The sequence below is a fragment of the Thermovenabulum sp. genome (genome assembly GCF_049723235.1).
Taxonomy (GTDB): Bacteria; Bacillota; Thermosediminibacteria; order Thermosediminibacterales; family Thermosediminibacteraceae; genus Thermovenabulum.
The window spans coordinates 1-50,178 of record NZ_JBNARB010000018.1; the positions used below are offsets into that span (position 1 = coordinate 1).

Annotated in this window: 54 protein-coding genes and 1 riboswitch; of the genes, 47 read left to right on the plus strand and 7 right to left on the minus strand. The window is 39.8% G+C overall.

The window, feature by feature from the left end; genetic code table 11:
* Positions 1-23 precede the first annotated feature (23 nt).
* The 37 genes from rpiB (at position 24) to ACPLOV_RS09185 (ending at position 33,720) form a co-directional block, all read left to right on the plus strand.
* Complete coding sequence (gene rpiB, locus ACPLOV_RS09005; protein ID WP_424909847.1) at positions 24-470, plus strand: ribose 5-phosphate isomerase B; 447 nt, start codon at positions 24-26, stop codon at positions 468-470.
* 19 nt (positions 471-489) lie between these two features.
* Complete coding sequence (glyA, locus tag ACPLOV_RS09010) at positions 490-1,731, plus strand: serine hydroxymethyltransferase (RefSeq protein ID WP_424909848.1); 1,242 nt, start codon at positions 490-492, stop codon at positions 1,729-1,731.
* Positions 1,732-1,757: 26 nt separating this feature from the next.
* Positions 1,758-2,390 (plus strand): uracil phosphoribosyltransferase, encoded by a 633-nt coding sequence (gene upp / locus ACPLOV_RS09015; RefSeq protein ID WP_424909853.1) that lies wholly within the window; start codon positions 1,758-1,760, stop codon positions 2,388-2,390.
* A 15-nt stretch (positions 2,391-2,405) separates the two neighbouring features.
* Entirely contained in the window at positions 2,406-2,852 is a 447-nt protein-coding gene (locus ACPLOV_RS09020; RefSeq protein WP_068748779.1) for a deoxycytidylate deaminase, read from the plus strand.
* A 57-nt stretch (positions 2,853-2,909) separates the two neighbouring features.
* The gene (locus tag ACPLOV_RS09025; protein ID WP_424909849.1) at positions 2,910-3,941 is read left to right on the plus strand and encodes a glycosyltransferase family 4 protein; all 1,032 of its coding nucleotides are present in this window, start codon (positions 2,910-2,912) and stop codon (positions 3,939-3,941) included.
* A 13-nt stretch (positions 3,942-3,954) separates the two neighbouring features.
* On the plus strand, positions 3,955-5,109 hold the full coding sequence (gene wecB / locus ACPLOV_RS09030) for a non-hydrolyzing UDP-N-acetylglucosamine 2-epimerase (RefSeq protein ID WP_424909850.1): 1,155 nt from the start codon (positions 3,955-3,957) through the stop codon (positions 5,107-5,109).
* Positions 5,110-5,298: 189 nt separating this feature from the next.
* On the plus strand, positions 5,299-6,018 hold the full coding sequence (sigI, locus tag ACPLOV_RS09035; RefSeq protein WP_424909851.1) for an RNA polymerase sigma-I factor: 720 nt from the start codon (positions 5,299-5,301) through the stop codon (positions 6,016-6,018).
* Entirely contained in the window at positions 6,015-7,127 is a 1,113-nt protein-coding gene (locus ACPLOV_RS09040; RefSeq protein ID WP_424911054.1) for an anti-sigma factor domain-containing protein, read from the plus strand. The genes sigI and ACPLOV_RS09040 overlap by 4 nt, the downstream gene beginning before the upstream one ends.
* Before the next feature lie 203 nt (positions 7,128-7,330).
* Entirely contained in the window at positions 7,331-7,552 is a 222-nt protein-coding gene (locus ACPLOV_RS09045; protein ID WP_424908821.1) for an AtpZ/AtpI family protein, read from the plus strand.
* Positions 7,553-7,579: 27 nt separating this feature from the next.
* Complete coding sequence (locus ACPLOV_RS09050) at positions 7,580-7,903, plus strand: hypothetical protein (RefSeq protein WP_424911055.1); 324 nt, start codon at positions 7,580-7,582, stop codon at positions 7,901-7,903.
* The gene (locus ACPLOV_RS09055; protein ID WP_424911056.1) at positions 7,890-9,791 is read left to right on the plus strand and encodes a V-type ATP synthase subunit I; all 1,902 of its coding nucleotides are present in this window, start codon (positions 7,890-7,892) and stop codon (positions 9,789-9,791) included. Before ACPLOV_RS09050 ends, ACPLOV_RS09055 begins: the two co-directional genes overlap by 14 nt.
* Before the next feature lie 48 nt (positions 9,792-9,839).
* Positions 9,840-10,319 carry a V-type ATP synthase subunit K gene (locus ACPLOV_RS09060; RefSeq protein ID WP_068748750.1) on the plus strand — a complete coding sequence of 160 codons (480 nt, stop codon included), beginning with the start codon at positions 9,840-9,842 and terminating at the stop codon, positions 10,317-10,319.
* 12 nt (positions 10,320-10,331) lie between these two features.
* Complete coding sequence (locus ACPLOV_RS09065; RefSeq protein WP_424908824.1) at positions 10,332-10,931, plus strand: V-type ATP synthase subunit E; 600 nt, start codon at positions 10,332-10,334, stop codon at positions 10,929-10,931.
* 4 nt (positions 10,932-10,935) lie between these two features.
* Entirely contained in the window at positions 10,936-11,937 is a 1,002-nt protein-coding gene (locus ACPLOV_RS09070) for a V-type ATP synthase subunit C (RefSeq protein ID WP_424908825.1), read from the plus strand.
* Positions 11,930-12,259 carry a V-type ATP synthase subunit F gene (locus ACPLOV_RS09075; protein ID WP_424908826.1) on the plus strand — a complete coding sequence of 110 codons (330 nt, stop codon included), beginning with the start codon at positions 11,930-11,932 and terminating at the stop codon, positions 12,257-12,259. The genes ACPLOV_RS09070 and ACPLOV_RS09075 overlap by 8 nt, the downstream gene beginning before the upstream one ends.
* On the plus strand, positions 12,256-14,028 hold the full coding sequence (locus ACPLOV_RS09080) for an ATP synthase subunit A (protein ID WP_424908827.1): 1,773 nt from the start codon (positions 12,256-12,258) through the stop codon (positions 14,026-14,028). Before ACPLOV_RS09075 ends, ACPLOV_RS09080 begins: the two co-directional genes overlap by 4 nt.
* Positions 14,021-15,403: a V-type ATP synthase subunit B gene (locus tag ACPLOV_RS09085; protein ID WP_424908828.1), complete on the plus strand. Its 1,383-nt coding sequence runs from the start codon at positions 14,021-14,023 to the stop codon at positions 15,401-15,403. Before ACPLOV_RS09080 ends, ACPLOV_RS09085 begins: the two co-directional genes overlap by 8 nt.
* Positions 15,403-16,032: a V-type ATP synthase subunit D gene (locus ACPLOV_RS09090; RefSeq protein ID WP_424908840.1), complete on the plus strand. Its 630-nt coding sequence runs from the start codon at positions 15,403-15,405 to the stop codon at positions 16,030-16,032. The genes ACPLOV_RS09085 and ACPLOV_RS09090 overlap by 1 nt, the downstream gene beginning before the upstream one ends.
* A 67-nt stretch (positions 16,033-16,099) precedes the next feature.
* Positions 16,100-17,548: a sigma-54 interaction domain-containing protein gene (locus ACPLOV_RS09095; RefSeq protein WP_424911057.1), complete on the plus strand. Its 1,449-nt coding sequence runs from the start codon at positions 16,100-16,102 to the stop codon at positions 17,546-17,548.
* Positions 17,549-17,765: 217 nt separating this feature from the next.
* The gene (fabG, locus tag ACPLOV_RS09100) at positions 17,766-18,506 is read left to right on the plus strand and encodes a 3-oxoacyl-ACP reductase FabG (RefSeq protein WP_424908830.1); all 741 of its coding nucleotides are present in this window, start codon (positions 17,766-17,768) and stop codon (positions 18,504-18,506) included.
* Positions 18,507-18,521: 15 nt separating this feature from the next.
* Complete coding sequence (locus ACPLOV_RS09105) at positions 18,522-19,541, plus strand: 3-oxoacyl-ACP synthase (RefSeq protein ID WP_424908831.1); 1,020 nt, start codon at positions 18,522-18,524, stop codon at positions 19,539-19,541.
* A 27-nt stretch (positions 19,542-19,568) separates the two neighbouring features.
* A complete protein-coding gene (locus ACPLOV_RS09110; protein ID WP_424908832.1) occupies positions 19,569-20,885 on the plus strand; it encodes an acetyl-CoA hydrolase/transferase family protein in 1,317 nt (438 codons plus the stop codon).
* Positions 20,886-21,143: 258 nt separating this feature from the next.
* On the plus strand, positions 21,144-21,560 hold the full coding sequence (locus ACPLOV_RS09115) for a hypothetical protein (RefSeq protein ID WP_424908833.1): 417 nt from the start codon (positions 21,144-21,146) through the stop codon (positions 21,558-21,560).
* A 21-nt stretch (positions 21,561-21,581) separates the two neighbouring features.
* Positions 21,582-23,075 carry a sodium/proline symporter gene (locus ACPLOV_RS09120; RefSeq protein ID WP_424908834.1) on the plus strand — a complete coding sequence of 498 codons (1,494 nt, stop codon included), beginning with the start codon at positions 21,582-21,584 and terminating at the stop codon, positions 23,073-23,075.
* Between the two features lie 13 nt (positions 23,076-23,088).
* The gene (locus tag ACPLOV_RS09125) at positions 23,089-24,273 is read left to right on the plus strand and encodes a thiolase domain-containing protein (RefSeq protein ID WP_424908835.1); all 1,185 of its coding nucleotides are present in this window, start codon (positions 23,089-23,091) and stop codon (positions 24,271-24,273) included.
* 251 nt (positions 24,274-24,524) lie between these two features.
* The gene (locus tag ACPLOV_RS09130; protein WP_424911058.1) at positions 24,525-25,289 is read left to right on the plus strand and encodes a YwmB family TATA-box binding protein; all 765 of its coding nucleotides are present in this window, start codon (positions 24,525-24,527) and stop codon (positions 25,287-25,289) included.
* The gene (gene murA, locus ACPLOV_RS09135) at positions 25,253-26,560 is read left to right on the plus strand and encodes a UDP-N-acetylglucosamine 1-carboxyvinyltransferase (protein ID WP_424911059.1); all 1,308 of its coding nucleotides are present in this window, start codon (positions 25,253-25,255) and stop codon (positions 26,558-26,560) included. The genes ACPLOV_RS09130 and murA overlap by 37 nt, the downstream gene beginning before the upstream one ends.
* A gap of 73 nt (positions 26,561-26,633) precedes the next feature.
* Positions 26,634-27,650, plus strand: coding sequence for a stage II sporulation protein D (gene spoIID, locus ACPLOV_RS09140; RefSeq protein WP_424911060.1), 1,017 nt, complete (start codon positions 26,634-26,636; stop codon positions 27,648-27,650).
* 58 nt (positions 27,651-27,708) lie between these two features.
* On the plus strand, positions 27,709-28,548 hold the full coding sequence (locus ACPLOV_RS09145; RefSeq protein ID WP_424911061.1) for a peptidoglycan DD-metalloendopeptidase family protein: 840 nt from the start codon (positions 27,709-27,711) through the stop codon (positions 28,546-28,548).
* A gap of 102 nt (positions 28,549-28,650) precedes the next feature.
* Positions 28,651-28,899 carry a sporulation transcriptional regulator SpoIIID gene (gene spoIIID, locus ACPLOV_RS09150; RefSeq protein WP_068748732.1) on the plus strand — a complete coding sequence of 83 codons (249 nt, stop codon included), beginning with the start codon at positions 28,651-28,653 and terminating at the stop codon, positions 28,897-28,899.
* Positions 28,900-28,979: 80 nt separating this feature from the next.
* Complete coding sequence (mreB, locus tag ACPLOV_RS09155) at positions 28,980-29,990, plus strand: rod shape-determining protein MreB (RefSeq protein WP_424908801.1); 1,011 nt, start codon at positions 28,980-28,982, stop codon at positions 29,988-29,990.
* Positions 29,991-29,997: 7 nt separating this feature from the next.
* Positions 29,998-30,762, plus strand: coding sequence for a flagellar hook-basal body protein (locus tag ACPLOV_RS09160; protein ID WP_424911062.1), 765 nt, complete (start codon positions 29,998-30,000; stop codon positions 30,760-30,762).
* A 113-nt stretch (positions 30,763-30,875) separates the two neighbouring features.
* Complete coding sequence (gene flgG / locus ACPLOV_RS09165; protein ID WP_424908798.1) at positions 30,876-31,682, plus strand: flagellar basal-body rod protein FlgG; 807 nt, start codon at positions 30,876-30,878, stop codon at positions 31,680-31,682.
* A gap of 21 nt (positions 31,683-31,703) precedes the next feature.
* Positions 31,704-31,988: a flagellar biosynthesis protein FlgJ gene (locus ACPLOV_RS09170; protein WP_424908797.1), complete on the plus strand. Its 285-nt coding sequence runs from the start codon at positions 31,704-31,706 to the stop codon at positions 31,986-31,988.
* A 52-nt stretch (positions 31,989-32,040) separates the two neighbouring features.
* Positions 32,041-32,343, plus strand: a complete 303-nt coding sequence (locus tag ACPLOV_RS09175; RefSeq protein ID WP_424908796.1) for a hypothetical protein — start codon at positions 32,041-32,043, stop codon at positions 32,341-32,343.
* 11 nt (positions 32,344-32,354) lie between these two features.
* Positions 32,355-32,777 carry a 3-hydroxyacyl-ACP dehydratase FabZ gene (gene fabZ / locus ACPLOV_RS09180; RefSeq protein WP_424908795.1) on the plus strand — a complete coding sequence of 141 codons (423 nt, stop codon included), beginning with the start codon at positions 32,355-32,357 and terminating at the stop codon, positions 32,775-32,777.
* A gap of 58 nt (positions 32,778-32,835) precedes the next feature.
* Positions 32,836-33,720 carry a hypothetical protein gene (locus ACPLOV_RS09185; protein WP_424908794.1) on the plus strand — a complete coding sequence of 295 codons (885 nt, stop codon included), beginning with the start codon at positions 32,836-32,838 and terminating at the stop codon, positions 33,718-33,720.
* A gap of 8 nt (positions 33,721-33,728) precedes the next feature.
* Here the strand turns inward: ACPLOV_RS09185 and ACPLOV_RS09190 are convergent, their stop codons facing one another.
* From ACPLOV_RS09190 to ACPLOV_RS09200, 3 genes are all read right to left on the minus strand, one after another.
* Positions 33,729-34,475 carry an alpha-ribazole kinase gene (locus ACPLOV_RS09190; protein WP_424908793.1) on the minus strand — a complete coding sequence of 249 codons (747 nt, stop codon included), beginning with the start codon at positions 34,473-34,475 and terminating at the stop codon, positions 33,729-33,731.
* Positions 34,465-34,956, minus strand: coding sequence for an ECF transporter S component (locus ACPLOV_RS09195; protein ID WP_424908792.1), 492 nt, complete (start codon positions 34,954-34,956; stop codon positions 34,465-34,467). The genes ACPLOV_RS09190 and ACPLOV_RS09195 overlap by 11 nt, the downstream gene beginning before the upstream one ends.
* Positions 34,957-35,052: 96 nt before the next feature.
* A riboswitch (cobalamin riboswitch) is annotated at positions 35,053-35,230 on the minus strand.
* Positions 35,231-35,335: 105 nt separating this feature from the next.
* Positions 35,336-35,806, minus strand: coding sequence for a Spy/CpxP family protein refolding chaperone (locus tag ACPLOV_RS09200; protein WP_424908791.1), 471 nt, complete (start codon positions 35,804-35,806; stop codon positions 35,336-35,338).
* A gap of 307 nt (positions 35,807-36,113) precedes the next feature.
* On the opposite strand from ACPLOV_RS09200, the gene ACPLOV_RS09205 reads away from it, so the two are divergent.
* Both ACPLOV_RS09205 and ACPLOV_RS09210 read left to right on the plus strand, forming a co-directional pair.
* Complete coding sequence (locus ACPLOV_RS09205) at positions 36,114-37,403, plus strand: cyclic 2,3-diphosphoglycerate synthase (protein ID WP_424908802.1); 1,290 nt, start codon at positions 36,114-36,116, stop codon at positions 37,401-37,403.
* Between the two features lie 198 nt (positions 37,404-37,601).
* Positions 37,602-39,242, plus strand: coding sequence for a M20/M25/M40 family metallo-hydrolase (locus tag ACPLOV_RS09210; RefSeq protein ID WP_424908790.1), 1,641 nt, complete (start codon positions 37,602-37,604; stop codon positions 39,240-39,242).
* A 57-nt stretch (positions 39,243-39,299) separates the two neighbouring features.
* Here the strand turns inward: ACPLOV_RS09210 and ACPLOV_RS09215 are convergent, their stop codons facing one another.
* Both ACPLOV_RS09215 and ACPLOV_RS09220 read right to left on the minus strand, forming a co-directional pair.
* Positions 39,300-39,788 (minus strand): ECF transporter S component, encoded by a 489-nt coding sequence (locus ACPLOV_RS09215; protein ID WP_424911063.1) that lies wholly within the window; start codon positions 39,786-39,788, stop codon positions 39,300-39,302.
* Between the two features lie 66 nt (positions 39,789-39,854).
* Positions 39,855-40,364 (minus strand): transcription repressor NadR, encoded by a 510-nt coding sequence (locus ACPLOV_RS09220; protein WP_424908788.1) that lies wholly within the window; start codon positions 40,362-40,364, stop codon positions 39,855-39,857.
* A gap of 329 nt (positions 40,365-40,693) precedes the next feature.
* Here ACPLOV_RS09220 and ACPLOV_RS09225 point away from each other — a divergent pair, with 329 nt between their 5' ends.
* The 8 genes from ACPLOV_RS09225 to plsY all read left to right on the plus strand — a co-directional run bounded on the left by ACPLOV_RS09225 (position 40,694) and on the right by plsY (position 48,032).
* Positions 40,694-42,775 carry a ribonucleoside triphosphate reductase gene (locus ACPLOV_RS09225; protein WP_424908787.1) on the plus strand — a complete coding sequence of 694 codons (2,082 nt, stop codon included), beginning with the start codon at positions 40,694-40,696 and terminating at the stop codon, positions 42,773-42,775.
* A complete protein-coding gene (locus tag ACPLOV_RS09230) occupies positions 42,766-43,464 on the plus strand; it encodes an anaerobic ribonucleoside-triphosphate reductase activating protein (RefSeq protein WP_424908786.1) in 699 nt (232 codons plus the stop codon). The genes ACPLOV_RS09225 and ACPLOV_RS09230 overlap by 10 nt, the downstream gene beginning before the upstream one ends.
* An 11-nt stretch (positions 43,465-43,475) precedes the next feature.
* The gene (gene mobA / locus ACPLOV_RS09235; RefSeq protein WP_424908785.1) at positions 43,476-44,057 is read left to right on the plus strand and encodes a molybdenum cofactor guanylyltransferase; all 582 of its coding nucleotides are present in this window, start codon (positions 43,476-43,478) and stop codon (positions 44,055-44,057) included.
* A 12-nt stretch (positions 44,058-44,069) separates the two neighbouring features.
* The gene (locus ACPLOV_RS09240) at positions 44,070-45,209 is read left to right on the plus strand and encodes a cation:proton antiporter (RefSeq protein ID WP_424911064.1); all 1,140 of its coding nucleotides are present in this window, start codon (positions 44,070-44,072) and stop codon (positions 45,207-45,209) included.
* Positions 45,210-45,231: 22 nt separating this feature from the next.
* Complete coding sequence (locus tag ACPLOV_RS09245) at positions 45,232-45,597, plus strand: P-II family nitrogen regulator (RefSeq protein ID WP_424908783.1); 366 nt, start codon at positions 45,232-45,234, stop codon at positions 45,595-45,597.
* A gap of 30 nt (positions 45,598-45,627) precedes the next feature.
* The gene (locus ACPLOV_RS09250; protein WP_424908782.1) at positions 45,628-46,392 is read left to right on the plus strand and encodes a tRNA (adenine-N1)-methyltransferase; all 765 of its coding nucleotides are present in this window, start codon (positions 45,628-45,630) and stop codon (positions 46,390-46,392) included.
* A 153-nt stretch (positions 46,393-46,545) separates the two neighbouring features.
* On the plus strand, positions 46,546-47,343 hold the full coding sequence (locus ACPLOV_RS09255; RefSeq protein ID WP_424911065.1) for a formate/nitrite transporter family protein: 798 nt from the start codon (positions 46,546-46,548) through the stop codon (positions 47,341-47,343).
* Positions 47,344-47,441: 98 nt separating this feature from the next.
* Positions 47,442-48,032 carry a glycerol-3-phosphate 1-O-acyltransferase PlsY gene (gene plsY, locus ACPLOV_RS09260; protein ID WP_424908780.1) on the plus strand — a complete coding sequence of 197 codons (591 nt, stop codon included), beginning with the start codon at positions 47,442-47,444 and terminating at the stop codon, positions 48,030-48,032.
* A gap of 68 nt (positions 48,033-48,100) precedes the next feature.
* On the opposite strand, the gene ACPLOV_RS09265 is transcribed toward plsY, so the two are convergent.
* Positions 48,101-49,591: a peptidoglycan-binding domain-containing protein gene (locus ACPLOV_RS09265; protein ID WP_424908779.1), complete on the minus strand. Its 1,491-nt coding sequence runs from the start codon at positions 49,589-49,591 to the stop codon at positions 48,101-48,103.
* A gap of 269 nt (positions 49,592-49,860) precedes the next feature.
* Entirely contained in the window at positions 49,861-50,100 is a 240-nt protein-coding gene (locus tag ACPLOV_RS09270) for a thioredoxin family protein (RefSeq protein ID WP_068748709.1), read from the minus strand.
* Positions 50,101-50,178: the final 78 nt, after the last annotated feature.

A 50,178-nucleotide genomic window follows, 5' to 3' on the forward strand; every position in this document is an offset into this window, starting at 1 on the left:
AAAATAAGAATGGAGGTAGCACAATGAAAATTGCCGTTGCCAGCGACCATGGAGGGTATGAATTAAAGGAAAAAGTGGTGGAATTTTTAAAGGAAAAAGGGTATGACTTCCAGGATTTTGGGACATTCTCAAAGGAATCGGTGGATTACCCCGATATGGCTTTAATAGTGGCGGAAAAAGTAGCAAAGGGAGAATTCGAAAGGGGTATACTCATTTGTGGAACGGGAATAGGTATATCCATAGCAGCGAATAAGGTGAAAGGTATCCGGGCTGCCCTGTGCAATGATGTATACTCGGCCCGCATGTCCCGCCTGCACAATGATGCAAATATTCTGGCTATGGGAGGGCGGGTAATTGGACCGGGACTTGCCCTTTTGATTGTGGAAGAATGGTTAAAAACTCCCTTCGAGGGAGGAAGGCATAAAGTAAGAGTTGATAAAATTACAAAATACGAACAGGGACAAAATTAAAAAAAAAAGAGGTGATTTTATGGATATTTTAAGAGTGGTGGATCCCGAGATAGCTGAAGCTATAGACAAGGAACTTTTAAGGCAGCAATACAAACTGGAAATGATAGCCTCGGAAAATTTTACGAGTAAAGCAGTAATGGAGGCCCAGGGGACAATCCTTACAAACAAATATGCGGAGGGGTATCCGGGCAAAAGGTATTACGGAGGATGCGAGTATGTGGATATAGTTGAGGAATTAGCAAGGCAGAGGGCGGCAAAACTTTTCGGGGCCGAACACGTAAATGTACAGCCCCATTCCGGTTCTCAGGCAAATATGGCTGTATATTTTGCTTTTTTAACACCCGGAGACACGGTAATGGGAATGAACCTGGCTCATGGAGGACATCTAACCCATGGCAGTCCCGTCAATATCTCGGGAAAGTATTTTAATTTTGTACCTTACGGGGTTTCAAAAGAGACGGGGTATATAGATTACGATGAGGTGGAAAGGCTGGCCTTGGAGCATAAACCCAAGATGATAGTGGCGGGGGCAAGCGCTTATCCCAGGATTATAGATTTCGTCAGGATGTCCGAAATTGCAAAAAAAGTAGGAGCTTATTTAATGGTGGATATGGCTCACATAGCCGGGTTGGTTGCAGCGGGACTTCATCCAAGCCCCGTGCCCGTTTCCGATTTTGTAACAACTACTACCCACAAAACCCTTCGGGGTCCCAGGGGTGGTATGATTCTTTGCAAAAAAGAGTACGCTCAGGCTATTGATAAAGCAATATTCCCCGGGATTCAGGGCGGGCCGCTGATGCACGTTATTGCAGCAAAAGCGGTTTGTTTAAAAGAAGCCTTATCGGAAGAATTCAGGTTCTATCAGGAACAGGTGGTTAAAAATGCAAAAGCTCTGGCGAAATGCCTTTTGGACAAAGGTTATCAGCTGGTTTCCGGAGGTACGGATAACCATTTGATCCTGGTAGATTTGAGGAATAAAAACCTGACGGGGCTGGAAGCAGAAAAATATTTGGATGAGGTGGGAATTACTGTAAATAAGAATGCCATACCCTATGACCCGCAAAAGCCCAATGTCACCAGCGGTATAAGGATAGGAACTCCTGCACTTACTTCAAGAGGAATGAAAGAAAAAGAGATGGAAGAGATTGCAGAACTCATTGATATAGCCCTTACTGCTAAGGGAGATGAAATAAAGGTGGCGAAAGTAAGAAAAGCGGTAAAGGTACTTTGCGAAAGGTATCCTCTATATAAAAAAGATTAAATTTATTTTAGAAACGGAGGTATATTATAGTGAAAAAAGTATTTGTTTTTGACCATCCCCTTATCCAGCATAAATTGGCCCTGATAAGGGATGAAAACACGGGGGCAAAGGAGTTCAGGGAACTGGTGGAGGAGCTGGCTATGTTGATGGCTTATGAAGTTACCCGGGATTTGCCCTTGGAAGAAGTAGAAATAAAGACCCCCATTGGCCCCTGCAAGGCCAGGATGATATCCGGGAAAAAAATCGGTATTGTGCCTATTTTGAGAGCAGGACTTGGAATGGTAAACGGGCTTTTAAAACTGATTCCGGCAGCAAAAGTCGGGCATATAGGACTTTACAGGGATCCTGATACCTTGAAGCCGGTGGAGTATTATTGCAAGCTTCCTCAGGATGTTCATGAAAGGGATTTAATAATACTTGATCCGATGCTGGCGACAGGCGGGTCCGCTACTATGGCGGTGGACTATTTGAAAGAGAGAGGAGCCAGCAGCATAAAATTGATGTGTCTGATAGCTGCTCCCGAAGGGATTGAAGCTGTCCATTCAAAACACCCGGACGTAGATATTTATACCGCTGCTGTAGATGAGAGATTGAACGACCATGGCTACATAGTGCCGGGTTTGGGAGATGCGGGAGATAGGCTTTTTGGCACAAAGTAAAAAGAAGGTTTTAGCATGAGGCCATCCTGGGATAATTATTTTATGGAAATTGCGACGGTAGTATCCACAAGGTCCACCTGTTTGAGGAGAAGGGTTGGAGCGGTCCTGGTAAAGGACAAACACATAGTGGCTACCGGTTACAACGGCGCTCCCTCGGGATTAGCCCACTGTGAAGAGATAGGGTGTTTGAGGGAAAAATTAGGGGTACCGTCAGGGGAACGCCATGAGCTCTGCAGGGGATTACACGCGGAGCAAAATGCGATAATTCAGGCTGCTGCCCTGGGAAGCAGTATAAAAGGGGCGACTCTTTACGTGACCACAAGGCCCTGTATTTTATGTGCAAAAATGTTAATTAATGCAGGAGTTAAAAGAATAGTATTTAAAGGAGAATATCCGGACGAGTTTGCCGTAAACCTTCTAAAAGAGGCTGGAATCCTTCTTTTGCAGTATAATGAAAATTGACAAATCGGGGGGCCTGGACTAAAATAAAAGAGATAAAGACGAAAAGGAGCGATTTTCGTGCCTAAGTATTTGTACGCCTTTTTCATGGCAGCAGCCCTCTCGTATATTTTTACACCTTTTGCCATGAAACTGGCATGGAAATTGGGGGCTATAGATGTCCCAAAGGACACAAGAAGGGTTCATAAAAAGCCCATACCCAGATTGGGCGGTCTTGCTATTTTTGCGGGATTTACTCTTGCGGCATTTTTGACCTTACCGCTGAAAAATCCTTCGGTAATGGGAATACTTATTGGTTCATCGGTAATTGTAGCGGTAGGTATCTTAGACGATATTTACTGTCTTTCACCCAAGGTAAAATTGCTTTTACAAATAGTTGCTGCTTTAATACCCGTGGCTTTTGGCATAAGGGTAGAATGGGTGACAAATCCTTTCGGCGGTATGCTATATATAGGGAAGTACAGCATAATCATTACGCTTTTCTGGATAGTTGGTATTACCAATACCCTGAATTTTATTGATGGCCTGGATGGGCTGGCAGCCGGTATATCTGCAATTGCTTCTATCACCATGTTATTGGTCAATTTGAACTTAAAACAGGGAAATCCGGTAATTTTTACTGCTCTTCTGGCAGGAGCATGTATCGGCTTTTTGCCCTTCAATTTTAACCCGGCAAAAATTTTTATGGGCGATACCGGAGCAATGTTTCTGGGATTTGTCCTTTCATCGGTAGCCGTAGATGCAGCGGTAAAAAGCGCTACTGTGGTAGCGTTAATCGTCCCCATGCTCGCTTTGGGGCTTCCCATTTTCGATACGGCTTTTGCCATTGTGAGGAGATTTATGAACGGCAAACCCATTATGCAGGCGGACAGGGGACATATCCATCATCGCTTAATTGATAACGGGCTTTCCCAGAAGCAGGCGGTTATATTCCTTTATGCCATGAGTTTGGTCCTCGGCCTTTGTGCCGTGTTGATGGTAAAAATAGGAATGAAGGAAGCTTTACTTGCTTTAACAATAGGATTGTTTACCTTCTCCTATACCGGGAAGATGCTGTTGAATTCCCAGAGCAAAAAATCCGAGGGTATGTAAAGGGGAATGAAAATTGGATAAGATAAAGGTAATATCGGTTTTCGGAACAAGACCTGAAGCTATTAAAATGGCCCCTCTTGTGAAGGAACTGGAGAAATCCGAATTCTTTGAGAGCAGGGTTGCAGTAACAGCTCAACACCGGGAGATGCTCGACCAGGTGTTGAGCCTTTTTGATGTAAAGCCCGATTACGATCTGGATATAATGAAGCACAGGCAAAGCCTTTCGGAGATCACCTGCAATGCTCTGAAAGGCTTAGAGGAAATTTTTATAAAGGAAAAGCCCGATTTGGTCCTGGTTCACGGAGACACTACCACCACCTTTGCAGGGGCACTGGCAGCTTTTTACTCTCAAATCAAAGTGGCCCATGTGGAAGCGGGTTTGAGAACTCACAACAAATGGCTTCCCTTTCCGGAGGAGATGAATAGAAAACTTACCGGTGCAATAGCCGATCTTCATTTTGCTCCAACAAAAACCGCAAAAGAGAACCTTTTAAGGGAAGGGGTTAAAGAGGAAAGTATATTCGTGACGGGGAATACCGTTATAGATGCTTTAAAAACCACCGTGCGAGAGGATTACATTTTCAGGAATGATGTTTTAAACAAAATTGATTACAAACGAAAAAGGGTAATCCTGGTTACAGCCCACAGGCGCGAGAACTGGGGAGTACCCTTGGAGCAAATTTGCCTTGGACTTAAACACCTGTCGGCGGAAAAGGATGTATGCATCGTTTACCCGGTACATTTAAATCCTGCAGTCTGGGATACCGTTCACCGGGTGCTGCAGGGTCTGGAAAACGTCATTTTGCTTGAGCCCCTTGATACCGACGAACTTCACAACCTCATGGCTAAATCCTTCTTTGTGCTGACCGATTCGGGTGGTTTGCAAGAAGAAGCCCCCTCCTTGGGAAAGCCGGTGCTGGTTTTAAGGAATGAAACCGAAAGACCGGAGGCTGTAAAAGCCGGTACGGTTAAGGTTATAGGAACGAGCTGTGAAAATATTTTAAAACACGCCCGGATTTTACTTTATGATCAAAAAGAATACATGAAAATGGCCAGTGCGGTGAACCCTTACGGGGACGGCTTTGCATCCAAAAGGATTGTAGAAAGCATCCTTTACCATTTTGGTATTAGAAGCAAAAGACCCGAGGAATTTGAACCTGAGGGATAAAGTTACCCGTTACCATAAGATATTGAGAAGGAATATATTATATTTAAGGTATATTCCTTCTTTTTTTTAAAGCTTTCGTTATTAAAAAATTCTTCTTTTTTCTAGGAATATTTTACGAATTAATAATCTGGTATAATTAATTTATAAATTTTATTTTTATTGATTTAATTCGTCTTTTGGGAGGAAAAAATGGAATTTAACTCAATTAACGAAAGGGTTAAGAGCATAAAAAATGAAAAAGAGAGATTGAATGAATTTATTGAAGAATACAAACCTTTTATTGCATCCTGTGTAGAAAGCATTACGGGGAGAAAAGTAGAGTATGGGTGCGATGATGAATTGAGCATTGCCTTGATGGCATTTAATGAGGCTATAGTTAAGTACGATATTGATAAAGGAAATTTTCTTTCCTTTGCAAGAGGAGTTATAAAAAACAGGTTGATAGACTATTACCGGAAGGAACGAAGGGAAAAGTCAAAGATATTGTATTTGTCAAAGGATGAGGAGGAAGAGGACGAAGAAGCTTTTGATAAAATGAGCTCGGCTCGTTCCCTGGAGATATATGAGGAGAAAGAAATTTCTTATCTAAGAAGGCTGGAGATCGAAGCTTTCAAAAAAGAATTAGAGGATTTTGGTATTAATTTATTCGATGTAGCAAAGAGCTCGCCCAAGATAAAGGCTACGAAAAAAGAGTGCAGCAGGATAATCCACTTCATTCTTGAAAACAAGGATTTGCTGGAAGTAATTATAAAAAAGAAATATCTTCCTGTAGAAAAAATCGCTTCGGGGATGAAAATACATAGAAAAAAAATAGAGAGGTGTCGAAATTATATAATAGCAGGGGTTTTGATATTGAAAGGAGATTATAATTATCTGAGAGAATACATTGACTGGAGGTTTGAAGATTGAAAGGTATAATCCTCGAAATAAAAGGGAATAGTGCGGTAGTTTTATGTAAGGATGGGGATTTTAAGGTAATAAAATTAAAAAACGGGTGCATTTACAATGTGGGCGAAGAGGTGGAGGTTGAAAACATCGGTGTAAGCCGTTTTTTGAAAAATTACGCCCTATCTGCAGCGGTTTTTTTGGCAATTTGCCTTATTGCGGTTTCCTTATATTACGCCGTAATGACACCGGCCTTTTACGTTTCAATAGATATTAATCCCAGTTTGGAATTCGGAGTAAACAGATTGGGCAGGGTGGTGGATGTAAAATTTTACAATGATGACAGTGCCCGGCTTGTAGAAGACAAAAATATATTTAAAAACAAGCCTTTAGAGGATGCGGTCAGGATATTTATAGACAGGGCAAAGATGGGAAAATACTTGGATGGAGAAAACCCGGCAGTGATGTTTACCATTTCCCGGAGGGATAGAGGAAAAAATACTGAAAAGATTAAAGAAGCATTAAAAAATGCCGTAAAAGAGGCGGCAAACAAAGAGATCAGGGCGAGTGAAGGTAGTGTTAAAATGTTGGTGCAGTCTTCGCCCCTTACGATGGCACAGGATACCTCAAAGGATACGAAGGACGTGGAAATTATTATTGAAGAAGTTTCCATTAAAAAGCATGACGATGCAAGAAAAATGGGCATTTCACCGGGAAAACTTTATATTTACGAAAAGATTAAGGAAAAAAATCCCGGGATAACCTTAGAAGAAGTGAAAAATAAGCCTATAAAGAATCTCTTAAAGGAGATAAAGAATGAGAATAAAGAAATTCTGGGGGGAGAGAAGTCCCAGAAAAAGGGTGATGAAAAGGATATAGAGAAAGATAAGAATGAAAACGTGGATGAAAAAGAGAATACCGAAGGAAAGAATAACGGAGGGGCAAAAAAAGTTTTAGAAATGAACACTTCGGGGCAGGAAAAAGAAATCCCCATTGATAAGAAAGATGATATAAAAGAAAATTTGATTAGGAAAATTAATTTAAAGGAAAGATTTAATAATAAAATCGATGAAAATTTAATTGAAGAAAAAAATAAAAAAGGGTTTTTGAAAAATATTTTTGAAAAAAGATAAAGGGCAGTAAATTATAATGGAAATTAAATTATGATTGATATAGAAAATTTTTTTAATAAACTTAGTGCAACTTATCACTATCACAAAATATGTAATTTAACCGGGTAAATTGATAAATTAAACTGGAAAGTTAAAATAAAATAAAATTTTTTAAGATAAAATGCGGTTTGAATTTTTTTTTTAATTATTGTATAATTACGCATATGAAAGAACCAAAATCCCTGCAGAAAATATTTCAAATATTACAAATTGGGTTTAATTTTGCATTGCCGATAGGCGCTGGTGCATATTTTGGAGCTTTTTTGGATAGAAAATTAAAAACCGAGATATTATTTTTATTAATAGGCACGGTTCTCGGAATTATTTCCGGGATAGCCAGTGCTTATCGAATACTGTCAGAAGAATTCAGGAAAAAGCCCAAATAACCTATGATATAAAGGAGGTGTTGATTATTGAAGGAGTACCTGGATGATATAAAGGAGACCGAGCAGAAGGCAAAATACATTATAGAGGAAGCAGAGAAGGAAGCTAAAGCTCGAATAAATAAGGCGAATGAGGAAGCGGAAGAATTTTTACTGAAGGTTAGAAAGGAAGCTGAGGAGAAGGGAGCTTTACTTTTGGAGGAGGCTCGCGGGGAAGCTAAAAAAGAGGTTGAAAGGATTAAAAGGATGTATGATGAGAAAATTCGTGAAATTTTAAACAATACCAGACCCAGGATAGAAAAAGCCTCCGAATTAATTCTGGAAAAGGTAGTGAATTTCTATGGCAATAGTTAAAATGAAAAAAATGCACCTTTTTGGGCTTAAGAAGGAGAAGTATATCCTTTTGGATGTGCTTCAGAAACTTGGTTCTGCGGAGATCATTGATTTGAAGGAAGAAGAGGAACTCAGGGATTTTGGTAGGGAAATCAGCGAAATAGATGCAAAATTGAACAAATTAAAGTTTGCCATTGAACTTGTAAGACCCTTTGTAAAAGAGCAAAATATTCTTTTTACGGGTAAACCTAAAATATCCAAGCAAGACCTCTCACAGCTCATCAGCAAAGAAGATGAGTATTTTTCAGTTATAGACAAGTTAAGTGAATACGACAGGAAACTATCCCAATTAAAAGGAGAAGAAGCAAAGGTAAAAAACAGCATAGATTTTCTTTTGCCCTGGGAAAAGATGGATATACCGTTGCAGGAACTGGGTGAAACCCGAAGGGCAAAATTTGTAGCCGGGTCGATTCCTGCACGAGTATATAATGACTTTATATCAAAAATGAGAGAAGGGGAACTTCCTGCAGAAGCAATATTAATAAACGAAGGTAAGGATGAATCCTATATTTTAATTGCATATCACAAGGATGCAGAAGATAGGGTGGAAGGAATATTAAAGGATTTTTCTGTTAATATATACGATTTTGCTGAATTTAATGGGACACCTGCTGAAGCAGTAGCGAAATTAAAGGAAAAGCTATCGGAAATTGAAAAATCAAGGGGTAAAATACACGAGGAAATAAAAAACCTCAGCGAGTATTTAATGACTTTCAAGATTTTATACGATTATTATGCGAATGAAAAGGAAAAAAGGCTCAGCTATTACCGGGCTCAGGATACTGAAAGTAGTTTTTACATGCAGGCCTGGGTACCCGAACCTGAAGTAGAAAAAGTAGAGCATCAATTAAAGAATGCCAGCGATGCAATTTATGTGGATTTTGAAGATCCCGCTGAGGATGAAAACTTCCCGGTACTTCTTAAAAACCCGAGGATTGTCACACCCTTCGAGCTGGTTACAGAACTTTACAGCCTCCCCGATCCCAGGGGTATAGACCCAAATATTTTTATGGCACCTTTCTACTTTGTATTTTTTGGCATGATGGTGAGCGATGCAGGATATGGACTTGTGTTATCCCTGCTTTCCGGCTTTGCAATGATGAAACTGAAAATATCCGGCATGGCCAGGAAACTGGTAGAACTTTTATTCTTAGGAGGAATTTCTACATTTATCTGGGGAGCCATATTCGGCAGCTGGTTTGGCGATTTGATAAAATTGCCGCCTCTATGGCTTAACCCATTAGATAATCCTTTAGCGGTGATGTACCTTAGCTTTGCTTTAGGATTGATTCAGATTTACTTCGGAATAATTCTGAGCGCTTATAAAAATATAAGAAACGGTAAAATGGCAGATGCCTTGATGGACCAGGGTTTGTGGCTGGTTTTCTTAAGCGGGCTTGTTATGTTTGCTTTTCCGCAAACAGCCGGTTTTGCAAAGTACATTGCAATGGCCGGGGCTATTGGCCTGGTATTAACCCAGGGGAGAACGCAAAGAAGTGTAATAAAAAAGTTCACTTCCGGACTCTTGAGCCTGTACAATGTTACCGGTTATTTAAGTGATGTCCTGTCCTATTCAAGACTTCTGGCTTTAGGCCTCGCCACCGGAGTTATAGCAATGGTAATAAATACCATGGCAAGACTGGTGGGGGTAAATTTAATAGGGTATATTTTCATGTTTGTGATAATGGCGGGAGGACATCTATTTAACGTTGCGGTAAACGCACTGGGTGCTTATGTTCACAGCAGCCGTCTCCAGTATATTGAGTTTTTCAGCAAATTTTACGATGGCGGTGGAAAACCTTTCGACCCGTTAAGGGTTAAAACCAATTACGTGGATATAAATGAATGATATAAATGAATAAAAAATTACATTTTCATCTTAAGGAGGAGGTACATTATGGAAATCACAATTGGTCAAGTAATTGCACTATTGGGAGCTGCTATGGCGGTATTTTTGCCGGGTGTGGGTTCGGCAAAAGGAGTAGGAATGGTGGGTGAAGCTGCTGCAGGAGTGGTAACGGAAGACCCCAATAAATTCAGCCAGACTCTTATCTTACAGGCACTTCCCGGTACGCAGGGCATTTACGGACTTTTGACGGGGTTCGTAGCCATGCAGAAAATTGGATTACTTGGCGGAGGGCTGGTATCGCTTAATATCTATCAGGGCTTACTGGTTTTCGCAGCATGCCTTCCCATTGCAATAGTAGGGCTTCTTTCAGCCATTGCCCAGGCGAGAGCTGCAGCAGCCGGTGTAGGTATTATTGCGAAAAGGCCCGAAGAACTGGCAAAAGGTATTACCTACGCAGCTATGGTTGAAACCTATGCGGTTCTTTCACTCCTTGCCTCAATACTCATGCTCTTTGGCATTAAATTTTAAGGAGTGCTTAAAATGCAGGGAATAACGAGGATAAAGGAAAAGATAATGGAGGAGGCCGAAAAGGAAAAGGCCAGAATACTGAGCGAAGCAGAAAAAAAAGCTGAAGAGATTTTTGAAAAGGCAAAAAGAAAAGCCGAAGAAATAGAGCACACCCTGTTGGAGAAAGCTAAAAAGCAGGCAGAAGAGGAAAAAAGGAAAATAATTTCCATGGCGGAACTGGAAGAGAAAAAGAGGCTTTTGCAGGCAAAGCAGGAAATCATAGATCTGGTTTTTAAAGAGGCCGAGGATAAAATAAGGCAAATGGAGGAAGAAAGATATAAGAAACTTTTCTTTGAAATGTTGATAGAAAGTGCAGAAGGCGATGAAGAACTGATAATTGCAGAAAACGATAGATCAAGGATTACGGAAGACTTTCTTAAAAAAGTAAATGAAGAATTAGTAAAAAAAGGCAAGAAAGGAAATTTGAAAATAGTCTCATTTTCCAAGGATATTACCGGAGGCTTTATCCTCAGGTCAAAAAACGTAGAAATTAACGGCAGCTTTGACTATCTGGTTTCCATTAAGAGGGAAGAGCTGGAGACCGAAATAGCAAGAATCCTTTTTGAGGAGTGATAATATGCCGAAGGAGCAAGAATTTCTGTATGCCTCCGGCAGAATAAGGTATCTGGAAACTAAACTTTTAAATAAAAACCTCGTAGACAGGTTAATGGAAGCCGAGTCGGTAGAAGGGGTAATAAAAGCTCTTGGCGACACCGCTTACGCCGAGGATTTCGGAGAAATAGATAACATTTATGAATTTGAAGAGGTTCTGGAAAATAATTTATTAAAGACGTTAAAAACCATTTCCGATTCCATTAAAGATAACAGGATAATAAGGTATTTTACATTGAAGTACGATTACCACAACCTGAAAGTATGCGTTAAAGGAAAAATAATGGGGGACTTAAAAAAAGAGTATTTTTCAAAATTGGGTTTACCCGCAGAACACTATATAAAGTTTGCTTATGAAGAAAAATCCGATGAACTGCCGAAGAATATTCAGGATGCTTTTAATAAGGCGATGGCAATTTACGAAGAAACTCTCGATCCTCAGCAAATAGATATTTATCTGGACAAAGTTTTATTCGAGGAGTTAGAAAGCATTGTAAAGGATATTAAAGATCCCTTTTTAGAGGGATACCACAAAGCTTATGTGGATTTATTAAATATAAAAACCTTTGTAAGGGTTAAAAACATGAATATGGATTTACGGGTACTTTTAAAGGCATTATTGCCGGGAGGAAGCATACCCGTAGAATTCTTTGAGAAAAAATTTCAGGAACCTATTGAGGAACTGGCAGAATCACTATCTTCAAAGGACTATTACGGTGTAATTAAGGAAGGAATAGAAAACTGGATGGAAACAAAAAATCCATCCCATTATGAGAAACTTATGGATAATTATCTCATCAATTATTTGAAGAAAGGGCTTTATAAACCCTTCGGTATAGAACCGGTGATAGGGTATTTGGGAGCCAAGGAACATGAAATAAAGGTTTTAAGAATTATTCTGGTAGGGAAGATAAATGGGATTAAGGAAGATTTTATAGAGGAGAGGTTGAGAGAACTTTATGTATAAGATAGGAGTTATCGGGGATAAGGATACGGTACTTTCCTTCAAATCCATAGGAGTAGACACCTTCCCTGCCATAGACGAGAAGGAAGCTTATGAAAAATTGCTTAAACTTTCCAAGGAAAATTACGCGGTAATATTTGTCACGGAACAGCTGGCAGCAAAAATGGAAGATAAATTAAGCGTTTTTAGAGAGAAGTTACTGCCTATAATTACATTAATTCCGAGCAACAGAGGTACGCTGGGCATTGGGATTAACAGTGTTAAGAAATCTGTGGAAAAAGCTATTGGAGTAGATATCATATTTGAAAGAGAGGGAAGGGAATGAGCCAGGGTGTAGTAGTCAAGGTTTCCGGTCCGCTGGTAGTAGCCACCAATTTGCCCGAAGCAAAGATGTTCGACGTGGTAAGGGTAGGGCATCAGGGACTTATTGGGGAAGTTATCGAAATAAGAGGAGAAAGGGTATCCATTCAGGTTTACGAAGAAACTTCGGGAATTGGACCAGGCGACCCTGTGGTATCAACAGGGCAGCCTCTCAGCGTAGAATTGGGACCGGGAATGCTTGAAGGCATTTTTGATGGTATTCAAAGACCTCTTGATGTGATCGTAAATCGAGCTGGCAGCTTTATTACAAGAGGTATAGATGTTCCCGCATTGAACAGGGAAAAGAAGTGGTATTTTAAACCTGTAGCGAAAAAGGGAGATAGGGTTACCGGCGGAGATATCCTGGGTACAGTCCAGGAAACCGTCATCGTAGAGCACAGGATAATGGTTCCCCCTTATGTAGAGGGAGTGGTAGAGGAAATAAAGGAAGGGGAATTCACGGTTACCGAAGTTGTTGCTAAAATAAGAAAAGATGATGGTACCGTAGTTGATGTAACAATGATGCAAAAATGGCCCGTTCGAAAGACGAGGCCCTATAAACAAAAACTTCCCCCCGAAATCCCCATGGCAACGGGGCAAAGGGTTATAGATACTTTGTTTCCGGTAACAAAGGGAGGAACCGCCTGTATACCGGGGCCCTTCGGAAGCGGAAAGACCGTTGTCCAGCATCAGTTAGCAAAGTGGGCGGATGCGGAAATAGTAGTTTATATAGGGTGCGGTGAGCGCGGTAACGAGATGACGGACGTATTGATGGAGTTCCCCGAATTGAAGGACCCGAAAACGGGAGAACCCCTTATGAAACGAACTGTACTCATTGCCAATACCTCTAACATGCCGGTAGCAGCCCGCGAAGCTTCCATTTACACCGGTATTACCATTGCAGAATATTTCAGGGATATGGGATACAGCGTAGCACTTATGGCGGACTCTACATCTCGATGGGCAGAAGCTTTAAGGGAAATGTCGGGACGACTTGAAGAAATGCCCGGTGAAGAGGGTTATCCTGCATATCTGTCAAGGCGCTTGGCGGAGTTTTACGAAAGAGCGGGCAGGGTAATTTGTCTTGGTAAGGATGAAAGAGAAGGGGCGCTTACCGTAGTAGGTGCGGTTTCACCGCCCGGCGGAGACCTTTCCGAGCCGGTTACTCAGGCTACCCTCAGGGTAGTGAAGGTATTCTGGGCCCTTGATGCACAGCTGGCTTATGCGAGACATTTCCCAGCAATAAACTGGTTGACCAGCTACTCCCTGTATTCGGATACCGTAGAAAAGTATATGAACGGTAAGATAGACAGGAGCTGGGGAGAATTAAGGGCAACGGCCATCCGGTTATTGCAGGATGAAGCTAACCTTCAGGAAATCGTGAGGTTGGTAGGTATAGATGCGCTTTCCACCAAAGATAGGCTTATACTGGAAGTAGCCCGTTCCATAAGGGAAGATTTCCTGCATCAAAACGCTTTTCACGAAGTGGATACCTACACCTCCCTTCAAAAGCAATTCAGGATGCTGAAATTAATACTTTTATTCTACGAGGAAGCACAGAAGGCTCTGGATAAAGGAGCACCTTTTGTAAAACTGGAAAAACTTCCGGTCAGGGAAAGAATAGCCAGGGCAAAGTACGTAAAAGAAGAGGATATTGCAATTTTCGACGAAATTGAAGAGCAAATTAAGGAAGAAATCGCAGGGCTCCTCGAAGGGGGTGAAGTATATGCTTAAGGAATATAAAACGGCAAGGGAAATAGCGGGCCCTCTAATGCTTGTGGAAGGTGTGGAAGGAGTAAAATACAACGAGCTCGTGGAGATTGAGACCGGCCAGGGGGAAATAAGGAGGGGCCAGGTTCTGGAAGTAAACGGAGATAAAGCACTCGTTCAGCTTTTTGAAGGTTCTACCGGGCTTAATATAAATGACTGTAAAGTAAGATTCCTTGGGAAAAGCATAGAACTCGGCGTTTCCCTGGATATGCTGGGCAGGGTTTTTGATGGTTTCGGAAGACCGAAGGACAATGGCCCCAAGATAATACCGGAAAAGAAATTGGATATTAACGGCAACCCTATAAACCCTGCGGCAAGGGATTATCCTTCCGAATTTATTCAAACGGGTATTTCCGCCATTGACGGCTTGAATACTCTGGTAAGAGGACAAAAACTTCCTATTTTCTCGGGATCCGGTCTTCCCCATTCTCAGTTAGCAGCTCAAATAGCAAGACAGGCAAAGGTACTGGGGACGGAAAGTAAGTTTGCGGTAGTTTTTGCAGCCATGGGTATCACCTTTGAAGAAGCCGATTACTTCATAAGCGATTTTAAGAGAACCGGGGCAATCGATCGTTCGGTGCTTTTTATAAACCTTGCCAATGACCCGGCTATTGAAAGGATCGCTACTCCGAGAATGGCCCTTACCTGTGCCGAGTATTTAGCTTACGAAAAGGATATGCACGTTCTCGTTATATTAACGGATATGACCAACTACTGCGAAGCGTTGAGGGAAGTTTCAGCAGCAAGAAAGGAAGTGCCCGGAAGAAGGGGGTATCCTGGGTATCTTTATACCGACCTTTCCACCATTTACGAACGAGCGGGAAGGATAAGGGGCAAAAATGGGTCAATTACTCAAATCCCTATATTGACCATGCCGGAAGACGATAAAACCCATCCCATCCCCGACCTGACGGGTTACATCACCGAAGGCCAGATTATTTTGAGCAGGGAACTTTTCAGAAAGGGCATATATCCTCCAATCGACGTTCTGCCATCCCTTTCCCGTTTGAAGGATAAGGGAATAGGCCGCGGGAAGACGAGAGAGGATCATGCGGATACCATGAACCAGCTTTTTGCTTCCTATGCCCGGGGTAAACAGGCAAAGGAATTAGCGGTAATCCTTGGTGAAGCTGCACTGTCAGATACCGATAAACTTTACGCAAAATTTGCGGATGAATTCGAAAGAAGGTATGTGGCTCAAAGGGAGGATGAAGACAGGAGCATAGAAGAAACCCTTAACATTGGCTGGGAACTTCTCACGATATTACCCAAAGCTGAGCTTAAACGTATCAGGGACGAATATATCGAAAAATATCTACCTAAAAAAGGAGAAGAATAATTATGGAATTACGGGTAAACCCTACCCGAATGGAATTAACCAGGTTAAAAAGAAGGCTTGTGACCGCAAAAAGAGGTCACAAGCTCTTAAAGGATAAACAGGATGAGCTTATAAAAAAGTTCATCGACATGGTAAAACAAAATAAAGAGCTGAGGGAAGAAGTAGAGAGGGAGCTGGTGCAGGCCTTTAAGAATTTTACGATGGCCAGGAGTCAGATGCCCTCAAAGGTGCTGGAAGAAAGTCTTTTAATCCCTGCAGCTACGGTTGGTATAAATATAAAGAGCCAGAATATAATGAGCGTAAATATTCCCAGAATAGTCATAGAAAAAAGCGAAGTAAAGAGCTTATATCCCTATGGGTTTTCAAGCACCTCTGGCGAGCTGGATGGAGCCATTTCCACTTTGGCAGAGCTTCTTCCCAAAATGCTTAAACTTGCCGAAATGGAAAAGGCCTGCCAGCTTATGGCCGACGAAATCGAAAAGACCCGAAGAAGGGTAAATGCTTTAGAGTACGTGATGATTCCTCAGCTTCAGGAGACAATAAAATATATTACAATGAAATTGGATGAAAACGAGAGAGGTAACAGAACGCGGCTGATGAAAATAAAAGAGATGGTAATGAAAGGTTAAATTAAATTAAGCAGGTTAGATAGAATAAATCTGTCTAACCTGTTTTTTATAATCAGGAGTGAGTATAATGTCAGATATAAAAAATGAAAACTTTTTTGAGGATAAATACCTTATAGACATGCTGAACAAAATATTTGACCCTATTCCAATTCCAATGATATTAGTTGACAGGGAAACAAAAGTAAAGGTTATAAATAATAGCTTTTGTGAGTTTTTAGGCTATTCAAAAGAGGAGATGATAGGGAGAAGAGTTTATGATATAGATGAAAATACTAGATTTCCTTATGTATTTAAAACGAAAAAAGCAGAGATTGCATGGAAGCATCGTTTCAAAAACGGAAAAACTGCAATTGTACACAGGATTCCGGTTATGGATGATGATGGTAATGTTATTTATGGATTTGGAATGGTTCTTTTCAAAGATATAGCAGAATTTGAAGAAACTATCAAAAAAAATAAATTACTAGAATCGGAATTAGATCTTTATAAAACACGTTTAAAAGAACTAACAGGAGCCAGATATTCTTGGGAAAATATTATTGGAGAAAGTGAAAAAATGAAAAGAGCAAAATTTCTTGCAAGAAAAGCTGCAGCGACTGACTCCAATATTTTGCTCTTAGGAGAGAGTGGAACAGGGAAAGAACTGTTTGCTCACGCTATACATAACGACAGCAGGAGAAATAATTTTCCTTTTGTAAAAATTAACTGTGCAGCTATACCATCAGAGCTATTAGAATCGGAACTATTTGGGTATGAAGAAGGTGCTTTTACGGGTGCTAAAAAAGGTGGGAAAATTGGGAAATTTGAGCTGGCAAACAAAGGTACCATATTCCTTGATGAGATATCAGAAATGCCACTGGGAATGCAGGCAAAAATTCTCAGAGTACTTCAAGAAAAAGAGATAGATAGAGTTGGAGGTATAACACCAATCCCTGTCGATGTGCGTATTATAGCCGCTACAAACAAAGACTTGAAAAAGCTTGTGAAGGAGAATAAGTTTAGGGAAGATCTTTACTATAGAATTAATGTTATGACAATTGAAATACCACCGCTTAGAGAAAGACTTGAAGACATTGAAATATTAGCAAATTATCTTTTAAAAAAGCTGTCTAATCAGATGGGGAAATATATTTCTGGTATTTCGAAGGAAGCAGTGGAGCTGTTAAAAGGATATTCCTGGCCGGGAAATGTACGAGAACTAGAAAATGTGCTGGAAAGGGCCATAAATCTTACAGATTCGGATTATATCTCGCAAGAACATCTCCCTATTTACATCACAAGGCCCGAAGCTAAGAAACAAAGGTTCTTTACAGAAATAACTTTTGATTATAGTCTTAGAAAGGTTGTTGAACAAGCTGAAAAAGAGGCAATAAAGGATTGTCTGAGGTATACTAAAGGAAATAAGCGATTGGCTGCAAAAATTCTAAAAATAAGTCGTTCCAGACTATATGAAAAACTGAAAAAATACAATTTAGAAAATAATTTAAATAAAGAAGATAAAAATAATTTGTCCTGATATAAGGACATTTTATTGAATTATGCCAATTTAACAACACCTAACGAGTGTACTGATAACAGGACATGTTATTAAAATTAAACATTGCTTTTAATATAAAATTGGCCATGAAGACTTTATAAATCACGGCCAATTTTTTTATTTTTAAATGGCATATATTTTGCAAAACTAATTGTTAAAGAGCAAACATAAAATACCAAAAAAAGGAGGAAAATTTATGAGGTTAAAAGATAAAATATGCATCGTGACTGGAGGTGGAGATGGTATTGGTAGGGCTACGGCTATCAAATTTGCAGAGGAAGGTGCTGTTGTAGCCGTAGCTGATATAAATGAAAATGCTATTGAAGAAACGGTGAATATAATAAAACAAAAAGGAAACATGGCAGAAGGTTTTAAAGTAGATGTCACACAAAAAGACCAAATAAATAAAATGGTTTCAAAAATTATGGAAAATTACAAAAGAGTCGATGTGCTTGTAAACAATGCTGGCATTGTTAAGGATGCTCAGCTCTATAAAATGAGCGATGAGCAGTTCGAACAGGTAATAAATGTAAATCTAAAGGGGGTTTTTCTTTGCACAAGGGCTGTCATTGATATAATGATATCGCAAAACTCAGGGGTAATATTAAATACTTCTTCGATAGTAGGTCTTTATGGCAACTTTGGACAGACAAATTATGCTGCTTCTAAAGCAGCTTTAATTGGTATGACAAGGACCTGGGCAAAAGAATTGGGGCGCAAAGGGATAAGGTGTAATGCGGTGTGCCCTGGATTTATTGCTACACCAATATTAAAATCTATGCCGGAAAAGGTATTGCAGGCTATGGAAGAGAAAGTCCCGATGAGAAGGCTTGGAAAACCAGAAGAAGTAGCAAATGTTTTTGCTTTTCTTGCTTCTGATGAGGCAAGTTACGTGAATGGTGCTATTGTAGAGGTAAGCGGTGGTTTAATTATATAGGAGGGGGATGCTGCAATGAGAACACATGTAGGTATTGCGGGTATGGGAATGTATATTCCGGATAATTTCTGGAGTGCTGAAGAAATGGCAAAGGAATCGGGAATGCCATTAGAAGTTTTTATTGAAAAAGTAGGCGTAAAAAGGAAGCCAATGCCCGGTCCTGATGATACTACCAGTTATATGGGGATAATTGCTGCTAAAAGGGCCATAGAAGATGCAGGGATTGATCCTAAGGAAATTGATGTGGTTATTTGGGACGGAGCTCAGCACAAGGATTACCCTTGCTGGTTAGCTTTCGCAAAAGTATGTCATGAAATTGGAGCGGTAAATGCATGGGGATTTGATATGGAATCTATGTGTGGTTCTAGAATTGTAGGATTAGAACTTGGAAAGGCAATATTGCTCTCAAGAGATGATGTAAATACTGTTCTTTTGGTTAGTGGTTACCGCAATTGCGATCTCATTAATTTGAAATACAAAGAAGGGGCTTTTTTATACGACATCGGTGCTGGCGGGTCAGCTGTAGTGCTAAGAAAAAATTACGGGTATAATGAGGTGTTAGCAACAGCCCATGTGGTTGATGGTTCATTCTCCGAAGATTTTGTAGTCCCGGTAGGTGGAAGCAAAAAATGGCCTATGAAGCCCGAAGATGTTAACGAAATGTGGTTTCATATAACCGACCCAAAAGATTTCAAGCAGAGACTCGATAAGGTTACTTTAAAAAACTGGTATCATGTGATAGATTATGCTCTTGCAAAAAGTGGTTATACACGTGCGGATATAGGATATCTGGCAATGGTTAAAATCAAGCGGAGCGCTCACAATGCTATACTAAAAGAATTAAATTTGAGGGAAGATCAATCATTATTCCTTGAAGACTATGGGCATTTGGGGCAAAATGATGTTACCATATCTATGATTGAAGGGCTAAAGCATGGCAGAATAAAGGATGGCGATTTAATTGTAATGGTTTCTGCTGGCGCCGGCTGGACATGGAATGCCGGTGTGGTAAAATGGGGCAAAGTTACAGAATGAAGATGCTGTGAGGAGGAGGAAACAATAATGAAATGGAAAGATGTTTATGATTCAAAAGTGCGAACTGTTGAAGAAGTTTTAAAAGAAATCAAAAGCAAAAGTGTCATCACTACGGCTGTTGTCCCAATGACACCAAAGGTTTTCCTTGAAAATTTGCACAGGGTTGATAAGGGTGTTAAAAATGTAGAAGTTTACACCATTTTAAATACTACGTACTTTGAATTTCAGGATAAGGAAGAATATGAAGGCAGGTTTATTAATAACAGTTGGTTTTACGGCCCTGCTGATAGAGCGGTAGCTGAAAAAGGCTTAAAAACCATAACATATGTTCCCAATAATGCCCATCATGCAATAGTAGATTTAGTCCAGTCAGGTAAGAAGATAAATTATTTTGTAGGGACGGCTTCTCCTATGGATGAACACGGCTATCTTTCGCTTTCGTGCTCTGCCTTCATTGAAAAAGATTTAATAGATGCTGCAGAAAAAGTGATACTCGAAGTGAATCCTAACGCGCCAAGAACTTTTGGTGAAACGGAAATCCATATAAGTAAAGTTGATTACATAATTGAAGTTGACTATCCTCTACCAGAAGAAGTCTTAGTCATGCCTACTGAGGTCGAAGAGAGAATTGGGCACTATATTGCGGAATTGATTGAGGATGGATCGACCATACAAATGGGTATTGGTGGAGTTCCCTACGCTGTATCAAAATTTATAGAGAACAAGAAAGATCTTGGAGTTCACACTGAAATGTTAACTGAAGGGATGCTGGAATTATATGAAAAAGGCGTAATTACAAACGAAAAAAAGACTTTGTGGCCAGGTAAATTCATATGTGCGTTTGTTTTTGGTACGAAAAGGTTATACGATTTTGTTAACAATAACCCGTCTGTAATGGTAATGCGTGGAAGTTATACCAACAACCCTGACGTAATAGCGCAAAATAATAAAATGGTGAGTATAAATTCGGCTCTGATGGTTGATTTGACCGGGCAGGTTGTTTCAGAAGCAATTGGCACCAGACACTACAGTGGAACGGGTGGTCAATTGGATACTCACCGCGGGGCTGTCAAATGTGCCCGCCAGGGCCGCGGAGGAAAAGGCATTCTGGCGATTCGCTCAACTGCTAAAAATGATACGGTGTCAAAGATAGTCCCTGTTTTACCTTTGGGGTCTCCAGTAACGGTGCCAAGACAAGAGGTAGATTATGTGGTTACCGAATATGGTGTAGCACAACTGAGGGGTAGAACTGTTAGAGAAAGGGTTAAGGCGATGATAGGAATTGCCCATCCGGATCATCGCGATTATTTGAAAAAAGAGGCGGAAAAATTGGGATTAATTTAACTTGATAAATGAAAAATATTTGAAATGGGGAAATCTAAGTGCCAAATACTGACTTTTAAAAAAAAGTTCAACTGTATATTTGTTATAAATAGGTATTGGGACTTTTTGAAAACTAAAGCAAGTAGTAAAGAATAAAGAAAAACATCGAAAGAATATGAATACAGGAGGTGAAAGATAAGAAAAACAAAATATATTTTAAAATATGATTTATTATAATTTCAGAATTTTTAAAATCAATAATAAAGGGGGTTATTTTAAATGAAATTATCAGACCAAGCTATAGCCATATTGTCGATTGCTTCATTGCTTATTATTGTAGCTTTATTTACGAATTCTGCCTATTTATTCTTAATTTCTTTCCCCTTTTTCGTGTTTAGCTGGGTTTTTTTAGGTGTTATAAGAAATCAAAAAAATGTGGGAGCGGGATATAAATTAGCTATCATAATTACGCTTTTTATATGGCTAATGGGGTTTTATGCCATGAATAGTATCGACACAAAAGTTGTACCAAAAACCTTTATATTAGGATTCCCTCTTGCAACGGCAATAATGGTCTATTTTGTATGGGGATTGCCTGTTTTTACCTTTACAATTCCTTATGGACTTTACTTTGAAAGGGATTGTATAAGCGAAAACGATTTAAAAGAACTATTAAATAAAATAAAAGAAATGTAATATTGGAAAGGAGGACTAAAAATGAATTTAGTAATTGCAACAATATGTGTTTTATATATGATTATTGTAATAGCCATAGGTTTTTGGACTATGAACAAAGTTAAAACACCGGAAGATTTTTTTATTGCAGGTAGGTCCTTAGGTCTTTTCGTAATGGGAATAACTATGTTTGCAACAGCTTTAAGCGGCTTTCTGTTTGTAGGGGGGCCAGGACTTACGTATAGATTAGGTATGGGTGCTCTTTGGTTTACATTTCCCAGTACGACATCTTTTGCAATGGCATGGTATATAGTAGGCAAGAAAATGAGATTGCTTACAGAAGCTACAGGATCTTTAACTATTGCAGATGCGGTTTATCACAGGTACGATAGTAAGTTAGCCAGCGGCCTGACTGCTCTTGCTACTTTTGTGGGGACCGTTGCCTTCCTCGCATCGCAGGTACTTGCCATGGGTATAATAATTTCCAACATATTTAATGTTTCAAAAATGATGGGAGTTGTAATTGGCCTTGCCATAATTACAATATATTCAACTATGGGCGGAATTCTCGCAGCTACATATACCAGCGTATTTCAGGGAGCAATAATGGCGATAGGCTCGTTAATGGTTTTCTTTATTGCTATTTTTGTTGGGGGTGGTTTAACTAATATAACGAAAACTATTGCTACTACTCCTATGCCCGACATGGGAAACAAGATATTACCACAATTTGTAGGTCCATGGGGCCTGGCAAATCCTGTTTTGGCTATGAGCTGGTTCTTTATATTAGGAATAGGAATCGTAGGCCAACCTCATATTATTTCCCGGTTTTATATGATTAAAGATGTAAAAAAACTCAAATGGGGGCCGCTGGTATCTGTCATACCTGCCGTATGTGGAGGAATATTTATGTTTGCGGTAGGTCTGACTGTTAGGTATCTGGTAAACACAGGGAAACTTGCACCCTTAGCTAATCCCGACGATGCTGTTATGGCATTTTTAATGAATTTTTCGCACCCAATTTTTGCCGGAATAATAAGTGCAGGCGTTATGGCAGCGATAATGTCCACTTGCGATGCTTTTATTAATATTTCTTCAGCAGCATTAACTCGCGATATACCCTTCGCTTTAGGCAAAAAGTTAAATGAAAAGCAGCAGCTAAATGCCGGACGCTTTGGTGTTATACTGACCGCATTGCTTAGCCTTTTGGCTGTAATTGGTTTAGGCGATAGAGGAGTGGCTTTAATGGGAGCTTTTGGATGGGGTACTTATGCTGCTACCATTGCACCTACCTTGGCTTTGGGGCTAAATTGGAGACGCGGAACAAAGGAAGGAGCGATAGCGGCTATATTGGTTGGGCTTATTGTTAGTCTGGGCTTGGAGCTTTTATCGAAACTTAATATATACAAGTTGCCTCACGGTATATATATTTCAGCTCTTTGCCTGCCCATTACCGTATTAGTTTATGTAGTAGTTTCTTATTTGACTCCAGCGCCTAAACTAAACGAAAAAATTGAGCAAATATTAAATGCATAAGAGGGGAGAAAAAATGGGAGTAATGATAATTGGCACCGCTCATACAAAATTTGGGAGACTCAACGAAAGCTTGTACGATCTTATCATAACTGCTGGTAGAGAAGCCCTTGAGGATGCAGGAATAGAAGCAAAACACATAGGTGGAATTTTTGTAGGCAACTATAGTGGGGGAGGTTTTAATAACCAGGAGCATTTGGCGCCGTGGGCGATAGAAATAAACTCGGAATTGCGATTTAAACCATGTACAAGGATAGAGAATGCATGTGCCTCGGGTTCAGCTGCTTTAGAAGCAGCTAAAAACGCCATAGAAGCTGGTGAAATTGATTTTGCACTTGTAGTTGGAGTAGAGAAAATGACGACCCTTGACACAAAAGGGGCAACTAAGGTCCTGGCAATGGCATCTTATTGGCCGGAAGAAGGAGCAAAAGGTATGACGTTCCCCGGTCTTTTTGCTCAATTTGCACGAGGATATAAAGAAAAGTATAAAATAACAGATGAAAAATTTAGGGAAAGTCTGGCTAAGGTATCAGCCAAAAATCATACCAATGGTAAATATAATCCGCTGGCTCAGATGGGGAAGGAGTTGAGCTATTGTGATATTTTAAATTTACCGGATGAAAAAAACCCGATTATAGCCGAACCATTAAGGCTTTACGATTGTTCCCTTGTTTCCGATGGAGCTGCGGCTGTAGTGCTATCCAGAGAAGAATTCGCTAAGGATCTAAAAGATGAATTGGTGGAAATTTCAGCTTTGAGTCACACTACTGATTATCTTCCCTTGTCAAAAAGGTATAATTGGGAGTTCACAGCCGGGAAAAAAGCAGTAATGCAGGCTTACGAAAAGGCTCGGATTACAGTTGAAGATGTTGATTTCGCAGAAGTTCACGACTGTTTTACAATAGCAGAAATTTTAGCATATGAGGCTCTTGGCTTTGCAAAGGATGGAGAAGGATATAAGCTTTTGGATGAAGGTTTAGTTTATCCCGACGGTAAATGGCCGGTAAACGTCTCGGGTGGGCTAAAAGCAAAAGGCCACCCGGTTGGAGCCACAGGTGTATCAATGGCCGTTTTGGCGGCCAGGCAGCTTTTGGGTAAGGCAATTGGTATACAATTGAAAGATTGTGAAATAGGTGTAACTTTTAACATAGGTGGGAGTGCGGTTTCAAACTATGTTTTGGTTTTAAAACGAGTAAAGTAGTATTTTTATACCGCTGCCGTAATTAAACTACGGCAGCGGTTTTTTCGTGTATTTTGTCATAAAGTGTATATAAAATTTTAAAAAGCTGACAAAAATACCTACGGTTTTTCAAAGGAAAATACAAATTAAAATCAAATAATTATGAAAATAACCTTTAAATCAAAAATTTTGTTGTTGCTATAAATTTTTGTATAAATTTTGCATAGGATTATATAAATCGGCAAATAATTTTAGTACGGGAGGTAAACAATATGAAAACCTTAAAAATTTTCACCGCACTTATAATAATTACAGGAATCACCTTTTTATCGGCATATTATATTTACGCCGACTCAAATTCTAAAAAAAGCGGTTACGAAGCGGTATACGAATTTTTAAAATCAAAAAATGCGGAAAATATTACCTATGACCTCACCGATTGGTCCATAATTTCGAAAGACTATAAGGACATCCACATGCTCAAATCCCTTTTTCAAGAAGTTGAAAAGGACCTTTTTACAAAAATGACCGACCTGAAAGAAGAAGAACAGGATAAAACAAGTTATTTAATAGCAGAAGGGTATAAAAATGATAGTACATATGTAAAAGTGGTCCTTCAAAGCTTCCAAATTCCTCCGGGCTTTGAAGAAAAGGGTCAGACTTTTATCGCTGTAAATGTCATGGGTAATAATTTCAATGACTTTGAGGCAAATAAAAACCTCCTTAAAAAAATAATCGAAAAATATGGCGGAAAATCAAGAATTACCACTTGTTTTTATGGACAAATTTATAGTAAATTAGATAATAAAGGACAAAATAGTGTTATTGAAGAGCTCAAGAAAAAACTTAAACTTGATTACTGCGATATCTCAAAGGAGGATCAAGTTTATACCCTTCGCGGGTACAGCGGGTTATTTGAAGAAAACATCCTTATTATGGATAAAATTTACAATATGGAAGTGGAAATAACCGGGGATAAAGAAAAAAATGCCGCTCTTATATGGATAGGTATACCGGTCTTAACAGCAGAATTTTAATTTTTTCGGGGGGAAATAAATTGTCCAAGTTTATTATAGAAGGTGGTAGAAAATTATCCGGAAAAATAAAGGTCAGCAGTGCAAAAAATGCCGTCCTTCCGGTTCTTGCAGCTACTTTGCTTACAAGCGGTGAGTGTGTTATCGAGGATGTTCCCGAACTTGAGGATGTAAACGTAATGCGGGAGGTAATCGCTTCCTTAGGAGCTAAATGTGATCAAAGGGAAAGAAAATTCATTATTAATTCCGCTAATATAAATTCCTTTGAAGCCCCCTATGAACTGGTGCGAAAGATGAGGGCTTCTTTCTTAGTGATGGGGCCATTGCTTGCAAGGTTTGGAAAGGCAAAAATCTCCATGCCCGGTGGGTGTGCCATAGGAAGCAGGCCTATTGACCTGCATTTAAAGGGCTTCAGCGCACTGGGCGCAAAAATAAACCTGGGGCACGGGTATGTAGAGGCTTCAGCAGATAAACTGGTAGGTGCAACAATATACTTGGATTTTCCCAGCGTAGGAGCTACCGAAAACATAATGATGGCAGCGGTCCTTGCTCAGGGCCAGACGGTCATAGAGAATGCTGCCAAAGAACCTGAAATAGTTGATCTGGCGAATTTTTTAAATTCCATGGGAGCAAAGATAAGGGGAGCTGGTACGGATATAATAAAAATAGAAGGAGTTAGAGAACTTTCGGGAATATCCTATACGGTAATTCCCGACAGAATAGAGGCGGGAACGTATCTTGTAGCAGGTGCAATTACCGGCAGCGAGATTCTGGTAGAAAATGTCCTTTCAGAACATTTAAAGCCCGTAATAGCAAAGTTAATCGAGTGTGGATGCAAAATCTTTGAAGAAGAGGATAAAATCTTAATAATTGGCAATTCAAATCCTAATCCGGTGGACATAAAAACAATGCCCTATCCGGGCTTTCCGACAGATATGCAGGCTCAGATGATGGCCTATTTGTCTTTATGCAAAGGGACCAGTATGGTCATAGAGACGGTATTTGAAAATAGATTCATGCACGTGGAAGAGTTAAAGAGGATGGGTGCAAGGATAAAGATAGAAGGTAGAAGTGCTGTCATAGAAGGGGTGGAAAAGTTAACGGGGGCACCGGTTAAAGCAACGGATTTAAGGGCAGGTGCGGCGTTGATACTGGCGGGTCTTGCAGCGCAGGGGGTTACGGAAGTTTTGAACTCCTACCATGTGGACAGGGGTTATGAAAATATCGTGGAAAAGCTGTCATCCCTTGGAGCGAAGATTGAAAGGGCCGAGTAAAGGCTCTTTTTAATTTTTTCTCATAAAGGCCTCCTTTTTAAAATAAAAATAGTATTAACAGGAGGCCTGAGCTATGAAAAAAAAGGATTTTACTTTTTTGGTACTTATTTTTTTTATGTTCGCAATTATTGTAGGTATACCGGCTTTTGCGGTGAGAAGTTGCGGGGTATCCGATGAAAGGGGTATTACCGGGCCGGAGAAAAAAGGTCAGGTTAAAAAGGAAGGGGAAATGACTATAAGGGTTTTTATAAATTCAAAAAACAGGATTGAAGAAATGCTGCTGGACGACTATGTTAAAGGAGTGGTTGCGGCAGAAATGCCGGCAAATTTCAATATAGAAGCTCTAAAAGCCCAGTCGGTGGCGGCGAGGACCTATGCGGTTAAGAGGATCATAAAATTTGGAGGAAGCGGATGTTCTTTGCACCCGGGAGCTGATATATGTGATGATCCCACTCACTGTCAGGGGTACATAACCAGAGCAGAAATGATAAAAAAATGGGGGATATTTGCCTTTTACCATTTTTATTCGAAGATAAATCAGGCTGTAAATAGTACCAAAGGTATGGTAATTCTTTATAATGGGAAGCCCATAGACCCGCTTTTCCATTCCACCAGCGGGGGGAGAACGGAAAATTCCGAAGACGTATGGGGGAATTATATCCCCTACTTGCGCAGTGTAGCAAGCCCGGGGGAAGAAGAGTCTCCAAAATTTATTTCCGTTAAATCCATACCCCTTTCGGAATTCATAGTTAAACTTAGAGAAAAATGGCCTGATGTGGTGATTGATCCGAAGAATCCGGAGAAGCAGATGGAGATTTTGGAAAGGAGTACCGGGGGCAGGGTAAAAAGAATAAGAATCGGAAATATTGTGGCAAAGGGTAGTGACCTCCGGGAGCTTTTCGAGCTAAATTCCGCCAATTTTACGTGGAAAAGGGAGAGGGATGAGATAAAATTCACTGTTTTAGGTTACGGTCACGGTGTGGGTATGAGCCAGTACGGTGCCAATTACATGGCGAAAAAGGGTGCCAACTTTGTAGATATACTGAAACATTACTACACCGGGGTGGTTGTACAAAAGTTTTACGAATAAATGTAAAAAATGTATAAAAATACAAAAAATGGCCATACTCTTAATGAGGTGATGGAGCTTGGCAATTTTTAACAAGATAAGAATCGGAAAGCTAAAAAATGTGAAAAGGTTTATCCGGTGGCCCTCATTAAGAGTAGGCATACTGCTGATTTTACTTATTACCTTATTTACTGCAAATGGAATTTTTTGGTACCTGTACTATTTCAGCAATAAGGAGGCAAAGGAAAGCAAAGTAGAAGAACCTCAAAAACAGTGGGAAATTAATCTGAATGAAAATCCGGTGGACGAATCCAGGCTTAAAGAGGAATACAGCTTAAACACCGAAGAAAAAAAAGAAGATTTAGAAAGGCAAAGCCAAACTGCACCGGATAAAAATATTGTAAACAATCAAAAAGCTTCCAGCGAAAAGAAAAAGGATGTAGAGCTCTCATCTAAAAAAGAAACCGAAGGAGAAACGGATGAGTTAAAAGTTACAGCGGATTTAAACGTGATGTCTCTTCCGGTAACCGGAAAAATTGTAACGGAATTCAGCAAGGATACACTGGTATATTCAAAAACCCTCAATCAATGGTGTGCCCATAAAGGTGTAGATATTCAAGCGGATTTGGGTACCCCTGTTAAGGCAGCTTTAGCCGGAACCGTAGTTGAAGTGAAAACAAATGATCCGGCCCTTGGAGTGGTGGTGGTAATAGACCACGGAAACGGCGTGAAAACCCTTTACGGGAATCTTATGTCCGATAAACTTGTAAAGAAGGGGATGAAGGTTAAAAAGGGCGATATCATAGGTGGAGTGGGCAACACGGCTCCATACGAATCGGAAGATCCCCCTCACCTCCATTTTGAAGTAATAAAAAATAATGAAAGCATAGATCCCCAGCAGTTCTTTAAAAATATTTAGATAAAAAGCACGGTTATATGCCGTGCTTTTTTCTTCTACATAAAAAAAGCCTTTCATATATATATTATATAAGTATTTTATGGGGTGAAGGGGGAACTTTTCATGAAAGATTATATGAGGGAAAGGGTTCTTGCCATAGCATCTTATATAATCGAGACAAAGGCTACCGTAAGACAGGCTGCCAAGGTTTTCGGAGTTAGTAAAAGCACGGTACACAAGGATATAACCGAAAGGCTTTCGGAAATCAATCCGATAAAAGCTTTGAAGGTAAAGGAAATTCTTGAATTCAACAAGGCGGAAAGGCATATAAGAGGGGGCAAAGCTACTAAAAAGAAGTATTTAAACCTGTAATTTCAGGAGGATTTTTACTAAAAATGTAGAAATTTATATAGATATATAAAAATTTTTAACAGGAGGTTACATAATCTAATATGGACATTGGTATTGATTTGGGAACCGCAACTGTACTTGTTTATGTAAGGGGCAAAGGAATAGTGCTCCAGGAACCTTCTGTAGTGGCATTGGACAAGGATTCCGGGAAACTCCTCGCCGTGGGGGAGCAGGCGAGAAAGATGATAGGCAGAACGCCGGGGAATATAGTTGCTCTTAGACCTTTAAGAGAGGGTGTAATTGCCGATTATACCACAACGGAAATGATGCTGAAGCATTTTTTGGGAAAGGTTATACAGAAAAAATTGATAAGGCCAAGGGTAATGGTGTGCGTCCCGGCGGTTATTACAGAAGTAGAAAAAAGGGCTGTCATTGAGGCTGCCACTGCAGCGGGCGCCCGGCAGACCTTTTTGATAGAAGAACCCGTAGCTGCTGCCATAGGAGCGGGAGTGGACATATCAAAACCCGTAGGCAATATGGTGGTGGATATAGGCGGAGGTACAACGGATATTGCCGTATTATCCCTCGGCGGCATAGTATGCGGATCATCTATAAGGATTGCAGGGGATAAATTCGATGAAGCCATAATCAAATACGTCAGGAAGGAATTTAATTTAGCTATTGGAGAGAGAACGGCGGAAGAAGTTAAGATGACCATAGCTACGGTATATCCCCAGGAGGGGGAAGAACAGGAACTGGAGATAAGAGGAAGAAGCCTTATTAGCGGCCTTCCTCAAACGGTAAAGATAACCTCATCGCAGACCTGCGAGGCCTTAGCAGAACCTGTAGAGAGGATTATTGAAGCTATTTTTAGCGTTTTAGAGAAGACTCCTCCCGAGTTAGCTGCCGACCTAACGGAAAGAGGTATTGTGATGACGGGTGGAGGTTCGCTGCTGAAAGGGCTCGATAAACTGATAGCAAAAAAGACAAACATTCCGGTCTATGTAGCTGAAGACCCCGTTTCCTGTGTGGCACTGGGGGCGGGCAGGGCACTGGAGTATCTGGATGCCAACAAAGGTGTAAAGATTTCCATGTTTTCTCTGAGGAGGTGATTATTAATTGATCAGGGGACTTTATATTTCTTCGTACGGCATGAAGAAGGGGATGCAAAAGGTTGACGTGATCTCTAACAACATCGCCAACATTGATACAAGGGGGTTTAAAAAGGATAAGCCCGTTTTTTCCTCTTTTCCTGAAATGGAACTTTACAGGTTTGAAAGCTCTAAAAAAGATTATACTATGCCTCCTTCCTACATCGGCACCTTACCCCTGGGTGTCAGCCTGGTAAATATTTATTTGGATCCATCCAAGGGTATGCTGGAAGAGACGAAGGACCCTTTCAATTTTTCACTGGTGGATGAGGAACCGGGATTTATAAATTTTTTTACCGTTAATACACCGGAAGGGTTAAGGTACACTCGGAATGGGACCTTTACCCTGAACAGTGAGGGCTATCTTGTAACCACGGAAGGATATAATGTAATCGGAGAAAACGGGCCCGTTAAATTGGACAAGGGGGATTTCATAGTAACAGAAAAAGGTGAAATTTTCCAGGGGGGCGAAAGAAAGGATGCTTTAAGGGTGGTTTCCTTTCGCCCGGAGGAAGTGGAAAAAGAGGGGGAGGGACTTTATACTTCCGCTTCCCAGTCCCGTCCGGGAAATGCTAAGGTTTTGCAGGGGTTTATAGAAAAATCCAATGTAAATCCTGTTTATGAAATGGTAGAATTGATAAGTGCCTTCAGGGCTTATGAAGCAAGTCAGAGGGCGGTAAAAGCCATGGACGATACCCTGGGGCTTGCGGTTAACGAAATAGCAAAGGTTTAATTGAAAAAATCCACAGGGGCTGGACTGCTTTGCAGAGGCCCCTCCTGCTGCTGAATGACCGAGGCGGCGATTTTTCTTTAAAATATTTGGTACGTTAAAGGAGGGGAAAGAATATGATGAGGGCGCTCTGGAGCGCGGGCTCGGGCATGCTTGCCCAGCAGCTCAATGTAGACACAATTGCCAACAACCTGGCCAATGTGAATACCACCGGTTTTAAAAAAAGCAGAATAGAGTTCAAGGATTTAATTTACGAGACATTAAAAAGGCCCGACGTATATGACGGAGGGATGGGGACTCCGGCAGGTCTCGAGGTGGGACACGGTGTTAGGCCCTCCGCATCTACGAAGCTTTTCACCGAAGGAAATTTGCAGCAAACGGGCAATCCCTTTGACCTTGCTATTGAGGGTGACGGTTTCTTCGTGGTTGAAAAACCGGATGGTTCCAAACTTTTTACCCGGGATGGTTCCTTCAAAATTTCTGTGGATGGTCAGGACAGGGTTCTGGTAACTTCGGAAGGGTACAGGGTACTAAGTGCTGATGAGGATTACATAACAATACCCGAAGAGCTTTCCGAAATAAGCATTTCCGCCGATGGAATAATTACCGGCAAGGATGTGGACGGAAATATTCAGGAAATCAGCCGAATTGCTTTAGCAAAATTTTTAAACCCGGCGGGGCTAATTTCCACAGGGAATAACTATTTTGAGCAGACTTCCGCTTCGGGGGAATACGTACTAAAACAGGATGCAACTGATCAGGGTTACGGTAATATTCTTCAGGGGTTTCTGGAAATGTCCAATGTGCAGGTGGTGGAAGAGATGGTAAATTTGATCATAGCCCAGAGGGCATATGAGATAAGCACCAAAGCAATTCAGGCTTCCGATGAAATGCTGGGTGAAGCCAATAATTTGAGGAGATAATCCTTCCGGAGGGAAAGGACGTTGAATATAGAATATAATGTGAATAAAGCAGTGAATCTGGATAAATACAATTGGGATGATAAGAAAAAAATTGAATTGAAAAAAGCCTGCAGGAGCTTTGAATCCTTTTTTTTAAAGCAGTTTTTAAAAGAAGCATTAAAAGATTTTCCTTCAGGACAAAACGGAGATTTTTCTTTTGAAGTAGCAAGGGACTTTTTCATCGATGCTTTTGCCGAGAAAATTTCGGAGAGCAGGGGTTTTGGCATTGCGGAAAAGCTTTACAATGACCTTTCCAGGTATATATAGTGTACCAATTTATATCTTCTCAATTTGAAGTAGTTATATTGGAGGTAATAATTTGGAAACAGTTCTACATTTTATGGTTGTATTGATTTCTGCTGTTTTTTTACTAACGAATTATATATTCATTCTGCCCAACATTTTAAGTCTTTTTGATAAAAATGTAAAAAATATTCCTGTGGGAAAATATTACCTGTCGTATGTTTTACATTACAGCTTAAAGTTGGGAATTATCGGATGGATATATTTTGCAGGAATCTGCCTTATTGTAATTTGGTTTAACCATTGGGCTACGAAATATTTAAACGAAATATTTAAACGGAAAAGAAAAAAAATAGAATTAAAAAACAAAACAAAGTAGGGAGAGCTTATATGATGGATATTATGCAAATACTGCAAACCCTTCCTCATAAATATCCCTTTTTGCTGGTGGATAAAATACTGGAAATAGAACCGGAAAAATACGCCAAGGGATTAAAGAACGTAACCTTTAACGAACCCTTCTTTCAGGGGCATTTTCCCGGGAATCCCATAATGCCCGGAGTATTGATCGTAGAGGCTTTGGCGCAGGTAGGTGCTTGTGCACTGCTGTGTTCGGAAAAATACAGGGGCAAATTGATACTATTTGCCGGGATTGACAGAATGAGGTTTAAAAGAAGGGTTTTACCGGGGGATACTTTAATACTGGAAGTAAGCATAATTAAAATAAAAGGAAATATCGGCAAGGGGAAAGCGGTAGCCTATGTGGCAGATGAAATAGCTGCGGAAGGCGAGCTTACCTTTGCAGTTTCATAAATAAAATTATAACCTTTGAGGTAAAATACTCTTAAGGTTAAAAAAAGAGGTGTCCCGTATGCAAAAAAATACCTCGAAAACCTTAAGGGTATTTTTTTACCTTTTAATTTTATTGATTGCACTTTTGCCGATAATAAGCGGCTGTTCTAAAGGGAAAAGTGAGTCAAGTACAAACCCCGAATCTGAAAAAAGCAAAAAAACGGAAAACCTGTTGAGAAAGATGGAGGAAGATATAAATTCCCTTATTGAAGAATTGGAAAAGGAATTTTTTAAAGAGGTAATTCCCGAAGAAAAAAAGAAAGAGGAAAAGACAGGACAGGCCAAGCAGGAGCAAAGTAAAGAGCAACAAAAAGAAGGCCAAAAATCGGACCAGGGGAAGTCGAAAGAAGGTTCTTCCGGCGGGCAGGAACAGAAACAGGAACCCGAATGGATAAAAAATGAAAATAAAGTAGAAGGGATTCACGGTTTATGGGACAATTTCCGGGGTGAAGCAGCCCTTCAGGGCTATGGAGAAGATGAACTAAATGTTTTCAATGAAAAATTAAATCAGTTAACGATGATGTTTACCAGGAAAGATTTATACGGAGCGATCTCTGCCTCTAATGATTTATTCGGAACTTTACTGGGATATTACAAAGATCCGAAAGAAAAGGCGGCAGGACCGGCCAAAAAAACGTTGTTTTATATAAGGTCTGCCACCTATAAAGGTCTTAAGGGCAATTATGAGGAATCTCAAAAGGACTTGCTGGAAGCGGTAAAATCCTGGGAATATTCCAAGGCCATTGTGGAGGACCCAGTATTGAACAAGAAAACCGAATTTGCCGTAAAAGACCTCATTGAAGCCCTCAAGGCAAAAGATCCAAACCTGGTAAAAATAAAGTTTACCTTAGCTCAAAATAATTTAAAAAAGGCTATTGAAATGGTGGAAAAGGGTAAAAGTTAAGTTAAGGATTACTCTATTTCACCTATGAGGTAAAGGGGCACTCGAAACTCGGATTTCAGCGTGTCCGTAGAAAAAATTATAGCACAGGTGGAAGGTCCGGCGGACTTTTTTATATCAATTGGTAATGGATTAAAAAGCTTATATTTAAGGGAATTGCAAATAGAAAAGTTTTCTAACTCTCCCAGAACCCCCTTTGAACCAACCGGAATTATTTCTTTTACGTTTTTTAATTCTTTAAGTTTTAACAGTGTTTTTAAGTCGAAAATTTCCGGGTCATTTAAATTGACCTCTTTGCCTATTTTTGGTATACCGGCAATGTATATTTTATCACCCTTTTGAACCTTTCCCAGAAGAAGGTTATCATTTTTACAAAGACCTATGCATGTAACACCCAAACCGGTTTGTACGGTTTTAATATTTTTTTCCGTGCTGATGGTAAAGGAAATATCCTGTAATCCAATCTCTTTTAGTTCGTCTTTAATTCCATTGAGAATAAGGTCCCCCGTGGGATGGGGCTCCGCGCAAATGGTGATGCTTAATGAGATAGGGTGAGCATTAATTGAGATTATCTCCATTAAAGAAACCCTGGAAGTGAATCTTCCAAGTATGTAGGGGGATACCTTTACAGCATCCATCTCTTTTTCCCCAATCCCCCCCGCGGAATCGCAGGCTATGACAAGAAGCGTGCGGTCCCGCAGTTTTATTAAAGAAACGTCTCTATAAGTTTTTATCTGGTTAAAAAGTTCAGAAGACATTTTTATCACCCGACAGCTTTTTTAATCCTCTGAACACTAAATCGGCAAGAATGATATTTATAAATGATGCAAAAAGCAGGGGTAATACCATAGCTAAAAAGAAAGGAATCCCGAATCCTTTAAGGGGGATAAAACTGGCAGGTGCGATGATTCCGTTTAGCAATATGCATACTGCATCGCCGATTAAGCTGTTTTTCTTATATACCTTTCCAAAGATATAGGCAAAAATACCCATTTCTACCCCTATCAAAAGGTGTAACGGAAAGGTGAGGGGAAAGCCAGAAAGAAGGCTGGTAAATATATGCCCCAAAAACGCACAGAAGGCTCCGCTAACGGGGCCAATTACCAGAGCTGCTAAAAAGCCGGGCATGGAATCTAAGGCTACGGTGCCCGTTGGGCTTAACATTTTAATATTTGCCCCCAGGTAGCTTAATGCAATAAATAAGGCCATGTAAATTACTTTTCTGACATTATCCGACATAAAAAGCACCTCCGTTATAATTTTAAATTACATTTTTGAACTCAAAAATAAAAAGTCCACAGTCTAATTTATTAGACCGTGGACTTTGCCATCATCCACCGGTACTGCTTTAAGGCAGGTCTCCTGGCTCGGGTTCATTTTTCCTTACGCCTTCCCGGTTTTTCCAGTGGCTTTTTGTAAGGAACATCCCCCTTACAGTGGCGGGTCCGCGCCGGAATCTCACCGGACTTCCCTATTCTCCCCACAAAGGGGCACCTTAAAGCTGTGCTATTTTAATTTTCAAAAAAATAATTTTTCAAAAAAATTATATTAAAATAAAACTCAAAAGTCAATTAAAAAAGAAAATAAAAAAAGCCCCGAAGGGCATAAAAATTAAAGGTTAATATAATGGACAAAAACCGCGACCGAAACCTTTTACTCCAAAACCTTTTCCGGCTTTTCCTCTAATTCCCCCGGGTAGGCCTTGCTGGTTTTGAAGCTTTGAAAGCTGCTGTGCAGTTAAAACTCCTTTTATTTTTTCAAATTCTTCCTGTTTTAAAGAAAGCATTTTATCCTTGAGCTCATTAATTTTTGCTATCTTATCGTCAATTAATTTCTGATCCGGGTTATTTTGCAGGTAAAGATTTCTAAGCTCAAAATTCAATTTGGCCATTTCATTTCGAAGAAATAGCATTTTGTCAAAGTATTGAGTTCTAATGTCCGTTATTTTTTTAATCTGTTCATCGGTGAGATTCAGGTCCTTCAGAGCCTGACCTTTGCCCGGTCCATATCCGGGGAATGCATATGCTAAGGAAGCAGCGCTCAGGACGAAAACCAATAGAATCCCCATTACAAGCAGTTTTTTCTTCAAGGGAATCCCTCCTTTTTTTGTTTGTCATTATTAGTATAGACCTAATTTATGATGATTTTGTGATGAAAATAAAAACAAATTATAAAAATTTTATTAAAAAAGTAAATAAAATGTTTGTCTGCATGGAAAAATGCAATTAAATTTTGCGCAATGCAAAAATATTTTGCGTTTAATTTAATTTTTTTAAAGAATAATTTAGGAAATTATGGTTTTTTAAAACGAATCAATGCTGGCATGGAATTTGCTAAAATAATTCACCAGATTAATTCAAAAGGGAGGGGTTTTATTGAAAAGACGGGTTTTAATAATGGGAGCAGCGGGGAGGGACTTTCACGTTTTCAACACCTATTTCAGGAACAATGAACAATATGAAGTGGTGGCATTTACCGCAACTCAAATACCGAATATTGAAGGAAGAAAGTACCCTTCTGATCTGGCGGGAGATTTATACAGGGATGGAATTCCCATATATCCTGAAGAACAGTTAGAAAGCCTTATTAAAGATCTTAATATCCATGAAGTGGTTTTTGCCTACAGCGATGTATCCCATGAGGAAGTTATGCATAAAGCCTCAAGGGCTTTAAGTGCAGGAGCGGATTTCAAGCTTCTCGGGCCTAAAAGCACCATGCTTAAATCTACAAAACCGGTAGTTTCCGTTTGCGCCGTGAGAACGGGAGTGGGGAAGAGTCAAACGACCAGAAAGGTTTGCAAAGTTTTAAAGGATATGGGTAAAAAAGTTGTGGCTGTAAGACATCCCATGCCCTACGGGGATTTATCCAAACAGATTTGCCAGAGATTTGCCTCCTATGAGGACCTGGATTTCCATAAATGTACCATTGAAGAAAGAGAGGAATACGAGCCCCACATCGATATGGGCATAGTGGTCTACGCTGGGGTGGATTACGAAGTGATTTTAAGAGAGGCGGAAAAAGAAGCGGATATTATCGTATGGGATGGCGGCAATAACGATTTTCCCTTTTACAGGTCGGACCTTCACATCGTACTGGTAGATCCTCACAGGCCGGGACATGAAATGAAATACCATCCCGGCGAAACCAACTTGAGGATGGCCGATGTTCTGGTGATAAATAAAATAGATACCGCTTCGCCGGAGGGAATAGACGCGGTAAGAAAGAGCATAGAAGCGGTAAATCCCAATGCAATGGTGGTGGAAGCTGCTTCGCCCATATTTGTGGAAGATCCGGAAAAGATTAAAGGCAAAAGGGTGCTGGTCATTGAAGATGGTCCCACGTTGACCCACGGGGAAATGACTTACGGAGCAGGATATGTTGCCGCCAAAAAATACGGTGCTTCCGAGATAGTAGACCCCAGAAAATACTCCGTAGGAAGTATAAAAGACACCTATGAAAAATACAAGCACCTTTCCCTAATTCTTCCCGCTATGGGCTACGGCGAGGAGCAAATGAGGGAACTGCAGGAAACGATAAATAATTGCGATTGTGATACCGTTATTATCGGAACCCCCATAGATCTTACAAGAATAATAAAAATAAATAAACCTGCTGTGAGGGTAAAATACAGATTACAGGAGATAGGAGAACCCACATTGGAACAGATTTTAAAAAGGTTTGAATAAAGTATAAGTAAAACTTTGTGCTGTTGGTATATTGCCAGCAGCTTTCCTTTTAGTTCGGGCTTGTTTTTTTAACTTTTTTCTTTTATTAATAATGAAAGTAAAGTATATTAAAAATGAGATAAAAGAATTTTTAAAAAGCAACCATTAATGAAAAGAGATTTTGGATTTGGATTATTTAAATAGAAAGGCGGTTTGAAAATGAGGGAGTATCTTATAAACCTGGTAAAAAAATTTACAGCCCAAAGCAGTATAGTGGGCACGGAGGGTGAAGTGGAAATTGCAAAAGTTATATACCAGGAGCTGAAGGGTTTTGATTACTTTAAAAGAAATCCGGAGAATTTAAGGATATATGATGTAAGAAACGATGCGCTTCAAAGAAAAAATGTAATTGCTGTGGTAAGGGGTGAAAAAGAAAAGACTAGCGATACGGTAATACTCATAGGCCACATGGATACTGTAGGCATAGAAGATTACGGCAATTTAAAGGATTATGCCCATAACCCCGATGAACTAAAAGAAAAACTACTATCAAAAAATTTGGATGAAGAAACCAAAAGGGATATATATTCGGATGATTGGCTTTTTGGAAGAGGTATTTTTGACATGAAGGCGGGGATAGCCGTAGAATTAGGGCTTATAAAATTCATCACGGAAAATATAGAAAGTTTTAAGGGGAATATAGTATTTCTGGCGGTAGCGGATGAAGAAGGCAATTCAAAAGGAGTATTATCAGCGGTGGAGGATTTATTGAGCCTGCAAAAAGAGTACGGCTTTAATTACATAGCCGTACTGGATACCGATTATATGGCTCCCAGGTTCACCGGAGATGAAAAAAAATACATTTACATAGGTACCGTAGGAAAACTTCTACCATGCTTTTATATATACGGAAGGGAAACCCATGTGGGGCAAGCTTTTGAAGGACTGGATGCAAACCTTTTGGCTTCGGAAATACTTAAAGAGGTGGATCTTTCCTTTGAATTATCCGATGTGGTGGAAAATGAAGCTTCCCTTCCACCTATCAGTTTAGCTTTGAAAGATCTGAAAAGAGAATACTCTGTCCAGACCGTAAACGAAGCTTATATTTATTTAAATTATTCTACTCATATAAGTACGCCCGATAAGGTCATAGAAAAATTAAAAGAAAAAGCTTACAAAGCTTTTAACAATGTTATTAATAAATTAAACGAAGAATACGAAAAATACTGCCGGGTGGCGGGTTTGCCCTTTAAAAAACTTCCCTTCGAAACTAAGGTATTAACTTTTGACGAAATGTACGGCGAAGTAAAAAAAGAGACGCAGGGTAGAATCGATGAAATACTAAGCAAAAAAAAGAAAGAGCTTTTAAAGCAAGCGGTTGACGAGAGAATTTACAGCCTGGAAATTGTAAGGGAAGTGCATAAAAACTGGTCCTATAAAATGCCCTCCGTGGTGTTATATTTTTCTCCACCTTATTATCCTCACATTTACGTAAAATCGGAGGATGAGAAAGGGGAAAGGTTAATAACAGCAATAAAAAAGGCGGTTGAAAAAGTAAAATTAAAATATGATTATAAGTTTGAAGTTAAAAAGTTTTACCCGTATATTTCCGATCTCAGTTATTTTGCCCTGCCGGGGGAAAGGGAAGCCATAAAAGTGCTTACAAAAAATATGCCGGGGTATGGTGAAATATACTCTCTTCCTGTAGAATCTATACAGAAACTTAATCTTCCGGTAGCAAATATTGGGGCATTCGGCAAGGATGCTCACAAATTTACGGAAAGGTTAAACATTACCTATTCCTTTGAAGTATTACCGGAAATTCTCGAGCTGGTAATAAAAAATCTATTCAATTACTAAAAAATATAAACCCCTTTAAGTAGTATCTACTTGAAGGGGATTAAATATATTATAAGTTTATCCTATTTTTGTAAAAGCCTTTGAAAGCACCGTTCTTGCAAGGGCTACGGAAATGCCGCTGTCTATAAAGTGATGGATCAGCGTCCCCACACCTACTAAGTAAAAGGCTTTATACATGCCCGTACCGAAGGGAAGCACTATTAAGGCTTCTCCCAGGGCGTGGATGGGGGCGGTTAGAATAAGAGCCTTTTCAAAGGTCATGCCTTTTTTCACCAAATAAGCGCCGGTAACTCCGAAGATAACGTGGATAAAAGCCCTTGCCGCTATTACAGGTCCCATCATAATTAAAAATCCTAAGGTGGAGCCCAAACCTACCATTGCGGCCACAAGAGGGCTGATTAAAAAAGCTATCATAACCGGGACATGGGATGCAAGGGTAGCGGAAAAGGGTGGTATATAGATCTTAAGGTAAGCACCAAAGGAAAGAGGAATAATCAACGCTAATGCCGTCAAGAGCGCACCGATTATAATATTTTTTGAAGTCATGAATCTCCCTCCTTTTTAATTTCTTATAAATATTTTACTGTATATACAGCTGTCTTGTCAATTGTTTTATTCCAGCAGTATTCCTTTTTCTTTCAGTATACTTTTTGCCTTGTTGATAGCATCTTCGTTGATGGCTTCAATGGTGTGAAGGTGAATTCCACCGGTCAGTTCCGAAAGGAGGGAGGCTTCTTTTTCTTCCAAATTCTTTAGAAAGTTTTCCACATCCTTAGAATTGGAAATCATTAATAATCCGTGCAGTTCTCCGTAAATGGGATGTTCTACTATGACGTCCACAACCTTGCATCCGCATTCTACAAAAGTCATCAATTCATCCCTTAATTCTTCTCTGCTGTGGCGGCATGCCACTTTTTTTATTACTAATTGCCTTTGAGATTCAATCATATATCCCGAAGAGGTGGACAGTATATCCTTTCCTGAAGCCCGCAGGATAGCAATATCCTGGACTATTACTTGCCTTGTAACGTTAAAAAGCTTTGCCAGCTCATTTCCCGGAATCGGTTTTTTTGACTTTTCAAGGACTTCAACTATTTTTTCTCTTCTTTCTTCGGCGTTCATTTAATCCCTCCAAAAATAAAAGAAATTATTTTTTTCATTATACCAGAAAGTCTACTAAAATACTATGGATTTATTGCAAAAAAACTCCTTTTAAATTCATTAATATTAATTTATATACGGATTTTATATAAATTTTTCGTTAATTTTTAACATTTATTGAGTTTTTTCATCATTGTTTAAAGGCTTAAAATATGATTGCCACAAGACTGCCTTAATTTTAAATGCTCAAAAAATTGCTTTGACTGTGAATCGCATATTTAATAAAATAAACAAAGAGGCTAATGGGCGTAAAATGTAATATATTTGTTTTTAAAATTGGGGGTATTGAAATGTTAAGAAAAATAATAAAGAGAGACGGCTCTTTACAGGATTTTGATAGAACAAAAATAGAAAATGCCATATTTAAAGCTGCAAGGGCCGTGGGAGGAAGCGACAGGAATCTGGCTGCCAGATTGACCGATGAAGTGATAAAAATTCTGGAAGATAGGTTTAAACAAAACATTCCTACGGTAGAAAACATTCAGGATGTGGTAGAAAAGGTTTTGATTGAAAACGGACATGCTAAAACTGCCAAGGCTTATATCCTGTATAGAAAACAGCACCAGGATATCAGGGAGTTTAAAAAACTGTTTTTGGACATAGAGGAAACCGTAGACCAGTACATAGGAAGGGCTGACTGGAGGATCAACGAAAACAGCAATATGGGTTATTCCCTCCAGGGCCTTAATAACCACATTTCCAGTGCCGTTATATCAAAATACTGGCTTAACAAAATTTACCCGGAAGAAGTAAGAAATGCCCATATTAATGGGGATTTTCATATACATGATTTAGGCCTTTTATCGGTTTACTGCTGCGGCTGGGATTTAAAGGACCTTCTCCTTTCCGGCTTTACCGGAGTAAAAGGAAAGGTTGCCAGTAAACCTCCCAAACACTTTCGATCAGCCCTGGGACAGGTGGTTAACTTTTTTTACACCCTGCAGGGAGAAGCAGCGGGGGCACAGGCATTAAGCAATTTTGATACTTACCTGGCACCTTTTATATACTACGATGGACTTACCTATAAAGAAGTAAAACAGGCGATACAGGAATTCATTTTTAATTTAAATGTTCCCACCCGGGTGGGATTTCAGACACCCTTTGTGAATATTACCCTGGACCTTGTTCCGCCTGAAATAATTGCCCGGGAACCTGCCATAGTTGGTGGGCAGCCGATGGATAAAACCTACGGGGAATTTCAAAAAGAAATGGACATGTTAAACCTGGCTTTTGCGGAAGTGATGATGGAAGGTGACGCAAATGGAAGGATCTTTACCTTCCCCATTCCCACTTATAATATTACCAGGGAATTTGACTGGGATAACCCGGTAGTGGATAAAATAATGGAGATGACTGCCAAATACGGACTTCCCTATTTTTCAAATTTCATAAACAGCGATATGAAGCCCGAAGACGTCAGGTCCATGTGCTGCAGGTTAAGGCTGGACAACCGGGAGCTCAGAAAAAGGGGAGGGGGATTATTTGGGGCAAACCCCCTGACGGGGTCCATCGGAGTCGTAACTATAAACATGCCCAGGATAGGATTTATTTCCAGGAATGAAGGCGAGTTTTTTGGAAGGCTTGCTCATTTGATGGATATCGCAAAAACAAGCCTTGAAGTAAAAAGAAAAGTACTTGAAAGGATGACCGAAGAAGGGCTTTATCCCTATGCAAAGTTCTATCTGAGGGATGTGTACGAAAGGTTTGGCTCTTACTGGCAGAACCATTTCAATACCATCGGCCTTGTGGGTATGAACGAGGCATTGTTGAACTTCATGGGGTGCGGTATAGCCGAGCCGGAAGGCAGGGAATTCGCCCTGAAGGTTCTGGATTTTATGAGGGAAAGGCTCACAGAGTATCAGGAAGAAACGGGAATACTTTACAACCTTGAAGCTACACCGGCGGAAGGTGCATCCTATAGGCTCGCCAAAAAGGATAGAGAGATGTTCGGGGAAAGCATTATAACCTGTGGGGATAGAGAGCCTTATTATACCAATTCCACCCAGCTTCCCGTGAATTACACCGATGATGTATTTGAGGCTTTGGACCACCAGGAGGAGCTTCAGATAAAGTATACGGGTGGAACGGTTTTTCATATGTTTTTAGGTGAAAAAATTGATAAAGATTCCTGCAAAGCTTTGGTGAGAAAAATTGCAGAAAATTACAGGATTCCCTATTATACTTTAACCCCTACTTTTTCCGTTTGCGAAGACCACGGTTACATAACGGGAGAGCATTTTAGCTGTCCTTACTGTGCCAAGGAATGTGAAGTTTACAGCCGTGTTGTGGGTTATTACAGGCCCGTGCAGTGCTGGAATAGCGGCAAACAGGCTGAATTTGCTGACAGGAAGGAATACAGGATATGGCAGTAGTTTACGATTTTATGCCCGTAACCCTTGCGGATTATCCGGGATTGGTGGCGTCGACGGTTTTTGTGGCGGGGTGCAATTTTCATTGCCCCTACTGCCACAATTCTTTTTTAATCGATTTTTTACCATCTGACAGGGCCAAGGAAGATGAGTTTTTTTCATATCTTGAAAAAAGGAAAAAAATGATTGATGGAGTTGTGGTTACGGGAGGAGAGCCCACGCTGAATCCAGGGCTCAAGGAATTCATATTAAAAATAAAGGTAATGGGATATAAGGTAAAGCTGGACACCAACGGCTCGAAACCAGAAGTTTTAGAAGACCTTATAAAAGATGATTTGTTGGACTACATTGCAATGGACATAAAAGCGCCGGAAAATAAATACTGGATTTTTACTTCAAATGCCAGGGAAGTAATGAGAGATATTAAAAGGAGTATCGAGATTACAAAAAAAAGCGGTGTTATTTATGAATTCAGGACTACGGTTCATCCAGGGTTATTGAATATTGAGGATTTTAAAAATATGATGGATTTATTAAAGGGTGCAGAACGCTATGTCCTTCAAGCCTACAGGTTTTCCGAACAGGTGCTGGATGCGGAATTTTGCGGGAAAGAACCGGTTAAAAAGGAATATCTAATGGAAATAAAAGAGCTGCTGGCAGAACATATAAAAATTATTGAAATAAGGATTTGAAAGGGATTTTTATGAAATTTTCCTGCGTGATATTAAATGGAGGAAATTCAAGAAGATTAGGAGTGGAAAATAAAGGACTTTTAAAGATTAAAGAAAAAACTTTAATAGAAATAGTATATGAAGTGGTGAAGCCTTTATTTGAAGAGGTATTGATAATCACCAATTCTCCCGGGGGAATAAAATCCCTCGGGCTTAAGGCAAAAATATTCCAGGATGAAATTACAGGGTTTGGCCCTTTAGGGGGTATATACACCGGGTTAAAAAAAATTTCAACGGAAAAAGCATTTTTTGTTGCTTGCGATATGCCCTTAATTGATGAAAGATTGATCCGCAATATGTCCCGGGAAGCTTTATATCACGATGCGGTATGCCCAGCTTATGAGGAGTTTATAGAGCCCCTGCATGCTTTTTACGGGATAAGGTGTATAGAGGCAATAGAGAGTATCCTGGCAATGAAGAAAAGCATGAAGGTCAGGGAAATTTATAATTACGTAAATACCTTATTTTATAAAGTTTCAGAGAAGGATTTTAAGACATTTTTTAATATCAATTCCTGGGAGGATTTTAAAAAAGCTGAAAGCATGATGGTGTAAGGGGGAATAATTTTGGAACTTTTAGAGCTTGCCGTAATACTTGCAGCAGCAAGAATAGGTGGGTATTTAGCTTCAAGATTTAATCAGTCCAATGTATTGGGGCAGATAATAGCTGGAATTATTATCGGTCCCTCGATTTTAAATATTGTACATTCCTCGGACGGACTGGAATTTCTTGCTCAGATCGGTGTTCTGCTTTTAATGTTTCTTGCAGGACTGGAAACCGATACTGAGGAGCTTCTTTCTTCCGGTATTTCATCCACCACCATAGCGGTGGGAGGGGTAGTATTGCCCTTCCTGTTGGGCACATATGTTGCCCTTTTTATGAAAGCGAGTTTAAAAGAAGCCCTGTTTCTCGGTACAATTCTTACCGCTACTTCGGTAAGCATTACCGTTCAAACCCTCAGGGAAATGAATAAATTGAATTCCCGGGAAGGAATTACAATTATGGCTGCAGCGGTAATTGATGACGTTCTGGGTATTTTAATATTAACTGGGGTTACAAGCTTTATAACGGGGAAGGGTAATCTGGTAGAAGTTATTGTCAAGATATTAATTTTTGCTCTTGCAGTGGTAATAACGGGTTTTTTAATATTAAAATTTCAAAGGAACTTTTATAATTTAATGAGCGGAACAAGGAGCGCTACGGCTGCTCTTGTCTTTTGCTTTTTATTATCTTTTTTTGCCGAGGAAGTGGAAATAGCTGCAATTACAGGCGCGTATTTAGCAGGAGTTTTACTTTCCAATACCCTTTACAAAGAAAAAATTATAAAGCAGATAGAATCTCCGGCCTTTTTGTTTTTTACCCCGGTTTTTTTCACCAATATCGGCTTGAAAGCTGATATAAAAACAATGGTGTCCGGTATAGCCTTCAGCTTGGCTATTATTCTGGTAGCGGTTCTTGGCAAAATAATTGGGTGCGGTTTGATTTCAAAGCTATTTAAATTTAACTGGAGAGAATCCTTAGCGGTTGGTATGGGTATGGTTCCCCGCGGGGAAGTAGCTTTAATTATAGTGGATTTGGGTTTGAAAAAAGGTATAGTATCCCACAGGGTATTTGCCACATCGGTCCTGATGGTACTTTTTACTACCATAATTCCTCCGCTGTTTTTGAAAAGCATTTTTAAAGAGGAAGCAGGGGCTCTCAAATGAATTTTTTACGGGGGTGTAAGGAATGTATCTTTTTGTGATAATATTAAATAAGCCGGAAAAATTAATGAAGGTTTTGGATGTGATGAAAAAAAACGGTTCAAAAGGGGCAACGGTAATAGATTCAATTGGTGCAGGGGAAATCATGAAAAAGCATGAAGAAGATCTACCCATGATAGCCAGCATAAAGCGGTTAAAGGAGGAGGGTTTTTACACCAATAAGACCATTTTATCTGTGGTAGAAGATATAAAAACCCTTCAAAAAATTGCTCAGGCTATAGAGGATGAGGTGGGGAACTTCTCGGATAAGACCATGGGAATTATGTTTTCCATGCCCTTGAATATGGTGAGAGGCGGGAAAATTGGAAGGTTTGATAGGGTATTTGAATAACGGTCAAAAATTTAAAAGGAGGCAGAGGAATTGACGGAAGGTTTGAGCAACCTCAGGCTAATAGTTGATGATAATGGATTTAAAAAGGTCGCGGATATTTCTAAGGATAAAAAAATTGGTATGCCAAACGGTCATTTAGACCCGGAATTTTTAAGGAATTTGACTCCCGGCAGCTCCTTTGAATTTAATGGCAGAAAATTCTACGTCTTTGAATGCGGTATTTTTGATTATGTGATGTATAAACTCAAGAGGCAAACCCAGATTGTTTACCCAAAGGAAGGATATTATATAATGATGAAATTGGATATCGGTCCGGGGAAAAAGGTTGGAGAAGCGGGTACCGGATCGGGTGCATTTACGGTATGCCTATCGAAAGCGGTAGGTCCTGAGGGAAAGGTGTACACCTACGAACAGAGGGAAGAATTCTATAATCTGGCCATGAGGAATTATAATGAAGGAAAAGTTTTCGACAATGTGGTTTTTTACAACAGGTCCATTAATGAAGGAATAGAAGAAAGGGATCTGGATGCCTTTTTCTTAGATGTGAGAGAGCCATGGGAGGTATTAGAAAAGGTAAGGGAAGCTTTAAAACCCTCCGGGAACCTGGGTATTATAGTACCTACCGTAAATCAGGTGAGTGAAACCATGAAAAGTTTAATTAACAATAATTTTTACATTGATGAAGCGGTGGAAATAATGACCCGCAGGTTCAAAATAAATCCGGAGAGGCTTCGCCCTGAAGATATGATGATAGGGCACACGGGTTACCTTATTTTTGCAAAAAAAATGATTTAAAAATATACCTTGCCGAGAACGGCAGGGTTTTTTCTTTTATATTTGAACAGGATATTTAATATTACACGATATTTAATACACATTGATATATTTTTAACAATAAGATATAATTAAAATAGAAAATGTTAATATTTTCACAAAAGGAGGTATTCCATGGAAAAAAATTTTTTAACACCTGAAGAAACGGCAAAGGTTTTGATAGAAGTCAGCAGGAAAAAAAGCAAAATGTCAGTTGTGAATATGATTTTATTAGGGATTTTTGCCGGAATTTACATAGGCCTCGGAGCTCAGGGGAGCATTACGGTGATGCAGACGCTAAGAAATATTGATACGGGACTCATGAGATTTATGGGGGCGGTAGTTTTCCCGGTGGGACTCATGATGGTGGTTTTATGCGGAGCTGAGCTTTTTACCGGAAATAACCTTATGGTAATAGGCCTTTTGGATAAAAAAATTAGTTTTAAAGATTTATTAAGAAACTGGTTTGCGGTGTATTTTGCAAATTTCATTGGCTCGGTGTTATTAGCAATAATAATGGTAAAGAGCGGAATATTAAATTCAAAAATGATAGAGACTGCGATCGGAATTGCTTCCGGTAAGATGTCCCTGAGCTACTCCCAGGCAATTTTAAGAGGAACGCTTTGTAATTTCCTGGTAGTTGTTGCTGTATGGATGTCAACGGCTGCAAGAGATGTGGTTTCAAAAATATTTTCCTGCTTATTTCCTATAATGCTATTTGTACTATCCGGATATGAACACAGTATAGCAAATATGTATTTTATTCCCCTTGCTAAATTTTTGGGCTTTTCCGTTAGCTGGTGGGAAATTTTTTTAAAAAATCTTTTACCCGTTACGCTCGGTAATTTAATCGGTGGCGCCATAATGGTTCCGTTTGTATATTATTATTGTTATATCAATGAAAACCGAAAAAACGATTTTAAAACCGCTTAAAAGGCGGTTTTTTTTATTTTTATATTGCTTTAGTTTATATAGTTTTATTTTCAAAATTTTATTCAAATGATAAAATAAAAGAAAAAAGGGGTGTTTTGATGCTAAAATACATCGTATTTGCTCTTCTAAGTTATTTATTTGGTTCCATTTCCTTTGCGTATATCATATGTAAAAAGTATTACGGTATTGATATAAGAAAATACGGAAGCGGTAACCCCGGAACCACCAATGTTTTAAGGACAGTAGGGACAAGGGCGGCAGCTTTAGTTTATATTGCGGATTTTTTAAAGGGTTTCCTTGCGGTAATGATAGGCAGGTTATTTGGAGGGCCGATTTTTGGGGTTTTTTGCGGGCTTTTTGCAATTATAGGGCATGATTTTTCTTTATTCTTAGGTTTTAACGGGGGTAAGGGTATTGCTACCAGTATGGGGGTAGGGTTTGCCGTATCGCCCCTTGCGGCTCTTTTGTCCACATTGGCAGGAGTAGCGGTAATATTTTTAACCCGTTATGTATCCCTGGGGTCTATAACCGGCATAACCCTTTTTCCAATTTTTCTTGGCATTTTGGGATATAAAAATTTATACATTTTTTACGCCCTTATAATGGCAATAATTGCTGTATACCGGCACAAAAGCAACATTAAAAGGCTTCTGGAAGGAAAGGAAAATAAGCTGGGACAAAAAAATTAATAATATGTTTCAGTTATAGATAAAAGAGGAAGCAGGTAAAAACCTGCTTCCTCTTTTATACTAATAAATTATTTTGCTGCTTTAGCGGCTTCAACGATAGCGGCGATGTAGCCGTAAGTGTCTTCAAGGGTAGCGCCGGTTATCGCATCCACATGTTCTTTTACTTCTTCCTTTGTACTTGCTGATAATTGAGAAGAAAGTTCTACTATTGTTTTACCTTTTACGTAATCTACAATGCTGGTGAAGTTTTCAACGACTGTTCTGGTAGCTCCACCTCTTGTCTTCATGTTATTGCTGTAGTAATCGGCGTTGGTGAGCTTGGAGCCGAGGACATAACCCTGCGGATAGTTCTTGCCGAAATCTCCGTCGGAGTTGGGAACGCCTTTTGCTGAGGCAGCGGGCATGAACTGATAATCGTCAAAGATAGCAGCAACGATCTTGTCACCGAGTACTACTGCAGAAGCCATTGTGAAGCATTTTGTACCGTGGGCTGCATAGTCCACCTTACCAATCTTGAGGTTGGGGAGGTCTTTTACGTTAACTTTTATTGCTTTATCGTCGCTGGCAGCTTTTGCAACCTTTGCGGCTTCAACGATAGCAGTGATATAGCCGTGAGTATCTTCTAAGGTTGCGCCGGTTACCGCATCAACAGCTTCTTTCATTTCTTCTTTTGTTTTTGCAGCAAGCTGGGCTTCCAGTTCTGCTATAGTCTTGCCTTTTACGTAATTGATTATTCCTGAGAAGTTTTCAACAACAGTTCTGGTGGCTCCGCCTCTTGTTTTCATGTTATTGGTGTAGTAATCGGCATTGGTGAGCTTGGAGCCGAGGACATAACCCTGCGGATAGTTCTTGCCGAAGTCTCCGTCGGAGTTGGGAACGCCTTTTGCTGAGGCAGCGGGCATGAACTGATAATCATCTATGTAGGCTGCAACAATCTTATCCCCTGCTACTGCTGCGATAGCTACTGTGAAGCATTTTGTGCCGTGAGCTGCATAATCAACTTTTCCGATTTTAACTGCAATGGTTTCTTCTTTAACTACCGGCTTTTCAGCAGGCTTTTGCTCTGCAGGTTTTGCAGCAACTACAGGTCCTGCAGCAGGTACGAGTTTTGCAAGGGTCTTAGGACCTACTATTCCATCAACCTTTAGATTATTTTTCTTCTGAAAATCCTGTACCGCTGCAAGGGTTTTTGGACCGAAGATGCCGTCTACCTTCAATTTGTAGCCCAGTTTATTCAGCATTGTCTGAAGGAGTTTTACATCTTCGCCGTAGGAATGTAATGCAAGAAGACGTTTAATTTCTTTTACTGTGACTGCTGTAGTAGTAGCTGCTGGAGTAGTTGTAACCTTAGTTTCAGCAGGCTTTTCAGTAGTGGTCTGAGGTTGTGTTTTGGGTTGGGCCGGCTGAGCCGGGGTCTGGTTTTGCTCGGTGGTATTTCCCGAACCGGTAGCTGCGGATACTGCATCTACCTTAAAGAATTTTACGCCCTGTACCGGTGCTGCAACCGAGAAGATTAAAGCGATGATTAGTGAAAATACTAAGAATTTAGCCCTGTACATACAATACCCCCTTTATATTATTTTATTTGTATGCAAACCCCTGCCGGGGTTGCATCCTTAGAGTATGTTCAAGAAATCACTTACATTAATATATTATAATATATAATAATTCAAATTACAATAAATTTCATAAAATATGTTGTATTTAAAGATAATACATATTAGAAATTCCTGGTGAAAGGGTTAATTACTGGGATGAAATACTTGAGCGTAAAAAATAAAAAAGGTGCTATATCGCACCCTGATAAATAACATAATTTTACTAATTTTTATTTTAAATATTCCTGAATAAATTTTTTTACTTCCTCTTTTGTAGCTACCTTACCCGATACCTTTACTTCTTCGTTAATTACGAGGGCAGGTGTAACCATTACATACTCGGTAATTTTATTGATATCCTGAACCTTTTCTATTTGTGCTTCAATACCAAGCTCCTGCAAAGCTGCCCTTGTGTTTTCCTCTAATGCCTTGCATTTTGCACATCCCATGCCGAGGATTTTGATATTCATTATTTTTTCCTCCCTTTTTATTATTGTAGATTTTCGGAAACTCAGTTTCCTTTATTATCAAACCCTCTTAAGAGGGCT

What these genes read in the sequence shown, in the direction of transcription:
- rpiB (WP_424909847.1), top strand. Translation starts at nt 24, where the DNA reads ATGAAAATTGCCGTTGCCAGCGACCATGGAGGGTATGAATTAAAGGAA.
- glyA (WP_424909848.1), top strand. Translation starts at nt 490, where the DNA reads ATGGATATTTTAAGAGTGGTGGATCCCGAGATAGCTGAAGCTATAGAC.
- ACPLOV_RS09020 (WP_068748779.1), top strand. Translation starts at nt 2,406, where the DNA reads ATGAGGCCATCCTGGGATAATTATTTTATGGAAATTGCGACGGTAGTA.
- sigI (WP_424909851.1), top strand. Translation starts at nt 5,299, where the DNA reads ATGGAATTTAACTCAATTAACGAAAGGGTTAAGAGCATAAAAAATGAA.
- ACPLOV_RS09045 (WP_424908821.1), top strand. Translation starts at nt 7,331, where the DNA reads ATGAAAGAACCAAAATCCCTGCAGAAAATATTTCAAATATTACAAATT.
- ACPLOV_RS09055 (WP_424911056.1), top strand. Translation starts at nt 7,890, where the DNA reads ATGGCAATAGTTAAAATGAAAAAAATGCACCTTTTTGGGCTTAAGAAG.
- ACPLOV_RS09060 (WP_068748750.1), top strand. Translation starts at nt 9,840, where the DNA reads ATGGAAATCACAATTGGTCAAGTAATTGCACTATTGGGAGCTGCTATG.
- ACPLOV_RS09065 (WP_424908824.1), top strand. Translation starts at nt 10,332, where the DNA reads ATGCAGGGAATAACGAGGATAAAGGAAAAGATAATGGAGGAGGCCGAA.
- ACPLOV_RS09070 (WP_424908825.1), top strand. Translation starts at nt 10,936, where the DNA reads ATGCCGAAGGAGCAAGAATTTCTGTATGCCTCCGGCAGAATAAGGTAT.
- ACPLOV_RS09075 (WP_424908826.1), top strand. Translation starts at nt 11,930, where the DNA reads ATGTATAAGATAGGAGTTATCGGGGATAAGGATACGGTACTTTCCTTC.
- ACPLOV_RS09080 (WP_424908827.1), top strand. Translation starts at nt 12,256, where the DNA reads ATGAGCCAGGGTGTAGTAGTCAAGGTTTCCGGTCCGCTGGTAGTAGCC.
- ACPLOV_RS09085 (WP_424908828.1), top strand. Translation starts at nt 14,021, where the DNA reads ATGCTTAAGGAATATAAAACGGCAAGGGAAATAGCGGGCCCTCTAATG.
- ACPLOV_RS09095 (WP_424911057.1), top strand. Translation starts at nt 16,100, where the DNA reads ATGTCAGATATAAAAAATGAAAACTTTTTTGAGGATAAATACCTTATA.
- fabG (WP_424908830.1), top strand. Translation starts at nt 17,766, where the DNA reads ATGAGGTTAAAAGATAAAATATGCATCGTGACTGGAGGTGGAGATGGT.
- ACPLOV_RS09105 (WP_424908831.1), top strand. Translation starts at nt 18,522, where the DNA reads ATGAGAACACATGTAGGTATTGCGGGTATGGGAATGTATATTCCGGAT.
- ACPLOV_RS09110 (WP_424908832.1), top strand. Translation starts at nt 19,569, where the DNA reads ATGAAATGGAAAGATGTTTATGATTCAAAAGTGCGAACTGTTGAAGAA.
- ACPLOV_RS09115 (WP_424908833.1), top strand. Translation starts at nt 21,144, where the DNA reads ATGAAATTATCAGACCAAGCTATAGCCATATTGTCGATTGCTTCATTG.
- ACPLOV_RS09120 (WP_424908834.1), top strand. Translation starts at nt 21,582, where the DNA reads ATGAATTTAGTAATTGCAACAATATGTGTTTTATATATGATTATTGTA.
- ACPLOV_RS09125 (WP_424908835.1), top strand. Translation starts at nt 23,089, where the DNA reads ATGGGAGTAATGATAATTGGCACCGCTCATACAAAATTTGGGAGACTC.
- ACPLOV_RS09130 (WP_424911058.1), top strand. Translation starts at nt 24,525, where the DNA reads ATGAAAACCTTAAAAATTTTCACCGCACTTATAATAATTACAGGAATC.
- murA (WP_424911059.1), top strand. Translation starts at nt 25,253, where the DNA reads ATGGATAGGTATACCGGTCTTAACAGCAGAATTTTAATTTTTTCGGGG.
- spoIID (WP_424911060.1), top strand. Translation starts at nt 26,634, where the DNA reads ATGAAAAAAAAGGATTTTACTTTTTTGGTACTTATTTTTTTTATGTTC.
- spoIIID (WP_068748732.1), top strand. Translation starts at nt 28,651, where the DNA reads ATGAAAGATTATATGAGGGAAAGGGTTCTTGCCATAGCATCTTATATA.
- mreB (WP_424908801.1), top strand. Translation starts at nt 28,980, where the DNA reads ATGGACATTGGTATTGATTTGGGAACCGCAACTGTACTTGTTTATGTA.
- flgG (WP_424908798.1), top strand. Translation starts at nt 30,876, where the DNA reads ATGATGAGGGCGCTCTGGAGCGCGGGCTCGGGCATGCTTGCCCAGCAG.
- fabZ (WP_424908795.1), top strand. Translation starts at nt 32,355, where the DNA reads ATGATGGATATTATGCAAATACTGCAAACCCTTCCTCATAAATATCCC.
- ACPLOV_RS09185 (WP_424908794.1), top strand. Translation starts at nt 32,836, where the DNA reads ATGCAAAAAAATACCTCGAAAACCTTAAGGGTATTTTTTTACCTTTTA.
- ACPLOV_RS09190 (WP_424908793.1), bottom strand. Translation starts at nt 34,475, where the DNA reads ATGTCTTCTGAACTTTTTAACCAGATAAAAACTTATAGAGACGTTTCT.
- ACPLOV_RS09195 (WP_424908792.1), bottom strand. Translation starts at nt 34,956, where the DNA reads ATGTCGGATAATGTCAGAAAAGTAATTTACATGGCCTTATTTATTGCA.
- ACPLOV_RS09205 (WP_424908802.1), top strand. Translation starts at nt 36,114, where the DNA reads ATGGGAGCAGCGGGGAGGGACTTTCACGTTTTCAACACCTATTTCAGG.
- ACPLOV_RS09210 (WP_424908790.1), top strand. Translation starts at nt 37,602, where the DNA reads ATGAGGGAGTATCTTATAAACCTGGTAAAAAAATTTACAGCCCAAAGC.
- ACPLOV_RS09215 (WP_424911063.1), bottom strand. Translation starts at nt 39,788, where the DNA reads ATGACTTCAAAAAATATTATAATCGGTGCGCTCTTGACGGCATTAGCG.
- ACPLOV_RS09220 (WP_424908788.1), bottom strand. Translation starts at nt 40,364, where the DNA reads ATGAACGCCGAAGAAAGAAGAGAAAAAATAGTTGAAGTCCTTGAAAAG.
- ACPLOV_RS09225 (WP_424908787.1), top strand. Translation starts at nt 40,694, where the DNA reads ATGTTAAGAAAAATAATAAAGAGAGACGGCTCTTTACAGGATTTTGAT.
- ACPLOV_RS09230 (WP_424908786.1), top strand. Translation starts at nt 42,766, where the DNA reads ATGGCAGTAGTTTACGATTTTATGCCCGTAACCCTTGCGGATTATCCG.
- mobA (WP_424908785.1), top strand. Translation starts at nt 43,476, where the DNA reads ATGAAATTTTCCTGCGTGATATTAAATGGAGGAAATTCAAGAAGATTA.
- ACPLOV_RS09245 (WP_424908783.1), top strand. Translation starts at nt 45,232, where the DNA reads ATGTATCTTTTTGTGATAATATTAAATAAGCCGGAAAAATTAATGAAG.
- ACPLOV_RS09255 (WP_424911065.1), top strand. Translation starts at nt 46,546, where the DNA reads ATGGAAAAAAATTTTTTAACACCTGAAGAAACGGCAAAGGTTTTGATA.
- plsY (WP_424908780.1), top strand. Translation starts at nt 47,442, where the DNA reads ATGCTAAAATACATCGTATTTGCTCTTCTAAGTTATTTATTTGGTTCC.
- ACPLOV_RS09265 (WP_424908779.1), bottom strand. Translation starts at nt 49,591, where the DNA reads ATGTACAGGGCTAAATTCTTAGTATTTTCACTAATCATCGCTTTAATC.
- ACPLOV_RS09270 (WP_068748709.1), bottom strand. Translation starts at nt 50,100, where the DNA reads ATGAATATCAAAATCCTCGGCATGGGATGTGCAAAATGCAAGGCATTA.